This is a genomic window from Clostridium sp. DFI.1.208, from assembly GCF_024463855.1.
Lineage (GTDB): Bacteria > Bacillota_I > Bacilli_A > Erysipelotrichales > Erysipelotrichaceae > Clostridium_AQ.
Genome location: NZ_JANGCA010000023.1, coordinates 1 through 56,344 on the forward strand (window position 1 = coordinate 1; position 56,344 = coordinate 56,344).

Sequence of the window (56,344 nt, forward strand, 5' to 3'; positions counted from 1 at the left end):
CTTTTCTCGGCATATAAAAACAGATGACTCTAAGGATTTCTAGTCCCTTTATCATCTGTTTTCTTTTTTACCCACTCATTAGTTTAAAGCGCTATTTTACAAAACCACTCTCTAGTTTACATTACCCTTATTCATATACGTAATCAGAAAGCTTTTTTGCTTTGGCACTAGCATTCATAATAATACCAAACGCAATCAGATATGATAACAGTGATGAACCACCATACGATATCATAGGAAGCGTGATTCCTGTAATCGGCAGTAAGCCGATAATCATACCGATATTTTGTATCTGTTGGTACAGCAGCATACCCAGAATACCAAGAATGAAATACTTTTCAAACATATTCTTTGACATACTGGCAATACGGCATAAATGGATATCAAGACCAAGACATAATACAACGATAAATAAGGTTCCAATCAGACCCCAGCTTTGCCCGATAACAGCAAAGATAAAGTCAGTCTGTGCTTCCGGTATGGATACCAGCTCAATTCCCATACCATGACCTGTAAGGCCGGCCGAGCCAAGAGCAAGCAAGGCCATATACAGCTGATGCCCCTCCCCATTGATATCCGTTTCCGGATTCAGCCATGCGGTAATACGCTTTAAACGATAGCCGTTTTCACCACCGATCAGCTCATTCAGAACATTGAAATGGTAGTAGTACATATAGAAGAACAATACAAGGACAATGACAATCAAGATTCCGATGATGACAAACCACTGTTTCTTAATACCGGAACAAACAATCATCGCTATCAGAGAAATAGCGATAATCAATACCACACCGGTATCAGGCTGTGCCAGAATCAGGATGATGGGTGGAAATGCCCATTTTGCGACATTTAGAAACAAAGAGAAATCCATTTCATAGGACTCTGTGATTTTGTTATTGTTATGCTCGTCAATCACTCCGGCAGTAATCAGAATTAAAACGATTTTCATAAACTCACTGGGCTGGAAGGAACCAAACGGTCCCATCTTAAACCAGGATGTCGCACCATTTGTTGTGATAATCATCCCCAGCAGACTGCCACCTGTCAACATATGGTATACCTTGCCAATTAGCAGTACAACCAGACATACCATAAGAAACCAGTATCCTATTTTCGCAAACTGCAGCATAGAATCATTACCGAGATACATAATCACTCCAATTGCAATCGATCCGATGATAAACCACATTGCCTGCTTCATCATATAGTCAATACCGGCAGTCTGACCGATAATACCAAAAGCAGAATAGATGGACAGAAGGCTCATACCAATCATTAAAATCAAATATGTAACTAAAACAAAATCGAACTTATCCGGACTCTTTGCCCTGGATAATCCTACTTTCATTTGCATCACTCCAGACAAAAACCTTTTTGAAGCAAGGTTGTACTTATTATAACACGGTTTATATTTCTTATGTTGCAGCACGGTCAATTATTTTCTGAATTTCTATTAAGAATTGAGAAAATTCATACACGGAATGCTGTGATGATGGAATGAAAAAACAAAAGCATATAGGATTATACCCGATGGTCATGTTATAATAATAAGCAGTGAGTGGAGTTGATAAGATGACAAAAAAAGCTACCTATACACCGATGATGAAGCATTATCTCGAATTGAAGAAGCAGCATGAGGATGCTATCATATTTTATCGTCTTGGTGATTTTTATGAAATGTTTTTTGAAGATGCAAGAACTGCATCCAGTGAGCTTGATCTGGTACTGACAGGAAGGAATGCGGGTGTTGAGGAACGGGTACCGATGTGTGGAATCCCACATCATGCCGCAAAGGGATATATACAGCGTTTGATTCAAAAGGGATATAAAGTCGCAATCGTTGAACAGCTGGAGGATCCTGCACTGGCAAAGGGACTGGTGAAACGAGATGTCATTAAAATCGTTACACCGGGAACCATCATGGATGAGGTAAGTGATGAAAAGACAACCGTTTATATTGCTTCTCTGCATGACTTTCAATTCGGTCTTGCCGTCATACTTTGTGAAATGACAACCGGAGAGCTGCGTGCCCAGCTGATCGATAAGCATGTTATGGCGATACAAAAGGTCTTGTTGGGAAATAATGTCCGTGAAATTGTAATACAGGAGAAGTTTGATAAGAAAATTGTGAAGATGATAGAAGAACTGCAGACGATCACCGTTTCCTATCATAATGACAATGCATTAAAAGAGGAATATCGGCATTTGCTGAATGGGATTGAAGATGATCGTGTGGAAACAGCCTTCGGTGTTCTTACCAATTACCTGGATGAAACACAGAAGCGTAATATGGCGCATTTAAATGCTGTTGAAATGGTATACGAACATGATTTTCTTCAGATGGATTTTTCAACGAAACAGAATCTGGAGCTGACTTCCAGTCTGCGCAGCAATTCACGTTCACAGACATTGTGGAGCTTTCTTGATAAATGCCGAAGCTCTATGGGCTCTCGTTTATTGAAAAAATGGATTGAGTATCCACTGGTTGATACCGCTATGATCAACCGACGTCTGGATGCGATTGAATATTTGAATGATAACTTCATTACAAAGGATGAGCTGCGCGAGCATCTTGGCTTTGTTTATGATTTGGAGCGATTGAGTGCCAGAGTAGCTTATGGCTCCGCAAATCCGCGGGATATTCTGCGACTTGTTAAAACACTGGAGCATACACCGCAGATTTTTGAATTGTTTCATAACTGCAGCGCCTATGAGGAATTTCAAACGATTGATCCATGCCGTGAGCTGTATGATATGATTGAAGGTGCTATTATCGATAATCCGCCACTAACACTTAAGGATGGCGGTGTGTTCGTGGAGGGCTATAATGAAGAGCTTGATCAGGTGCGCGAAATCGGTAAAAACGGGAAGAACTGGATTCTTGAGCTTGAAAATAAGGAGCGGGAAAGAACCGGTGTGAAGTCCCTGAAAATTGGATACAACCGTGTATTCGGATACTATATTGAGGTTACAAAAACAAATCTGACTTCCATAAAGGATGAATTTGGTTATGTCAGAAAGCAGACACTGACAAACGCAGAACGCTTTGTAACGCAGGAGCTGAAGGAAAAAGAGGATGCCATTGTACATGCGCAGGAGAGAAGTATCCGTTTGGAAGCAGAGCTATTCAATCATCTTCTGAATCAGATTAAGGTATATCTTCCAAAGCTGCATGACCTTTCCAATGCATTGTCCACGATTGATGCATTATATGCACTTGCAGAGATTTCCAGTGAAAACGGATATACACGGCCACAGTTTCATACCGGTCATTCTATTCACATGAAGGAAGCCAGACATCCGATTCTGGATCGAATGATGAAAACAACACGATATGTTTCCAATGATCTGGATATGGCGGAAGGCAATGACATTCTGATGATCACCGGACCAAACATGGGTGGTAAATCCACGTATATGCGGCAGACAGTTCTTCTTGTCATCATGGCACAGATTGGCTGCTTTGTTCCTGCAAAGAAAGCGGAAATGCCGATTTTTGATCAGATATTCACACGCATTGGTGCAAGTGATGATATTATGTCCGGGCAGTCAACCTTTATGGTTGAAATGATCGAGGCGAATAATGCACTGCAAAATGCCACGGCAAATTCGCTTATACTGTTTGACGAGATTGGTCGCGGCACCTCTACGTATGACGGCATGGCACTGGCACAGGCAATGATTGAGTATATCATGCGAAATATCAAAGCGAAAACTTTATTCTCTACCCATTACCATGAGCTGACGGAAATGGCAGAAAAAAATGCAAGCATTCGCAACGTGCATGTGGATGTACATGAAGAGGATGACAAGGTAACGTTTTTATACCGCGTGCTGGATGGCAAGGCAGATAAATCCTACGGAATCAATGTCGCCCGTTTGGCGCATCTGCCTACCTCCGTGCTTGACCGTGCGAAGCAGATTCTGGACAATCTGGAGCTGCAGCCCAATATGGTAAAAGAGGTACAGGCACCACTCGTTATAGAAAAAGAAAATCCACAGCATGTACAGATAATCGATCAGGTCAAGCAGGTAGATGTGAATAAAATGACACCGATGGAAGCCATGCAGTTTCTGTATGAGCTAAAGGAAAAACTGTCATAAAAGATAACTCTGTAATCCCGGATTACAGGTTTTCTGTTTTATAAGAAAGAAGGTGTATTTATGGGTAAAATCAATCGACTGGACGAACATCTAAGCAATATGATTGCGGCTGGAGAGGTCGTGGAGCGTCCGCAGGGGATTGTAAAGGAATTAATTGAAAACTGTATCGATGCGCATGCATCAAACATAGAAATACAGATATCACAGGGAGGAATCGCAACCATCACGATTATAGATGATGGTGTCGGTATGGATCCTGAGGATGCCACACTGGCTTTTGAGCGGCACGCCACAAGTAAGCTGAAAGAGGTAAATGATCTCTGGAATATACATACCATGGGATTTCGTGGGGAGGCACTGCCTTCCATCGCATCTGTTTCTCATGTACTGCTGCGAACAAACGACGGCACAAGCTCTACCGAGGTGGAAATCAGCTATGGTAAGCTCATCAGTGCCAGACCATGCGGGACACCAAAGGGTACCATGATTGAAATTCAGAATCTGTTCCAAAAAACACCGGCACGCTTCAAGCATTTGAAAAGTCCGCAGTATGAATTCTCTCTTATCTCGGATGTTGTTCAGAAGTTTGCTCTTTCCCATCCGGAAATCGGATTCTGTTTATCTCATGATGGAAGAACCGTATTCAAAACAAAGGGAAGCGGTAATCTTTTGGAAGTGCTCATGCAGATTTATGGAAGAGATAGTGCGAAGAGTGCGATTTCTCTGGATGGAAGTGATCAGGATTATAAGATAAAAGGCTATATCATGCAGCCGCAGTTCAATCGTGCGACGAAATATTATATGCTGCTGTACATCAACGGACGTATGATTCGCAATTACCATTTGCAGAAGGCAATTCTGGATGCCTATTCACCCTATATGCCGAAGGACAGATATCCAATCGTTGTTATCGACTTACAAATGGACGCACAGCTGGTGGATGTCAATGTACATCCATCCAAATGGGAAATCCGTCTGTCTAAGGAAAAACAGCTGGAAAAGCTTCTTTATGAGACAATTCGTAAGGCACTGCAGGAGCAACTTGAGGTTCCTAGTGTTCATGTAAAAAAGGAAACGGTAAAAGAGAAGGTCGAAGAACAGGAGCTGCAGTTTACCTATGAGCGTGAGGATACCATTAAGAAGCTGCATGAGGAGGTAAACAACAGCTTTACGCATCCGGAAAAAATTGAAAAGCCATCTCTGGATATGGAGGAGCTGCGTAGAAAAATTGAAGCAGATAAAAATCAGAGAAAGGAAACAGCTGTTCCGATACAGCCCCTGACAAAGGAAATCATCCCTGAAGCTTGTGAAGAAGCAGCTCCCTACAAGCCGGAGGATACAAAACCGGTAGAGCTTGTGACAGAGGAAGCAGCTGCTGAGGTTCAGCAGGAAGACACTGCCACAGCAGAAGTGCTGAGCGCTGCTGATACAGAAGCTATTCCGCATACAGAAGCAATGCATGCGGATAGTCCTTTGGATGCAGCTGTTGCATTTAAGGAAATCAATCAGACAGAGGAGCTTGTTTATGAGAAAAAAGCAGAGGTGGAACAGCCACTGCCATTAAATCCAAGTCTTCCACAGCTGCGTGTGATTGGTCAGTTTCATAACTGCTATATATTGGCAGAAGGGGAAAAAGGCTTGTACATTATTGACCAGCATGCAGCACAGGAACGCTACCATTATGAAATTATCAGAAAGCAGATTTTAGCCGGTAATAACGACACACAGCCGCTGTTGCTGCCGATAACAATAGAATCTACGATTTCTGCTGTTTCTCAGGCAGAGGATCTGAATGCAGTGCTGGAACAGCTCGGTATCCATCTTGAGGTTTTTGGTGATCATACCTTCGTATGTCGTCAGCTGCCATTATGGATGAAGGATGTTGAGGAAGAGGCTTTTCTCTGTGATATGATTGATCTGTGGGAAAAGGATAAGGAAATCAGCTTAGATAAGCTGCGTAAGCATGCAATCGCAACCATGGCCTGTCACAGCTCCATACGCTTTAACCGCAGCTTGACACTGGATGAAATGAAACGCGTCATTGCGGATTTGGCACATTGTGAACAGCCGTTTCATTGTCCACATGGAAGACCGACGATGATTTGTATGGAGGATAAGGCATTATTTCATGAATTTGAGCGTGGATAGGAAGTAGGCCGGAAAAAGCCTGAAATCATAAGCATTTAGTAGCCTGCAGGTCATCTTTGCTTTATTGTAAGGAACGATAGACCTTGTGCACTTAGTATTATATGAGAGAACGGAGTTAATTATGGAAAAGGTATTGGTGATTGTCGGACCCACAGGCGTAGGAAAAACAAGCCTTAGTGTGGAGCTGGCAAAAGCCTGTCATGGAGAAATCATCAGCGGTGATTCCATGCAGGTTTATAAAGAAATGAGTATCGGAACAGCAAAAATTACAGAGGAAGAAATGCAGCGCGTTCCTCATTATCTGGTTGATTACTGTTCCTTTACAGAGGAATACAATGTTAAGCTTTTTCAGGAGAAGGCCAGAGAATACATAGCGGAGATTACATCTCATGGGCATCTTCCGATTATATGCGGAGGAACAGGATTGTATATAAAGTCCTGTCTGTATGATTATCAGTTTACCGATCAGCCGCAGGATACGGAATTTATGAAATTTCTGGCAGAGCGCAGTACGGATGAATTATGGGGGATGTTATCTGTCATTGATCCAAAAGCCTGCGGAAATCTGCATCCGCATAACCGACAGAGAATCATTCGTGCGCTTGCTATGGCGCATACAGGAGAGAAAAAAAGTGAAATCGTTGAAGCGCAGGAACACCGCCCTGTTTATGATGCCTTTATCATAGGGCTTACGATGGATCGTCAGCGCTTGTATGAGAGAATCAATGCAAGAGTCGATACCATGATGGAACAGGGGCTTTTACAGGAAATAGAACAGCTGCACACCATGCAGGAGGATGTCTGGAGCCTGCAGAGCTTTCAGGGAATCGGTTATAAGGAATGGAAAGCCTATATAGAGGATAAGGAGTCTGTTACATCCTGCGTAGAAAGTATTAAGAAAAATTCACGCAATTTTGCGAAGCGTCAGTATACCTGGTTTCGGAACCAGATGCCGGTACACTGGTATGATGTCGAAGAGGAAAATTATCGCAATCAGATTTTAGAAGCTGTCAAAGCATGGATGGAGAGCTGATATGGAAACATCTTTACAGAGAATGGAGCTTCTGATTGGAGAAGATAATCTAAATATTCTAAAGCATGCCACCGTCATGATTGTGGGAATCGGAGGTGTTGGCTCCTATGCCGCGGAAGCACTGGCAAGAAGTGGTGTCGGAACCCTGATTCTCGTTGACGGTGATACGGTTGCACCAAGCAATCTGAATCGTCAGATACATGCTGTTTATGCTACCATCGGTCGCTCGAAGACAGAGGTAATGAAGGAGCGAATCGAAGGCTATCGCAGGGACTGTACGATTATCTGCAAGGATATGTTTTATAAGGAAGAGGAAAATGCAGCCCTCTTTGATACACCGGTTGATTTTGTTATCGACGCGATTGATACAATGAGCAGTAAGCTTTCTTTAATCACGTACTGTCTGCAAAACAAGATTCCTTTTATCAGTAGTATGGGGATGGCAAACCGCCTTGATCCGACAAAGGTTGCGTGCTGTGAGCTTATGAAAACAAGCTATGATCCGGTTGCGAAAATAATGCGCAATCTGATCCGAAAGCATCGTGTGAAAGGAAAGATTCCGGTTGTGTTTTCCAGTGAACAGCCCAGTGTACAAGCGAAGATTGTAAATGAAAACGGCATTACCAGAAAGCAGAAAATGCCGCCGGCCAGCTCACCGTTTGTTCCGAGTGCAGCCGGACTTGCGGCTGCATCCTATGCAATGCGCAAACTGCTTGAGAAAGGAGAACAGCATGGATAATGAAACCCTGCAGGTTATTCGTAACCGTACATCCCTGCGTACGTATGATGCAGCACCACTGCGTGAGGAGGAAGAAAACGCTATTATCGAGAGTGCTCTTCTCGCCCCTACTGCAGGAAACCAGATGCTGTATTCCATGATCATCATACGTGATCAGGAAAAGAAAAAGAAACTAAGTAAGCTTTGTGATTATCAGATGTTTATACAAGCAGCACCGCTTGTGATTGTGTTTGTCGCAGACCATCATCGCTGGTTCGATTACTATCGCATGAACGGTGTAAAGAAGTATGCGGAAAAGCACGGATTAACGTTTACACCACCTGCGGAGGGGGATTTAATGCTTGCGGTGGAGGATGCTATGGCTGCTGCACAAAACAGTGTCATTGCTGCGGAATCTATGGGAATCGGTTCGTGTTATATCGGGGACATACTGGAAAATTATGAAACGGTAAAGGAGCTGCTTCAGCTTCCCGATGAAACCTTTCCGATTGCAATGCTTTGCTACGGACGTTATAAAAGTGAGCACAAAAAGGTGTTCAGAAAACGCTTTGATAGAAGGTTTGTGGTGTTTGAGGATTCCTACCGGCAGCTGCAGAAGGAAGAGTATGAGCAGATGTTTGCAGAGCGCGCAGAACGGGAGTTTCTGACCCAGAATAAGTATGCAGCAAAAAATTATGCACAGCAGTTCTATGCAAGAAAAACAGGTGCCTCATTCAGTAAGGAAATGACAAGAAGTGTAAAAGAAGCCTTAAAGGCTTGGACAGGGGAGTAGCTTTTTTGCGAATAAGCTTTCATTAGCTGAAATGAGGAGAGATTATGAAGATAATAGATGTTGTTTACTCACCGGTTTGCGAAGCTACGGGTGCGATGATTGAAAAGTTGAAATCCTGGCTCGAAGGGACGGACGTACAAATCAATATACTGCCATATCATCACCTTACATCGGATAAAAAAAGTCAGAAAAGATGCGAAAACTGCTTTATTGACGTATACTACTGTAATAGAAAAATAGATACGGTACCCTTACACAAGGAGCAACTGTATGCAGCCCTGCAAATCGAAAGAAATGCCGAAGAGGATGCGCCGGTATTCTCAAAATGGAATGGGCTGACAGCTGAGGAGTTCAAAAATCTCTTAAATAAGGAGAAGATTTCCTTCATACCCATTACAAAAAATAATTATCTCAAAGAAATGTCGATGTGCCTTACCAATTATCCCTTTGGAAATCCTCCTGAACAATATCATGAAGGCTGTACTTCGTTAAAAGCTCAGGTATTTTCCGAGGTGTGGAAAAAGGAGGATATAGCAGGTGTCTTTGCAGTATTGGATGATAGGGTGATTGGCTTATTAGAGGTAATGCCAAGAGAAATTTTACATAAATATGGATATATGACAGGATCAACCGGTGAAGAAAGCAGCACCCTAACGATTGGCTGCTATGAGGTTGGATATGGTATTCCACGAGTGGAAATGCTGGATACATTGATGGAACATCTGGAAAAGGTATATTCGTTATTTCATCGTTCTTATATAGAGGGGATTGGTATTTATGGATGGAGAGATGGATTCAATCCTTATTGGGTATATGAGAAATACGGATACAGCAGAACGGAGAAATTATCTGAAAATACCATAGTGATGGCAAAGCGGCTTCGCTAAGGACTGTATCCATGACAGATACTATATGATAACACAGCGTTTTACTAGATGTGCAATAGGTTGTGATAGAAAAACAGATAAAGGAATCAATGTCATCAAATACATGACTTGATTCTTTTTTATGTTAAGGCTTTTTTCGCTTTGATGGAAGTCTTTTCCTCAGCAATTCACAATTCATGGCAACAACCCTTTATATGACCCTATGATAATTTAGAGACGTTACTTATTCCTATGATTATTTAGATATTCAAATACCATTACATCCATATTTACAGCATCGTCATTTTTAATTGACATTTATATAGTGGTGCGATATAGTATATATAGAGATTCGATATATCGGGATACAATATAAGAGAGGAAAGACTTATGGATGAAAAAATAAGACGTGTTTATGTTCCGATGACAGAAACTGGATTTTATATACTATTTTCTTTGCAGGAGGAACGTCATGGCTATCACGTGATTCAACATGTGAAAAAGCTTACGGAAAACGAAATCGTGATCAGTGCAGGGACCTTGTATGGAAGTCTTTCAAAAATGGAAAAGGATCAACTGATCAGGTTCACAAGAGAAGAGGAAAAAAGAAAATATTACAAAATCACAGACCTTGGCAGGGAGGTGCTGCGACTGGAGCTGGCTCGCATCAACCGCTTATATATCAACAGCAAAGGAGAATGCTATCATGGAAACAAAGAGAATATTTAGATTCTTCTCGCTTGCGGAATACGGAGAAGAACAGAAGTTTTTGGAGGAGCTGCATGAAAAGGGCTGGAGGCTGAAAAGCTATACGGTATTTAAGGGGTATATTTTTGAGCGATGCATACCGGAAAAATGGATTTATCAGCTGGATTACCGTGATGAAGTTGAGGATTTGAATGCCTATATACAGCTGTTTGAGGATTGCGGCTGGGAGTATGTGATGATGTTTAATTCTTTTTACTATTTCCGCAGGAAAGAAAATAAAGAAGAGGAAACTAATTCAGAGATTTTCAGTGATCGTGAAACACGGCTGGAGTATTGTGCGTCAATTTATAAGAGAAGCATTTACCTTACTGTGTTTTGCACAATTATATTTTCTATAATCATTGTTCCAAACCTGTGGAAGGCTGTCAATATGCTTGACAGAGAGCCTTGGTTTCTAGTTGTATTCTCTTTACTTTCTTGTATGATGCTGTTTGAGCTTCTGTTTTTGATTCGATGTACAATGAAATTATATGCAGCAAAGAAGAAACAGGAAAGCGCATAGAGCAGTGAAGGCGTTTATCCTCATCTCCTTTATGTATAGGGAAAAAAGCCAGAGCTTATTCATTATGAATTTTCTCTGGCTTTATGTTGAGCTGTATTTCTTGTATATTGCAGCTCTTATTTTTCTATTGTTGCTTTGCATGAATAAAGCATTTTCTACAACTGGCTTTATGAAGGTATTTTATACATTATAATTGCGCTTACCGAAAATTACAGTACCCAGACGGATCATATTGGAACCATGCTTCAAAGCAATCGGATAATCATCACTCATTCCCATCGACAGATAGCGAATCTGTTCACTGCCATATTCACTCTGCAGTCTGTGAAAGAGGATATTCATGCGTTCAAAGCAATCCTCAATGCGATCGTTATCAGCATCGAGCGGTCCTACACACATCAGGCCCTGTACATCCAGATGCTTATACTGCATGCATTGCTTTACAAAGGCTGGGCATTCTTCCATATATACTCCTGTTTTGTTTGCTTCTCTGGAGATATTTACTTCAATCAGAACCGGCATGATTTTATCAATCTTCGCACACTGCTTTTCAATTTCCTCTGCCAGACGCAAGCTATCAAGACTTTGAATCATATCAGCTAGTGGTACAACATCCTTTACTTTATTGCGCTGTAAATGACCAATCATATGCCACTGATAACGTTCATCATATTTTTCTTTTAATTCCTGTACCTTGTTTTCACCGAACACCTGGCAACCACAGGTATAGGCTTCGTCCACTTCCTCCTTGGTATGTGTTTTACTGACCGCAATCAGCGTAACATGATCCGGAAGCTGTTTCTGTATTTCCTGAAGTTTCTTTTTATCCATTTTGCATCACCTGTATCATATTATAGCACTATTTTGTATAGATACGTAAAGAATCTATAGCATATGATGGAAATTAAAATTTCAATTTATGAAAGCAGTTATTTTATATGGTATACTGCATTTCCTTATAAAAGTGACATGCTTTCCGTATAATACGGTTATTTCATATTTTATGCTAGCGAAATCAAAAACTGTTTTATGAGCGTGCAGACAAAAATAAGCGCTGAACAGCAGAAAACAGAAAAGACAGAATCCATTGACTCTGTCCATCTGGCAGGTATGCTGCCTGTATGTTGAAGGGAATGAATGAAGTTCCCTATCACTATCTTATGCAGAGATTGGTGGTTTATACGAAAATTCTGTTCAATTAAAAAAAATGAGATAGCAGATGTGCATCGGATACTATATTATTTTTATATGCGCACTCTGGTCTGTTTCCATGATTAGCCGCTGAAAAAAGTCTGTACATAGATATCTGTACAGATGGCAAAGATATACAACAGCAGAAACGATCGACTTATAGTAATCATATAAAGACTTGTCAATCAGGAAAATCGAAATATAAGTAAATCTGAAGGCTTATGGCTCTGTATGAATTCATAAATCGGTCTGAGTGGATATTTTTGTAGTGAAATACATACACAATACAGTAAATAGCTTGTGAAATCTCTTTGTAGTGCAATAGCTGATTATGCTATAATGATAGGGTCTAGTTAAAGGAGTGTCAGGCTATGAACAAGGGATTGTTTATTACATTTGAAGGAAATGACGGGAGCGGTAAAACCACCATCAGCATGCTTGCATATGAAAAGCTGAAAGCGATGGGGTATCCTGTACTATATACAAGAGAACCGGGAGGAATTGATATCGCGGAACAAATCCGCAGTGTCATACTGGAACCGGCCAATACGGCAATGGATGCGCGCTGCGAGGCATTGCTGTATGCCGCAAGCCGCCGTCAGCATCTTATAGAAAAGGTACTGCCTGCGCTGAAGGAAGGAAAGATTGTTCTCTGCGACCGTTTCGTGGACAGCTCTTTGGTGTATCAGGGAATTGCCAGAGGAATTGGTATTGAGGAGGTCTTTGCTATCAATCAGTTTGCAATCGAAGGGCATATGCCGGATGCCACGGTATTTCTTTCTGTTGATTTTGAAACAGGACTGTTCCGTGTCACAAGCCGCGGCAATAAAGATCGACTGGACAATGAAAGTATGGAGTTCCATAAGCTGGTTGCTCAGGGCTATGAGCTGATTAAAGAAAAATTTAAAGAGCGTATGCATATTGTGGATGCCAATCCGGATGTGGACACCGTTTTGAATAATACAGTAGCCTGTCTTATGGAGATTATAGAAAACCATGTTTAAAGATATTCTAAGAGAACAGCAGCCGGTGGTATATCACACCTTACGAAATGCGCTGGAGCATAACCGTCTTGCACATGCCTATATGTTCAGCGGTCCCAGCGGTACACCCAAAAAAGAAACAGCTTACCTGCTGGCCCAGAGTCTGGTATGCAAGGAATCAGGGTTTGCCTGCGAGGTATGTGATACCTGCGAGCGTGTTGCACACAACGAATATGCCGATATGATATATCTGGATGGAACAAGTGTTTCCATTAAGAAGGATGATATCCTGAAGCTGCAGCATGCATTCGCAAAAACCGGTCTTGAGAAAACCGGAAAGAAAATATATGTACTGGATCATGCGGAAAATGCGACACCGGATGCATTGAATTCTCTGTTGAAGTTTCTGGAGGAACCAGGCAGTGATATGATTGCGATTTTGATAGTGGAGCAGCTGGACAGAGTCCTTCCAACCATTATATCCCGCTGTCAGAATATCCCCTTTACGCCATTGCGCGCATCACAGTGCTATGCGGCTGTACAGGAGGAGCTGGAGGTGCTGGATGCCTATCTGCTAAGCAGCATGATCCGGCAGAAGTCAGAAATTCTGGAAGCAGCGGAAAGTGAAGATTATCAGCATGCCCGCTTTCTGATGAAGGGAATGCTGGAGCGTTATCTTTCCTCCCCCTACGATGCTTTGCTGTTTCTGCAGGTGGAAGGCTTTCCCGCAAAGCAGAAAAAGTATGGAAAGCAGGCGATGGTGTATCTGCTTGATATGCTTTCTATATTTTTCCGTGACTGTCTGCGCGGCAGCAGCCGGCAATCGGATACCTGGTATCAGAATATGTTGAAGGAATATCAGAAAAAGAATATGGATATGGTAGCAATTCTGCAAATTCTCATGCAGACCAAAGATACATTATTGCGTTCGGTCAACCTGCAGCTGCTCGTTGATCAGATGCTGTACAGAATGAAAGAGGTGACAACATGAATCAAGCGGAAGAAAAAAACGGGATTTCAAAAGGAAATCCGAATCAGAAGCAGGATAAAAGAAAGCATCACGACAGAGGCTTTGATCAGAAACGGGATATGAAGCATCATTCAAAGCACGATGGGAAACCCAATATGAAGCCGGAAGCAAAAGATACGCGACAGGAAGTAAAGAAGGAATTGAAGCAGGAACAAAGGCCTGTACAAAAGCCTGAGCATAAAAAGCCAAATCACAATGAACGCAAGCCGGAGGGCAGAGTTTATAAATACATCGCATTTGTATCCTTCAAGGATTCCAAAAAAATCTATACCTTTGGTACGGATGTGGATGAGTATCGGGTTGGCGATGATGTGGTTGTCGAAACGATTCGTGGTCTGGAGCTAGGAAAAATTGTTAAGGAAACAGAAACCTTTTTATCCAACGGTATGGAAATTAAGCCAATTACCCGCAAAGCAACGGAGCGGGATTTAAAGCAGGCACAGGAGAATGTAGAAAAAGCCGCTAAGGCTATGGAAATCTGTGCAGAATGTATCCGTAAGCTCGGATTGGATATGAATCTGATTGAGGCGGAATATACGCTGGATTGCAGTAAAATCATCTTTGTTTATGTTGCAGATGAGCGTGTGGATTTCCGTGAGCTTCTCAAGGAGCTGGCAAGTATTTTTAAATGCCGCATTGAGCTTCGTCAAATCGGTCCCCGTAATAAATCAAAAATCATTGGCGGTCTGGGTACCTGCGGAATGGAAACGTGCTGTTCCAGATTTATGAATGACTTTGATGTTGTATCCATCAATATGGCAAAGAATCAGCTGCTGGCATTGAATATTCAAAAGCTGAGCGGACAGTGTGGTAAGCTGATGTGCTGTCTGAAATTTGAAGACAGTCAGTATAAGCGACTGCGTGAGGGTCTGCCGAAAATGAATTCCCAGATTGAATACAAGGGCAGCCGGTACCGCATTACCAGTATGAATGTACTGCTTCAGCAGGTGAAGATTGAAAATAAAGAGGATGTACAGTTTTTATCCTTTAAGGAATTGTGGCCGGATATAGATTTCTCTGATCGGTAGGTGAATAAAATGAATCGACAAAAGAGCTTTGAAAACGATAAAGCAACTCTGTATGTAGTAGCGACGCCAATCGGAAATCTGCAGGAAATGACGCCAAGAGCATTGACAATACTGGAGTCTGTCGATGTAATTGCAGCGGAGGATACCAGAAATACACTGAAGCTGCTGACTCATTTCGGTATTCATACCAGACTGATTTCCCATCATCAGCATAATGAGGCTCAAAGTGCAAACGGTCTTTTGGAGCTGCTGCGGCAGGGACAGGACATCGCTCTTGTGAGTGATGCCGGCTATCCTTTGATCAGTGATCCGGGCTGTGTTGTAACACAGAAGGTGATTGAGGAAGGCTTTAATGTCGTGCCGATATCCGGAAGCAATGCGATGCTGAATGCTCTGGTATCCAGCGGTATGGACACCCGACATTTTCTATTCTACGGCTTTTTGAAGTCCGGTGAAAAGGAACGGATTCGCGAATTGTACGAATTGAAATATTATCCGTTTACCATGGTCTTTTATGAAGCACCGCATCGTGTGAAAAAGATGCTTGCTTCCTGTCTTGAGGTGCTGGGCAACCGCAATATCTGTCTGGCACGTGAGCTTACGAAAAAGCATGAGGAATTTTTAAGAGGCACCATCGAGGAAATTATGGAGATTACAGATGAGCTCAAGGGTGAAATGGTGATCGTTATGGAGGGTTCCAGAGAAGCCAGAGATCCGGGAGAAGTTTCTGCTATGCCGCTTGTTCATGAACAGATTAATTCCTATATCGAAGAAGGTCTGACGACCAATGAGGCTATTAAGCGTGTCGCAAGAGAGCGCGGACTTAGCAAGAATGAAATTTATAAGCAATACCACGGTTTATGTTGAAAAGAGTCTGAGCACGACTCTTTTTTTAAAAGGAGATGTCATAATGAAGCTTACACAGAAGCCTTGCCTGTATGCAGACATGCTGCAATGTAGAAATGCAGGTGGTAAGGTATTATATGAAACAGAAACTGCACTGCTTCTACAGGGAAGAATTTCAAAGATTCTATATAGCGCCGCAGCAGATGAGCAGGCAGGTAAAGAAATCGTAGAGCATCTACCAAAGCAGTTTCCTATATTGGTTGCTCATGATACCTATACGGACCCATGGCTGAAATCAATGCGAAGACTGCACTGCGAGCTGGAGTGTGTTCATTGTGTTTATGTAAAGGCTGAGCCCCCTGCTGTAGCTCTGCCGGAAGGCTTCGCGATAAAGCGACTGGATGCATCGCATACACAGAATATTATTGCATTGTATCGGCATTCTATGGAATCTCTGGCAAATGAACAGTATATCGGAGAATGTCTAAAGGATGGAATGTATGGGGCTTTTTATGGGAATGAGCTGTGCGGATGTATCGGTGTTCATGAGCAGGAGAGTATAGGTATTCTGGAGGTTCACCCCAAATGGCGAAGAAAAGGGCTTGCTGTGGCTCTGGAGCAGGTGATGATCGGTAAACAGCTGGAGCGTGGCAGATTGCCCTATGGAGAAATTGTAAAGGATAATATTGCCAGTATCCAGCTTCAGAAAAAAGCAGGAATGATTACCGACGAAAGGATTACCTACTGGTATTTTCCCTGAATATTCATAAAATCATCACATAAGGGTATGTGTTTCAAGTTATAATACAGGTAGAGGTGATAACATGAGCAGGCTGTTGGTTGTAGACGATGAGGAACGAATCAGAAGCATGATTCGTAAGTACGGTGAATTCGAGGGACATGAAATCGAAGAAGCAGTGGATGGCATGGACGCTATTGAAAAATGTAAGCGGGCGGATTATGATTTGATCATAATGGATATCATGATGCCGAATCTGGATGGTTTTTCTGCTGTAAAGGAAATCCGTAAGGAGGTACAGACCCCTGTTATAATGCTTTCCGCAAGAGGAGAGGAGTATGACAGAATTCATGGCTTTGAAATCGGTATCGATGACTATGTTGTGAAGCCGTTTTCTCCAAAGGAGCTGATGATGCGCGTCAGTGCCATTTTAAAACGGTATCATGGAGATGTAAATGCGAAGAAAAAGGATATCTATACCTATGAGGGTCTGAAAATAGATTTTACAGCGCGCAAGGTCTTCATTGATGATAAAGAGCAGGAGATGTCACCGAAGGAATACGTTCTATTATTTTATCTGGTACGCAATGAGGGAATCGCATTGACAAGAGAGCAGCTGATTCATGATGTATGGGGGTATGACTTCTATGGGGATGACAGGACGCTGGATACGCATATTAAGCTGCTGAGAAAAAGTCTGCAGGACTACAGCCGTTTGATTATTACGCTGCGCGGAGTAGGCTATCGCTTTGAAACAGAAAAATAAGCAAATGGCAGGCGTTCACCATAAAGAGCGTAAACCAATCAGCGTCAAGTGGAAGATTTTTGTAACACTGGTGTTCTTTATTGTCATTATCATTGCGGTACTCTGGTTTTTTCAGGTATTTTTTCTGGAAAATTTCTATATGTTTATCAAATCCAATTCCGTGAAAAGGGCTGCCAACGAAGTAAATGAAGTCATTACGCAGAAGTTGGACGGCTCGCTGGATACGGATACCTATAAAACGAAAATTTCAAACATTTCCCGCAACGGGGACTTCTGTGTCATTGTCTATGATGAGGATACAAGCAAGGATCCCATCATGGGAAATGAAAGCGACGGCAAATGTATGCTCAGCAAGTCTACCAGCTATGCAGCTCATGCAGATGTAATCGATGAACTGAAGAGGGAAGCTCTGTCGAAGAAGGATGGAATTGCTTCCAGATTGATCGAGGATACTGCCAAGGTGGAGGTACCCTTTGAATCCTTCCGTTTTTCTTTGACAAAGGAAGGACTCATGATACCGCGTCCGGAGGCATTTCCTTCCCGGCTTTCATCGGATATCAAAGATGGCGGCAGGAATAAACAGAATATGAAAATTTCCAAGGGTGTGCAGAATATGACCTACATCAGTGTGGTTACGGGAAGTAATTCACATATGAAAATCAGTGTGATCAATGCACAGCTGACACCGGTATATGCAACGATTGAAACGATCAAAACACAGTTTATCATCATTGCGGCAATATTGACTGTCGTTGCACTCCTGCTTGCCTTTTATCTTTCAAGAAAGATAGCACGCCCGATCATATCCATAAACAATGGAGCGAAAACACTTGCGACAGGACAGTATGATGTTGCCTTCAGCGGGAAGGGGTATCTGGAAATCGAGGAACTGAGCAATACGCTGAATTATGCTTCCAGAGAGCTTAGCAAGGTGGAGAATCTGCGACGCGAGCTGATTGCGAATATGAGTCATGACCTGCGAACACCGCTGACGATGATTAGCGGATACGGCGAGGTTATGCGGGATATTCCCGGCGAAAATACACCGGAGAATGTACAAATCATCATCGATGAAACAAAACGTCTGACCAATCTGGTAAACGATATGCTGGATCTTTCCAAGCTGCAGGCAGGTGTACAGGAGCTGCATGCAGTTTCTATGAATCTGACGGAGGAGATACGCAGCATCATCCAACGCTATGAAACTCTTCTAAAGCAGGATGAGTATGATATTCGCTTTGAGTATCAGGAAGATGTCATGGTTCAGGGAGACGTAATCAAACTTGATCAGGTTATTTATAATCTGATCAACAATGCCATCAATTACAGCGGAGAGGATCATCAGGTTATCGTACGGCAGCTGCTCGAGCAGGGAAGGGTACGCATAGAAATCATTGATCACGGTCCGGGTATCGAACAGGATAAGCTTCCGTATATCTGGGAACGCTATTACAAGGTGGATAAGACACATGTACGCTCCCGCGTTGGCAGCGGTCTGGGATTGAGCATTGTCAAGGCTGTTCTGGAGCTTCATAAGGCTGAATACGGCGTGCAAAGTGAAGAAGGAACAGGAAGTACCTTCTGGTTCTCACTGCCTTACAGCAAAAGCGAAACGACGGATTGAATGCTATTATGTGTATAACATTTCTAAGGAAGGGCTGCTATTCTACCTGCTTCAACATCATGCCGCATACAAAAGCACATAGGACATACGCGAATACAGCAGGTATGGAAGTACAAGGCTGGAATACATGTTACATAATAATCACAAGCAGTTTTCATATAATATAAAAATATCTGTTGATTCGCATATCACAGATATTTTTATTTAACTTCACGTAAATGGACGAAAGACAGCAAGAAAAATGCTTTCACTTTTTCATGTAAATAAAAAAAAGCATTTACAGTCCCACAAACACTGAAATTGAGGTATAATAAATGACAGAGCAAATAGAGATGAAGGTTCATCTACAACATAAACAATCTGAATACACGTAAATGCCGCGTGTATTTTCTATTGTCGTTGTTCTAGGTTAAGGAGGATTCTATGATCACTAGCATTAAGAAAAGGGACGGACGTGAAATACATTTCTCTCCGGAAAAAATCACAAGAGCTATTTTCCTTGCGGCAAGCAGAGTAGCACAGGAGGAAGGCAGCAAAGCAGATTATGAAACAGCGGAAATACTGACGGAGAAAGTCGTAAATCTTCTGAATAATACATACCAGGGTACAACACCAACCGTGGAAAATGTGCAGGATGCAGTTATCAAGGTATTGATTGAAACCGGTCATGCCAGAACCAGTGAAGCATATATTCTGTATCGTGCAGAGCGTACAAGAATCCGCAGCATGAAAACAAGACTGATGAAATCCATTGAGGAAATCACATTTGCGGATAGCAATGATGCGGATATCAAACGTGAAAACGCCAATATCGACGGAAATACGGCAATGGGTACCATGCTGCAGTATGGTAGTGCTGTATCTAAGGAATTCTGTATGAGTCAGCTGATGAATCCACAGCACGCAGCTCTTCATGAAAACGGAGATATTCATATTCATGATATGGATTTCATGAATATGGGAACGCTGACCTGCTGTCAGATTGATTTGGAGAAGTTGTTTGACGGTGGTTTTTCAACCGGTCACGGACATTTGCGTGAACCGCAGGATATCACCAGCTATGCAGCACTTGCAGCAATCGCAATTCAAAGTAACCAGAATGATCAGCATGGCGGACAAAGTATCCCTGCCTTTGATTTCTATCTGGCAAAGGGTGTTGCAAAGACCTTCCGCAAGGAATACATCAGCAATCTGAACAAAGCGCTTGAGCTGTTTATCAATCTGGATGCCGATGTGAGGGATGCTTTCAAGGCAGTTGAAAAGGAATCAGGAAAAACTGCTGCTATGATCATGGATGATAACTTCCTGAACAGTCTGAATATCATGCTGAAGGAAACCTTCGGACTCGGTGATGAACAGATCGAGCTGATCAATAAATTCGCTTATAAAGAGGCAAACGTTGCCACAAGAAGAAAAACCTATCAGGCGATGGAAGCCTTTGTACATAATCTGAATACGATGCATTCACGTGCCGGTGCACAGGTGCCATTTTCCAGTATCAACTTCGGAACGGATATGACCCCGGAGGGAAGACTGATCAGTGAAAACTTAATGCTGGCACAGGAAGCAGGTTTGGGAAATGGAGAAACACCGATATTCCCGATTCTGATTTTCAAGGTTAAGGAAGGCATCAATTATAATCCGCAGGACCCTAACTACGATTTGTTTAAGCTGGCGATGCGTGTGTCTGCGAAACGTCTGTTTCCAAATTTCAGCTTCATGGATGCACCATTCAACAAGCAGTATTACAAGGAAGGACATCCGGAAACAGAAACAACCTATATGGGATGCCGTACGCGCGTTATGGGAAATATCAACGGTCCGGAAATCGCGACAGGAAGAGGAAACAACTCCTTTACCTCTATCAACCTGCCACGTCTCGGTATCAAGCACGGTGTTGCTGTAAACGGTGATTTCAATGAGGCTGCTTTCTTCAATGAGCTGGATGAGAAAATGGAAATCGTTATCCAGCAGCTGCTGGAGCGTCTGGAAATCCAGGGTAGAAAGAAAGTGAAAAACTTTCCGTTCCTGATGGGACAGGGTGTCTGGATCGGCAGTGAGAATCTGAGCTGGGAGGACACGCTGGAGGAAATCATCAAGCAGGGAACACTGACCATTGGATTCATCGGTCTGGCAGAATGCTTAAAGGCTCTGATCGGAGAACATCACGGGGAAAGTGAAGAAGCTCAGAAGCTCGGTCTGAAAATCGTTGGACATATGCGTGAAATCTGTGATGAAGCTACGGAAAAATACGGTCTGAACTTCTCTCTGATTGCAACGCCTGCAGAAGGTCTGTCCGGAAGATTTACACGAATTGATAAGAAAATCTATGGTATTATTCCGGGGGTTACAGATCGTGATTATTATACAAACTCCTTTCATGTACCGGTATATTATCACATAACTGCATTTAAGAAGATTCAAAAAGAAGCTCCTTATCATGAATTCACAAACGGAGGACACATTTCCTATGTGGAAGTAGATGGTGATCCGACAAACAATCTGGAAGCCTTTGAATCCATCGTTCGCTGTATGAAGGATGCGGGAATCGGTTACGGAAGCATCAACCATCCGGTAGACCGTGATCCATGCTGTGGCTACAGCGGTGTAATTGAAGGACATGTTTGTCCAAAATGCGGCAGAGATGAACGCGAGGAAGAATATAAATTTGAAAAAATACGTCGTATTACCGGATATCTGGTAGGTACGGTGGACCGTTTCAATGATGCAAAGGCATCAGAAGAACGGGATCGTGTAAAGCATGGATAAGAAAACCATCCGACTGGCTTCTCCTATGCAGGAGGACAGCTTTGTAGATGGTCCCGGTGTTCGTATGGTCATCTGGACGCAGGGGTGCAGACATCATTGTTTCAACTGTCACAATCCGCAGACCTGGGATACGGAAGGCGGTACGCTGTTTCCTGTGGATCAGCTGCAGCAGCAGATTCGTGACGCACAGCTGCAAAGCGGCTTGACACTTTCAGGAGGAGAACCGTTTCTGCAGGTGGAGCCGTTGCTGGATATTGTAAAAACAGCAAAGGAAAAACAGCTGAATATCTGGGCATACAGTGGCTTCACCTATGAGGAGCTTCTTGCAGATGAAGATAAGAAAAGACTGCTTGTAGAGCTTGATGTGCTGGTTGACGGTAAGTTTTTGAATGATTTAAAGGATTATCGTCTTGTCTTTAAGGGAAGCCGAAATCAGAGAATCATCGATGTACAAAAATCACTGCAAAGCGGCAGTGTCATCCTGTCAGAAAAGGATGAACAGAATCAGAAGCTGAAGGAAGAGGATATGGTCAATGCGTAACCGTATCCTTTTTTATTCCTCTATACTATAGTAAAAATGAACAGCTAAATTTGATAGCTCCTTTCTACTACAACTATCAGTATGGAAACAGGAAAGCTATTAGAAGAGTTGTATCTTGATTATAAGTACAGGAGGGTATCACGTAAATTGGATGTATTCTATAGTAATTAAACTATAGATTTTTCTTATCATAAGCTATCATTTACATGAGCAGATTGCAAAACAAATCATGACGAAATAGTTTAAAAGGAAGGGTGTAAACAGATTTTTTGGGAATTCTACTACTGGTTGAGAATAATACAACGTTTGGTTGTGACATTCAACCAGCCCTATCTTCCTTTAGGGAGTGTTAATTTCTATAATAAGAGTGTAAAGAAAGGCGGAACGCTATATGAAAACATTAGGTACAAAAATAAGTGAATTGAGGAAAACGAGAGGTATGACACAGGATGAGCTTGCGGAAAAAATGGGAGTATCACCTCAGGCTGTATCAAAATGGGAGAATGATCTTTCCATGCCGGATCTTCCAATCTTGATAGAGCTATCAGATTTCTTCCACATTTCACTGGATGATCTTCTAAAGGAGAAGGAGCCGACAGTCGAGCTGATTCCGAAAGAAAAACGCAAGGATATCGAACAGATGTTTCTGAGAATATATGTGGATTCAGAAAACGGAGACAGAGTACGTGTCAACCTGCCGCTGGCTCTGGTAAAAATGGCAAGAGATATGGGGCTGGACATCCCGCAGATGACAGACAATCCAATGATGCAGAAAATTGATCTGGGGATGATTATGCAGCTGATAGAGAGTGGTGTAATCGGAAAGCTTGTAGAAGTCGATTCTGCGAATGGGGATCATGTCGAAGTGATTGTTGAATAACATGAAAATCAGAATACGTGCAGACTCCTGCCGCTTACATTTGCGTATCCCTGATACACTGCTTTACAATACACTCACCTGTACAGTTATTGAGAAGACGATGCAGGAGAATACAGACATAGCATGGTCTATGGATAAAGAAACCGCCAAGGAGGTTATGAGACTTCTAAAGCATTTCAGTAAGGAATACAAGGGATTGACCATTGTTGATGTAGAAACGGCAGACGGGCAAGTTGTACAGATAACATTGTGAACTACCGCCAGCTATAGAGCAAGGGGTTTCTAATGAATGCCTACTTTTTAAATAAAGGAATCGTTACGATTGACGATCCCTTTTATTTTCTTTTGTTTATGCGTTTTTTATATAAAAGGAACCATCCAACGAGAAAAAGGAACAGGTATCTGCATCCTGTTCCTGATATTTACAAAGCTTTATGTTTCTTTTAAGGGAAATGTTGAAAGTACCCTACCTTCAGCCGATACTGCATTCCTTTAGCAGATTTAGACAGCAGCTTTGATTGACTGCCTGTAGAAGCTCATTTGTAAATCCCGTATTCATCAGCTTCCTTGCCAGATTAGAAAGAATTCTAAGATGCTCATTCCCACTGTTTTCCTTGCGTACAGCTATCCCGAATACCATCTGAACCTGATCATCATCCCATTGAACCGGATTTTGAAGACGAAGAAAGACCAGAGACGTATGTTTAACGCCCAGTGACAATGCATGCGGTATAGCAATGCTGGAGCCCATAGCTGTAGATATTTCATCCTCTCGTGTATAAACATCACGAATGTATTGCTGCTTATCACACAGCCGCTGATTATTCTCCAGTGTATCCGCAATGCAGGATATAATATCATCCTTAGACTGCAGATTCATATCAAGGAGAATCAGATTCTCATTGATCAACTCCATGTCTTACTCCTGATCCGGTTCATTTCTGATGAAGAGATAAATCATACAGACTGCGACAGCTGTTCCTGCCGCAAAGGATAACAGATACAACGGGATATTGCTGACAAGAAGCAATGTTTCCAGACCACCAATTGGTGCAGAAAGTGTAATTCCAAACATGGCTACCAGAGCTCCCGTTACTGCTGCACCAACACATAAGGAAGGAAGAATTTTCTTAGGCCGGTCTGCTACAAAGGGAATGGCTCCTTCTACAAAGAAACTGAGTCCCATGATATATGCGGCGATTTTTGCCCCTCGCAAATTTTCACTGAACTTTTTAGGAAACAGGGTGCAGGCGACAGCACAGCTTGTCGCAATGACCATTGCACTGCAGCCACAGGAAGCCATGACAACCGATGGAACTGTTCCTCCATCTGCTGCTGTCAGTGTTGCAACAGAGAATAAATATGCAGTTTTGTTGATGGGACCGCCCAGATCAAGTGCCAGCATAGCACCGATTACTGCCCCGAGCAGTGCAGCATTCGTACCACTGAGACTGGAAAGGAAATCTGTCAGTGCATTACTGACTGGGGCAACGACGGAATTGATTGCCAGCATGGCAAGACTTGTTAATGCAAGACCCAGTATTGGGAATATCAGCAGTGTTTTTATTCCTTCCAGAGATCGGGGAATCCCGGCAGTCATTTTTTTCAAACCGAGAATAATATAACCGGCTGCGAAGCCACCGATGACTGCGCCAAGAAAACTGGAGCCTCCGTTTGCTGCCAATGCACCGGCAACCATACCGGTCAGAAGCCCCGGACGGTCAGCTATGGAATAAGCAATATAAGCTCCCATAATTGGAAACATATATCCCATTGCCAATCCGCCAATCTGATTTAGCCAGGAAACGAAAACATTGGATGATCCGAAGGTTGCCGTGTTGGCATTCTGAAAATCAAACAGATATGCACATGCCAGCATAATTCCACCACCTACAACAAATGGCAGGAAGTAAGAAACACCGGACATCAGATGATTATAGCTTTTTTTCCAATTCATAATTTTCTCCTCTTTCTCATTTAATATTCTTTTAATGAATCATTCAGTTTTTCATATACACTTTCTACTTTTCTTACGGCATCTGTCACAGAAACCTCCAGGAGCTTTTTCCCTCTGAATCGCTCCATTTCCACACGGGTATCTGCCGCAATGATCACATAGTCTGCTTCCTTGATATCTTCCTCACTCAATCGGTTCTCTACCCCTCCGGAACCATTTGTTTCAATTTTTACCTGAAAGCCCAGCTTTTTTCCCTGCCGTTCCAGATTCTCGGCGGCCATATACGTGTGGGCAATTCCTGCCGGGCAGGCACATACTCCAATAATGCGTTTCATAAACAAATCCTCCTTTATTTTCTTTCTATCTGTATCATTCTGAGCTCTCCCTTACGCAGAGGTTCCAGCTCATTGGATAGTGGTTTGTGTATTGCATGATCCAGTGTAGTCTGTGTGAATACAAGTGGTTCATCACTATGTATTATACCGCAGGATACCGGCTCTATTTCATTGTTATACAGGCGAAGAAGCCAGTGATCTTTTTCCTTGACCAGGGAACCGAAGCAGCCCTGAAGCTCATCCATATTCAGAAAGCTCCAGGAATCCGGAAGCCTATGCTCTAGTGGATTGGTAGGAAAATAGGATATTGGATGTACTGATTTATCAAAATGCTGTCCTTCAAAACAGATTTGCGGGCAGGCATAGTGAATGTAATCCTGGCATATACGATTACCGTCATAGCTTTCATACCACGTCAAAGCCAGATCAAAACTGTTTTCCTTCAGCATCTGACATTTCGGTGTTTGAAAGATCATGTAGTCCAAACCGCTGGGTCTACCCGGACGACGATGCAGATCCGGATATCCCATAGCACCGTATGACCGGAATAATACGACTGCGATGTCCTTTTTTCCTTCGTCTATCAATTCATATTCCTTACTGCTTTTCGTCATAACACTCATGACTTCATCATCTTCTACAGATACATGATTTAATAAGGGCCATGTCGGACTAGGCTCTTCAAACCAGCCATCCGCTTTCCAGGTATGTAAAGCTGCCGGGGCGCTTTCGCGTTTTATGTAGCTGTATTGTGTTCCTGCAAGTGAGTAAGAGTGCGGTGCTTTTCCGGTGAAAACCAGCCGTACACGATGATCTACTGCGGAATTATCTATGGTTCCTGAAACACGGATAGTAGCCGTATCGATCAGCTCAAGCTTGATTTTATAATGCATACCGGAAGTTAGGATTCTATCTTTTCTATTTTTTAGATTTTGGGGTATCTCCATAGTACCTGTCAAGGTCATGCAGCTGTAGGTCATGTTTTGTACGCAGGAAACTTCTGCATATTCAAACGCATCCGTAAGAATCCAGTCATATTCTGGAGGAGAATAATCAAAGCTGTCTCCTTCATCACCCGACTCCTCCAGATAGATAGCTCTACGATGTTCCTTATTACTCCAATAATCAAAGACATGTACACCCTCTGCATCCTTATGGATACGGAATCGGGTATTTTCAATAAATGGAACCTGCGCCAGTTCATAACAGGCAGATGGCTGATCAATATCCTGAACATATAGTGTTTGATAGGAAAACCCCTTCATATCATCAATCTGCAATATAATTTCAGTTTCATAATAATAGCCCTTAGGATCCATATTTCGGATATCCTTTCGTAAAACACCACAATTCTTTTTTACTGTCGCTATATGTGTATACGGCAGTTCTTTTCCATCCTGTAGAATTCGGAAGTCAGGCTTACCTGTCTGTACGGTTGTATGTACGGTCTGTGTTCTTGTATAGGGGAGTGTGTTGCATACAAGCAGTGGATAGCCCTCCTCTGTCCTTTGTAGGGACAGGGATAATAGCTTCATTAGATATATCGTATTGGAAGTGATCAAATTGTAGGCATTCTGTGTTTCCTGCTGAATATAATCATTCGTTTCATCCGTCAGTGTCGCAGAGGAATGTGTCTGACAGCGCAACAGTCGATTCCATATCTCATCAATGAGACCATGGTCATACGGTATCCCCTGTGCATCAAGCATTGCCATCAGCGGCTGAAGACCATAAGTGATTTTCCGCTCACAGGCATCCTGCAATGCTTTGATATCGGAGCGCGCTGAAAAAATGGAGCGATGCACACGATGATACTGCGTTGAAAATAATTCATGCTCATGGCATTTTAAATTCTGACCATGCTCTCTTACATGATTACAAAACTCCTGCCAAGTTGTTGATACAAATTCAATATCTGTTTGCTGTGCGTTATAGTCCGCAATCCGTTTGGGTATATCCAACATCGCCGGATTTTGATCAAAGCCCAGCGGAAATACAAATTCCTGATCAAGAGTAGAGTAGGATAAGAGCCGCTCAATCAAATGCTGTACACTGATTTTGTTGTAATCAAGAGCAGACTCATCGAATAATGTGCCGTTGCGGAATGCGTAGCAGCCATATCCGTAGCCTGCAATCATCGTGCATACCAGCAGCTCACTGCCATCATTTGATTTCATATAAAATTCACTGCCAAGGTTGTAATCATCTCCTACACCGCGCGTTATAACAAAATCCTCTATTCCAAACTGATGAAATATCTTGGGAAAATCCCAGGAATGACCAAAGGAATCTGGCAGATAGGCTACTCTGGAGATATGACCGAGATCTTTTGCCGACTGAATGCCAAGTCGCAGATTATTGATTACTGATTCACCATTGCAGATAAAGCAGTCAAGCTGTGAGTGAAAAGGGCCAATCATCAGCTTTTTTTCCTTAACCAGAGATCGTATGTATGCCTCGTCCTCCGGGTGAAGCTTTCTGTATTCATCAATCGGGGCACTTTGTCCGTCAAAGAAGAAATCCGTTATTCTTCCGCTACGAAAGCCTTCCAGCATCTCCTTGATATTATAGCACAGCTGAACGGTTGCATCCTGTGCTGTGAAATACCAGATCAGATCCCAATGTGTATGATGAATACAATGTGCTGTTTTCTTCATTGCTGTTCCTCCTTGCATCTCTACTATATCAACTGGTATCTTCAACATTCAACAGAGAAAGTCATTACCTTTTTTCAACATTCGCAGGAATTCCTGCAATTTTTTCCAGACAGCTATATTTGGAAACTATGATATAATTTCTATGGAAGAAAGCTAAAACCAGGTGCTGTTATTTACTGACTGACAGCACTCACCTCCGTATGTGCTCCTTGCAGGGATTGCAGGATATTTGAAATATACAAAGCCTGTATCATTATTACAAGGATTACAAATAACCTGCGTGCTGCCGGCTCCTGGCGTATTATCAATGGGTGATAACATATAGAGAAAGACAGTGAACTGGAGGCTTATCATGAAAAAAACACAAAGGTGGATGGAACTTTTGAGTATCCTATTAGAAGAACAGAAATTTCTAACTGTAGCAGAGCTTGCCAAACAGGTTTCGGTATCTCCGCGCACGATACACAGTGACCTTCAGGACATGAATTTTCTGCCGCTTCTTCATGGAGCCTCGCTGATAAAAAAACCGAATATCGGCATATGTCTTCACTGCACACAAAAACAGAGAGAGGCGATTTATCGACAGCTGCAATTAAATCGCTTTGAAGCCTCTGCACCATTGGAAAAGGGAAGTGATTTACATACTGTTTTGCATATGCTTTTAACTTATAGAAATGCAATTCGTATGGAGGAAATTGCGGATGCGATATATCGTTCAAAATCATCACTCATGCCTGTTTTAGAAGAAGTAGAACAGATTGCAGAGAAATATGATTGTAAGCTTCAAAAGCGAGCAAGCTTTGGATTATCACTGGAGGGACCGGAGGAGCAAATCCGAAATCTTTTTTATCGTTATGTGGAAACCCTGCCGATTCAGGAATATCAGCACAATGATCTGGATGTTCGACTTCCGGATGAAGTATATCAGAAAATGAAAGCTATATTTGATGCACAGATGATTCGTATGATAATTCCGATTGTCAAATCATCGGAAATCAATCTAAATACCCATTACTGTGATTATGATTTCGGTATGCTTATTCTCAAATGCTGTATATTGCTGACACGCTGTCGCATTGATAGGTCTGTACAAAAACAGACAACCATCAGCACGGATCTACAGGAATACTATGTAGCAACGATCATGAAACTGAAATTGGAGCAGGCCTTTCATGTATCTCTTCCCGAGGAGGAAATATATTATCTGGAACGAGTGATACTTTCAACCCGTAAGCAGCAAAATCAGGAACAGTTTCAGGATTTGGATAATGTCATGCTGGAAAAATTTATATATTTGGTCTCAGAACGTCTGAATGTCGACCTGTCGGAGGATAAACAGCTCAAACAAAATCTTTGCAACCATATGAAGCCAGCTATACGGAGAATGAAGTATGGTATTTCTAGTGAGAATCCTCTGCTGGAAGCAATCAAAACGAAGTATACAGAGGTCTATGTAGCGATTATGACAACGATTGACAAAATTGAAGAGAAGGAGCACATTTATTTCGATGCCAATGAGCTTGGATTTATCTGTCTTCATATTGTCGGAGCCTTGAATCGCTCCAAAAATATCCGTTCCATACGCTGCTTATTGATTTGTGATGCCGGTATTACATTTGAATCCTATATAAAAAGTATGGTGGAATCATCATTTGGTGAAATAGAAATCGTAAAAATCATACGTAGTGATGAAATATCAAAAGAGCTGGAGAATCAACATGATCTCATACTGAATGCTACCACCCATCGGCTGCATGCATCCAATATCATAAATATCGATCACCTGTTTACAGAAACATCAAGCGCCCAAATTCGGCACTGGATTTTTGCCAGAGAAATCAAGCATACCCTGGAGCTGCGTACCATGTTTGACAGCTATCTCTGTTATTTTCAGGACAGCTGTGAAAATCGCAAATCTCTCATCCATAAATATTGTACCTATTTGTTGAATAACGGATATGTTACAGCATCATTTGAAGAGTCCGTCTATGATAGAATACAGTATTCATCAACTGCAATCGGACGTGGTGTTGCCGTACCGCATGGTACAAAAAAAGCAGTAAAGAATTCCGTGATACTGATTATTAAGCTCGACCATACAATAGCATGGGATGATCAGCTTGTTGACCTTGTATTCTTTGCTGCGATTGGTGAGGATATCAGTACGGAATACAGTAAAATATTTCGTCGCATTGTTCGGATTGTTTCTGATGATGAACAGACGCATATGTTGAAAAGCTGCAACAGTCTTGAGGAAATCAGAAAATATCTGTTCGATACCGAACAAAAAGCATAAGCTTTTTAAATTTGTTCTTGCAATCCTTCCAGCTGTGCGTACGATTATATTGAGGTGGTAACGTATGAAAGAACTGGAAAACTATATACAGTCAGTGAATACCTGTAGCGATTCGCTCATTCGTGAGGTATGGAGTGATCAGGATGAGTGCTCCATGATTTTCCCCAAGGGTGAAGTGGAAGGACTCGAGGCTATTCTCACATCCTTCTATCACGGAGCGATGGCACAGTATGAAACGCGTGATCTGCGACAGGATGATGTCAAAATTCAGGAGTTCTGTGATATCACGATTGTACGCTTTTATTGGACGCTGCATGCGACGATGAAGGAAAGTGGGGAATGCATTGTGAATAAGGGCAGAGAAACACAAATTTATCGCAGCTATCCGCAAGGTAAGAAGCTGGTGCATGTGCATTATTCAAGACTGCCGTAACACAGATCGTGTTTATAGCCTGCTGAGCATCAGAAGGAAGGATATCGTCATTACAGGAAGTGTAACAAAAAAGCACGGTGCATAACCGTGCTTTTAGTCTATTGTCTGGAATGAAGGGTCTCACGTGTCTGTTCATCAAAATCAAGACCTTCAAACTGCATATGACAATATTTGGCATAGGTGCCGCCCTTCGCAAGCAGCTCATTGTGTGTTCCTCTTTCCTCCATACCATTTTCAGAGATAACAATAATTTCATCTGCATTGCGTATGGTGGAAAGACGATGTGCAATCGTAATACAGGTTCTGTTCTTTGCCAGCTCTTCCAGACTTTTCTGAATATGCCGTTCACTTTCATTATCCAGTGCACTTGTGGCCTCATCCAGAATCAATATTTTCGGATCCTTCAGGAAGACGCGGGCAATACTGATACGCTGCTTCTGACCTCCGGAAAGTCGTGTACCTCGCTCACCGACATAGGTATCATAGGCATCCGGCAGTCCCATGATGAAATCATGAATATTTGCTTTTTTTGCGGCCTCAATAATTTCCTCATCTGTACATCCCGGTTTTCCATATGCAATATTCTCTTTTACGCTTCCGGTAAACAGATAAACATCCTGCTGAACGATACCGATTGCCTTACGAAGACTTTCCAGTGTCAGCGATCGAATATCCTGTCCATCCACACGCACAGCTCCGTTTTTTACATCATAAAACCTTGGAAGCAGGGAACAGATTGTCGTTTTTCCTCCGCCACTTGGTCCAACCAGAGCAATGGAACGGCCTGCTTCGATATGTATAGAAACATCATCCAAAACATGCTCTTCATCATTATAGGAGAAAGTCACATGATCATAATCGATGACACCCTGAACATCCTTCAGCTCCTGCGCATCCGGTGCATCCTGAATATCCGGTTCTGTTTCAATGACTTCCAGAAATCGCTTGAAGCCGGAATAGCCCTTTTGAAACATCTCTGTAAATTCAACCAGAACCTCAATTGGTGCCACAAAGATGTTGATATACAGTGCATAGGTCGCAAGAGAAATTGGATCGAGTGTTCCATTGGCGATAAAATAACCGCCGGCAACTAGAATTGTCAGATACAGCATTCCCTGAAAGAAATTATTCCCGGCATGGAACAGTCCCATACGGTAATAGTTATTCGTCTTGGACTGTAGAAACAGCTGATTGCTGTGAGAAAATTTATCACGCTCAATATCTTCATTGGCGAAGGATTTCACAACACGGATACCGGCAAGAGAATCCTGCAGGCTTGCATTGACACCGGCAATCTTACGGCGGTTATCCATAAAGGTTGCCTGCATTTTCTTATTTTGCAGCATACTGAATATCAGCATAACTAGCGTTACTGCAATCAGAATCAGGGTCAGCGGTACATGGATGTACAGCAGTAATAGAAAGGAACCGATAATTTTCAATAGCGAGATAAATACATTTTCCGGTCCGTGATGCGCAAACTCTGAAATATCAAACAAATCAGAAACCAGCTTGCTCATCATTTCACCGGTATTGTTCCGGTCATAGTAGGAGAAGGACAGCCGCTCAAACTGATCAAACAGATCCTGACGCATATCGCTCTCCATACGTGCTCCCATAATATGTCCCTGTGCTGTTACATAATACCGGCAGATTGCACGAACGATATACATTACAAGCAGTCCTGCACCAAGCAGAAGCAGACTGTCCATAATCATATCCTTCGGTTGAATATAAAATGTAGTATTCAGATAGCTCAGAATCTGTGGAAATGCAAGATCCACTGCACTGATCACAAGTGCACAGAACATATCAAGAAAGAATACAGTCTTATATGGCTTATAGTAGCTTATAAATTTCTTCATAACTTCCACTCAAAAATCCCTCCATTTCGCATACTGCATTATTATACACGATTTGAAAGTTGCTTACAAATCATATCCACTCATTACAAAATAAGACGTTTATTTTTATTCATTTACATAGTTTACGTTAATTTCATATGTTTTGTATATGTTAGTTTAACAATAGTCTAACAAATATTTATCTTGTTAATCTCTGTTAAAAGAAATTCTAATGGCTCATGTGTGTAATTTTTATCTGTGGTTCCTTGTCGTACGTGCCCCATTATAAGCTGCCTTGCACCTTCTTCCACATGTGCAGTTTTTGCTATAGTAGCGAATGTGTGCCTGGTATCATATGGTTCACTATGGTTAAGGCCTAATTCTTCCATTTTATCGTGGAAAATTTTCATATATTTTTTATAAGTATACCTAGCTCCTTTATCGAAACATAGATATTCATATTTATAGGTTTCCATAAAATACTTAACGATAAAAACGGCATCCCTATGTAATGGTATGATTCTGTTTTTGCCTGCGTCTGTCTTAATACCTCCTATAAGGTAATGCTCGTCCAGATATATTTTTGATCTTGGGAGGTCAAGCAATTCTGCCGGTCTCATACCTGTCAGAATAAATAACAAAATCAATTTACTTTTATCCGTATTATCGCAAATCAATTTGTACATTTCATCTATGGTGAATACTCTTCTGACAGCACGTTTTTCAGCTGTTGCTTTATATTCAATATATTCCGTTGGATCATCGTCTCTTGAAATCAATTTCTTTTTCCTTGCATAATTATAAACAATATTGCAAACGTTTCTCATGTGGGTTAGTTTAGATATTCCACTACCATTTTGCATCTGTATATCGAAGCAATGCTGTAATTTGTCTACACTTATGGTGTTTATTTTTATATCATGTACAGGCTGTAAATGTTTAAATGCTGTTTTAACTGAACTGTCCCAGCTTTTTGATTTTCCTTGTCCGAGTCTTTCAAATTCTTTATTCCATATCTCTTCAAATGTAGGTATATCATCAGAAATCATCACTCGATCTTTCTGTAATATCAATTTTCCTTCTGTCAAAAGTTTAGATTTGAATAAATCGTTGTATATAGTCATGTCTGGAAAATCTTCGACGCAATCAGGTAATGCTTTGGAGGACTGCATATCGTAAATAAAATGTATATATTCTTTTTGCATGGATGCGTGATTCAGCGTATAGTCAGGATATAAAGCGTATTGATTCAATACAACCCCTAGCAAAGCCTTCTGAGCATCAGCTTCACTTTTGAATGTTCCAATACACTTTTTCTTTAAAGTAGCCACATACGGCTTCCTGCGACCGGTTCCGAGGAATGCAACACACCCCATACCTTTTGGACGTCTTTTCATTTTCATACCCTCTTTCTTTCATAATGAATATATGGTAAAATTGGGTATAGAAAAACCATTATGTCTTGTGAGGACTTTTTGTTTTTCTATACAGCGGTATTCCAGTACCGCTATTCACTCCGCGTTCCAGCGCGGGGTGTTTTTATTTATTATTAACAATCGTTTTTAATACTTTCTTAATATTTTCACTGTCTTCTAATAATTTTTTACTTTCTTCCTTTATTTTTTTGATTTCATTATTTATAGCTAAATATTCCGATTTGTTTACAGGAATCATATCTTCATCTTTGTAAATAATATATTGAAAGAAAACAGAATTTTTATCCAAGTTCTCTGGTTCAATGCTTTTATTTACTACATAATTATATATATCTTTCATGCAATCGATATTAAGAACACCAATATGTCTCATTATTTGATAGATTGCACTTTTTTTTGCTTCGATTATTCCTTCATCCTCTAAGGCAAAATCTATATCCATCAAATCCCATGATTTTAAGTCTTCTAGCCATTTATCTAAAAGAGGTTTCCCCTCAGCAGATGTAAGATCCGTAGCTAATAGAATTTCTTCATCAATGTTAAATGCTTTTGCCAAAGATTTGATTTCTTCGACAGTTGGTTCAACTTTTCCTAATTGCAATTGATTTAATCTTTCTTTATCAATGTGTAAGCTATCATATTTATACTCGCCTAGATGTTCCATCTGAATTATCATCATTAAATTAAGATTAGATATGAATATATTTTTATTAAGTTCTTTAACTGGTTTACTAGGAACATCATATCCCATCAACCAAGCCTCGCTTACATTTAAAGCTTTGCTTAAAACAAATAGTTTCTCCTGATTTGGCTCATTTTTCCCTGATACATATTGACTTATATCTGATTTATTCATTTTGACAGAATATTCATTACAGAAAGGTTTTGTCAAATTCAAAATATCAATTTGTCTGAGTTTTCTATCTTCCATAATTTTTTTTAACCTAACGGATGTCGTTTCTTTTTTCACGTTATCACCTCCTTGTACTATGAATATAACACATATTATACGAAAGTTCAATAATCAAAACGTTTTAAGTTCAAAATATTGAATTTGTGGTTGACTTATCTTATTTATTGTTATATTATGTAATCGGTTCAAATGATTGAACTTGAAAGGAGGATGTAAATGACCCGTTTCGATTACAGCAAATTGAGAGGAAAAATAATAGAGAAATACGGAAATCAATATTCTTTTGCAAAAGCAATGAATTGGTCTGAAAGAACACTGTCTCTAAAATTAAAAGGAGAGAGAATCTGGACGCAGAAAGACATTTGCAAGGCCATTGATTTGCTTGAAATCCCTAATAAAAAGATTGCAGAATATTTTTTTATGAATGAAGTTCAAAACTTTTAACAAATGGAGGGCTATATGCAGGAACTAATCAAGTTACAATATGACAACGACCGTATAACGGTACTGGCAAGAGATTTACATGGATTCTTGGAAATTGAAAGTAATTTCACAACATGGTTCAGACGTATGTGCGAATATGGATTTGAGGAAGCAAAAGACTTTGTTCCATTTCTGGAAGAAAGTACAGGAGGTCGACCGGCTACTGATTATCAGATTACTATCGAAATGGCGAAAGAAATCGCTATGATTCAGCGTAACGAAAAAGGTAAGCTGGCAAGACAGTATTTCATCCAAATTGAAGACGATTGGAACAGTCCACAGAAAGTTATGGCAAGAGCTCTGCAAATGTCACAAAGAGAACTACAGACATTGAGAACAGAAAACAAAGAAATGAAACCTCTGGCATTGTTCGCAAGTGCTGTTAAAACAAGTGACGATAGTATTTTGATTGGACAATTAGCTAAGCTCATAAAGCAGAATGGTCGTGACATGGGACAGAATAGATTATTCGCTTGGATGAGAGAGGAAGGATATCTTTGCTCAAAAGGTGAGAATTACAACATGCCAACACAGAAGTCTATGGATTTAGGTCTCATGGAAATTAAAGAGCGGACAGTCAACAATCCGGATGGCAGTGTGAGAATCACGAAAACACCAAAGATTACCGGAAAAGGACAGATTTACTTTGTCAATAAATTATGCAGTGGATTTAATACATAGAAAGGAGGTCTATAAATGGCAGAACAAAGTATTTTAACATTCGACGGTGTTCACTGCTATCTTAAAGCAGATGGAACAGCATATTTGAAATTAGAGGACGTAGCGAGGGGGCTCGGATTTACTACCGTAGCCACAAGTGGCAACGAAGTTATCAGATGGTCAAGAGTAAGAAAATATTTGCAGGAATTAAATGCACCTGCATGTGGGGACACTGACTACATTCCAGAACAGGTGTTTTATATGCTTGCTATGAAGGCAAACAATGAAGCTGCAAAGGAATTTCAAAGAAAGATAGCTTATGAAATTATTCCGGAGATCAGAAAAACAGGTCATTATTCAAATAAAGAAAACGGCATCATTCCTATGGAGAATTTGTCTATTGAAATGCAAGCACTTCTAATGCATGATAAGAAACTCGTTGAGCAGGATAAGCGAATTGCTGTACTGGAGGATACGACTAAAATTAACACTAGCCAGCGCCGCAAAATCAGAGGTGCAATCCACAGTGCCGTTGCTTCTGCATGTGGTGGGATAAAGACCATCGCTTATAAAGAAAACAGCAAAAGAGTATATAAAGCCGTATACAACTTCTTATACGAACATTATGACATTTCAGAATATGCTGATATCCCCAAGGTCAAATATAATGAAGCTTTATCGCTGATTGAAAATTGGTATCCAAGCTACGACCTGCAGTTAAGCATTGATTTATCCAATAACTGCAAACAGCAGGAAATGGATCTGGATTCTAATAATTAAAATGTCCTCACAAGACAAGAAGAAAAGGAGGTAAGCATGGCGAAGCAGTATCTAAATGCTGACGACATTCAGGAAATAATGGGAATCAAACAAACTAAGGCCTATGATGTCATAAGACAATTAAATAAAGAACTTAGAGAAAAAGGATTCTTTACTATTGAAGGAAAAGTCTCTAGGCGCTATTTTAACGAACGTCTCTACAATGACGAAACAACAATAAAAGATAATGAATCACAAAAAAAGGATGCTTAATGTCTCGACCTCATTAAACATCCGAAGGAGAAATCTCCTGTACTATAAACACATCTATAGTATAGCAAGATTTCTCCTGATTATTCAAGGAGGAAATGAAAAATGAATATAAATATGCGTATTTTGGCCGATATCATATGCATTTCAGCATGTGTATACTGTATCGCCTATTATACAAAATGTCTGATTAGACATGAGAATCCACTTTTCGAGGAGGTGGACGAATGAGCAATTTTAATAGAGGGATGCCTGGCCAACAGCCATGCGTTCACATTGATATGGCTGTATTAGGATCAATGCTTTATGAAATATGGGATTACGCAAAAGCAGGCTACGAAGCTGCTAAAGCATTTATGAAATCGGATTTACGTATTGAGTATGTAAACATGGAGCTTTCCTATAATGACGGCAAGGCGATAGCATATGAGAGATACAATGAAATCAAATCTGTAATGCAGAATGTTATAAGACGATGCATACATGAGAAATCATTGCATCAGGAGGTACTACATGACTAGAAATGAGGTGCTTGATAAGCTGCTTTCCAAGTACGGTAAGTATGGCTATACTCGTTTGAAGATTGGTCGGTTTATCAAAGATGGCGAGAAACACGGATTCTTTTACACAATGATTTACAACGGATTAAGAATGGCGTTATCCAATGCAACTGGTGAGCATGAATATTTCAGCCTGCAGGACATGATGGAAATCACCGGGGAAACACAGGGTGAACTAATCGCCAGAATTGAGGAATCAAGAGAAGAATTACAAAAGAATGGAGAAGACCCGGATGATTTTTTTGTTCAGGTGACTCCTAAGGAGTTGCGATCATGAAGAAAATTGAAATACGTGATTTAGAGGATGAAATCGCTACTTTGGAAATGTCCATATCGCTTTTAATGGTAGTGAAGGATGGTATCAAAGGCTATTTATACAACAATGAGGAAACTATTGACGCAGCCCTCTATTCAGTTTTGAATATCCAGCGTGATGCGCTGGATCGTCTAAGAAGCAAATACCAAGAGTTGATTATGGAGGTGTCCAATGCAAAATATTGATGATGTCGTTATTGAATTACCAGAATACAATGAGAAAATCAAGCAGCAGTTCAAAGCAACGAGTGAATTTATTAGAAATCTACCTTTAACACGAGAGCAGAATGATGAGCTTGTATATCGCCTTGTTGACGATGTTAGAGCAGCAAGACAAGATGGATTTGCTTGCGCTATCTGTAAACTGATTGAAAAAGAAGCATCTACGGACGAACCCGACGACACTAAGAAAGAGCACCTCAACAATGGTTTACGCAAATATGCAGATAAAGTAAAGGCTCATGTCTTACCCGAAAATGATTGCACGCTGGATGAAGCACTAGAGATTTTAGATGGTGCAATGGATCCGATGGATATATTCGACCTTGCCTTTTACTTGGGTTATGGAAAAGCTATGAGGATTCCGGAAGCAGAAGGGAGTTATCAGGCATGACGAATGAACAGATAAACGCATTGAATGAAAAGTATCGTAAGAGCAAGGACTACAAGCCTGTCACAAGAGAACAGCGTATCAAGTGGATCAACAGAACGATGCTTGAATTATCCGACAGCGATTTAAAAAAATTGTATGACATATCATTACAGATGTGGAAGAAAGGATGGAAGGTATGAAAATCAAGCAGAGAAGAAAAGAGTTCGGTATCTCTAGAAAATCAATGGCTAAATTATTGGGTATCACTAGGAAGCAGTATAAAGCGCTGGAAGATAATACTGGTGAATTTGCAATCGGTGTCATCACACAAATCTGTCTGATATTTAATATTGAAAATGTTTCAGATGTTGAGCGAAAGAACACATATCCGTTTTTGAAAAGAAAACGACTCATTCAGGGGCTTTCCCTGCGCGATACAGCGCATAAAGTGGGAGTGAATGTATTTACCTATTGGATGGTAGAACGTTATTGTAGAAGGCTGGATGATGCAACACTAGAAAGAATTGCAGAATTGTTAACACCGGAAGTAGAGTTTTCAGCGTTTAGGGAGGCATTCTTATGTATAGAGTAAGTGAAAGCATTGCTAAAGTCGGTTCAGAGTTCCTACTGGATATCATGAGCTGCGAAACACCAATCTATTTTCTGTATTATAACGGGAGCATGTGGCTTCCTTTGGAATGTGTCGTATTGGCAATTACTAACGAACAAATGATGGTACGGTATGAAACACGTCCAGGATGGCCTGAAACAGACTCACAGCAAGGCGTTAAGATGCACTGGATAGAAATATCCGACCATAATGTAAACTGGTTCACAGACGGAGCGGAAGCGGAATTTGAATCAGATGAGAGAAACGATATTATCAGGGAGGGTAAGATAAATGAAGCTTAACTTAGACTACAACAATAACGCTGTGCGTATCGGTGTGGAGTTATTTGACGATGGTACAAAATACGAACAGGAATACAACATTAAAGCAGACAAGGATATTCATATCGACTTTGCTACAGACTTCATGGCTGACTTATACGGCCGTGAGGATATGTATGCGAAAACGGTAAAGATAGCTACGAAGATGGAAGAAAACATAAACACTCTGGTTCACCATCTGGTAGAAATGCAAGCAGAAGAAAAGCATATCGAATGCGCGCTTTCACAGGAGTAATAGATGGCAGAAGCAAAACGATACTACTGGATAAAATTAAAGGAAGACTTCTTTCAGGATGATGCTATTTCATGGATTGAAGAGCAAAAAGATGGAAAAGAATGCTGCCTGTTTTATCTCAAATTATGTCTAAAATCATTACGAAATCAAGGTGTGCTCGTCCGTTATATTGGTGACTCACTGATACCTTATGATGAGAAGAAATTAGCAGAAATTACGAGCACTCGATTGCAAATTGTAAAAAAATCTATCAAATTGTTGTCAGAAGCTGGTCTAATCACTGTCATGGACACAGGAGAAATTCAAATAGAAAGATTTGAAGAAATGGCAGGGAATGAAACAGCAAAAGCCGAATATATGAGGCGAAAACGCATGTTAGATAGGAACAATGACAGTAACGACAAAGGAACAATGTTACCAGAGTGTTCTACAGAAGTTCTAAAATCGTTACACAGAGATAGAGATAGAGAAAGAGTTATAGATAAAGAGTTAAAGAATAGTGCTCAGAGCACCTCCAAAAATAGTGCTGCTGAGCCTGTCGCTATCACGCTGACACTTAACGATAAAAGTGAGTATGAAGTGACAGAGAATCTTGTGGAGGAATTGAGTGAATTATATCCTGCAGTTGATATCTTACAGGAGTTGAAAAAAATGAAAGGATGGATAATGTCCAATCCTAGAAAAAGAAAAACTCGTAGCGGTATTTTAAAATTTATAAACAGCTGGTTGTCTAAAGAACAGGATAAAGGATACTCGAACAAAGGACATTCAGATAAAGGCAGTTTTACTGGATTAGGAGGTTAAAAAGTGACAAACAAAGAAACGGAACAGGTATTGAATAAAATTATTGGTGTGTATTCTAATTTTCTCATGGGTAGGAATATTAGAACAGTTTTTGATGCATGGAATGAAACTATGAAGGAACAGGACTACAACAAAGTCACGAAGAAATTAAATGCATGGATAGCGGAGAATGAAAAACCTCCGCTTCCATGTAATCTGATAACGGTAGATTGGAGGAAATGTTATGAACACCAGTTCAATGATTGAAGCACAAGCAGCTGCTATCGGTATGCTCTCCGTTTACAATGAATTATTTGCAGTTTCTATTTTAGAACCGGAACATTTCGTAGGACCATATCAAAACATTTTCAAGGCTATGCTCGATTACTACAAGAGAAATGGATTCATAACGGTAGAAGCATTGCTGGACTATCCAGGATTTGATATAGACCTTTACGCAAAGTGCTCGGACATCACTTACTCAGGAGATATAAAAAATTTCAAGCGTATACAGTGTGTTGTGATTGATAAATTCAAGGAGCGTAAAATAGTTGAGATAACAGATAAACTGAAAGAACACAGTATCAGCTTGGACGAATACAACACAGTCTATCAGAAAGTATGCACATTAGATACTGCAGAGTCTTACAAACTGGATTTAGAGAAGCTTTTAGAATCATGCAGAGACGATAAGAAAAGCATCTATTTCAAGAAATATCAGCAGTTGGGTTCATTGTTGAGGTTAAAAGAAAATGATTTCATGGTAATAGCCGGTGCAACTGGTTCAGGTAAATCTGGATTCGCATTGAACCTGTTGAATGATCTGTCATGGAGATATGATTGCCTGTATTTCAATCTGGAAATGGTCCCGCAAGAGCTTCATCAGAGGCTGATATCCATTAACTGCGGGCTTGACCAAAACTACATAGCATCATACGAAAGAATGTCAGAGACAGAAGTTAATGATGTGAATAGAGCTGTCAATTCAATAGCGCAGCGATCTATTGAGGTTGTAGACAAGAGCCAGTCTATAGATTCTATCCGGTCGATGGTCGCCAGTCATGATGGGAAAAGGCATATCATCGTACTCATTGACCATATTGGGCTTATTGGCTCACGAGCAAGGAACTCATATGAACGTATGACAGAAATTGCAAAGGAGCTGCGTAAGATCAGCTTAGATTATAACTGCACGATTATAGGATTATGTCAGCTGAACCGTGATGCCACTAAAACATCAGGAAAACCAAAACTGTCAATGCTGCGGGATAGTGGAGAAATCGAACAGAGCGCGAGCAAAATTCTGTTCGTATGGCAGGATGATGATGGTTATTCTCTAGTGTTGGAAAAGAATCGAAGTGGGCCAACAGGCTATGTCCCTATCACCTACAACAAGAAGAACCAGGTCATTAGTGAGGCAAGGCCATGAATCAATGGGAAGTGTATGAGGCATTAAAGAAGCCCTCTACAGCTGAAATTAAAAAGCTAGAAGAAACACCTCCGGAAGTAGTAAAAGAAGCTCTTATAGAATTTCTAGTTGTTTCACAACGAGGGAATCTGAATGAAGAAGTGTGTAAATTGTAAATACTTCGGTACTCACGGTGAGCATCAAGGCCGCATGATGTATTATTGCGACCATATGAATGCGCGCAAATATACAGAAAATGATTTTGTATGTTACGGGCATCCGGATAAACCAATCATTACACAGGCACCACACTGGTGTCCGTTGAATCGAAAGAAGGCGAAGAATGAAAAAGAAAATGAGCGAGCAGGAGCGTAAAGCTCTACAAGTGAAGTTAAGAGATTTAGAAGAATTATACGCCGCCGGCTACCGCTTTGTTGCAAGAAATCAGAGCGGTGAACTGAGAGCGTACAAAAGGAAACCTTACAAGGAAATCAATTTCTGGTTCAGCAATGGTTATGGTCAAGGGTATGCAATCACTATTCGGCATGACATGTTTGATATGCTGAATTGGAATGATCAGGAACCAGCACACATCAAGAAAGCGATAGAATCCATCAGGATGCAGCTGGAGGGAAATGAATGAGATATACAACATTAGCCCAAAAATATAAAGTGGAAATCGATAAAGTAAGGGTGAATGGTTATGATGCTTATGTTCTGCATGAAGCCAATCTCCTATTGTTATTCTACACAGCAGAGGAACTGCAGCAGTATCTGGAAGAGGTGTATTGATGAAATCGAAGAAAGAGAAGCGAAAAGATAAAGAAATTTGCAAGGACTTTTATAACAAATGCCGGAACTATCATAGAAACTTGTCTAAGATAGAAGTGAACCGGTTGAAGTATGATGAGATAATGAATGACATGTATGGAGTAAGCTCAGTCGTGATGAAGGATGTCATCATGGAGAATGCTGGTGACCCAAGTCATGTATGGGATCACTATCTGGTCGAAAAGAAGGACGAGCTTTTATTGGAGAGAGCTGCATTGCTGTACGACACAGTGATCGTGAACAAGGTACTGAATAATATTGCTGATGGTGAAGTGGTTGATATGATAACTGAATGCTATATTGATAGAAACAAAAAACATGATGATATAGCGTATAATCATAATCGAAGCAAAGGCAAGATGTACCGTGATATGAATGAAGAAATTCTGAAAATTTTAAAATAATGGAACTCAGTTCTACGTTTTCCGTGGTATTATGATAGCATGGATTGAGCAGGGAGATACACCTTGTTCAAAACAATGGCCTGCAATGCAAATGTACGCAGTGTATTGCTAAACAACCTTTCCTAAAGGTGCTTGTTCGTACAAATCAATCACCAGTGACATATGCGTGGGTAGGTACGGCTTAACGGCGATATGTCACAATAAAATTAATATCAAAGCAGGAATGAACCTCATATTGTTGAGAACGCCTGTTAGATATATTGGTTGCCCTGGTGGCGGAATAACCAAAAGAAAAAGCGGTAAGGAATCCTAAGCGGACTTACCAGCGTAAAGCGTCTGAAAAGGGCGCTTTTAATTTACCTTTCTTTGTAGTATGATATACATAATAAAAAAAGAGGGGGGGATTATATGACTGTGGATGAAATCATACAATATGTTGTTGTCGTATTTTTTAGTTCAGGCTTAATCTCAACAGTGATAGGTTTGATTTTCAATAAAGCAATAGGAAAAAATATTGAAAAATACAAATATGAGTTAGATAAAAAAGCGACAGATTATAGTTTTCATCAATCACAAAAAATGAAATGGAATGATGAAAATAAACATAAAACATTAGAGAAAATGCAAAATGTGTATGAATTAGCAATTGATTTGGCTTTTGCATATGATGATATATTTCCATCAAATACATATAAAAGAGATATGATAACATATTTAGATAAAAATGGTAAAAAAGATCTTTTAGATAAATATTTGAAAGCTAGGCAGGATTATGAGAAAATTGTTAACAAGGTCTATATAGTTGTAGATGATGATTTTTTTAGAATTTCAAACAAGATATTGAAAAATGTCAATAAGGAAGAAGAAATGTTTACTAACTATGTTATTAAAGATGAGTATGAAATGAGTATTTATGAGGAAAATACTTATTATGTAAATAAGAATGGTAGAAATACAATGTATATAAACGAAATGGCTAACTATATCAAAGAAAAAATGCGTAAATGATGCTATATATCAAGAAAAGTAGAAGCTACATATGAATGGTCTATAAGCGTTATCACCTTGCATATAAAGCAAGCCATAAGAGAACACAAAGCAAAGACATTAGATAGGTGTCTTTTTTTACTTTTTATCATATTGTGACATAAAAAGTGTAACAATTCACGATATAATTCCATTATGAAAGGTTGTGTGATAAAATGCTATTAAAGAATAGAAAAAAAGAGGGGTTTATCATGCAAAAAGAGGAACTTGTATTGCGGTTTGAGGGTGAAAATGATATTGATTTAGAGACGTTAGCAAAATCGTTAAATTCTACATCAATAATTGCTAAAGAATTGGCTTCTGAATTGGTTGGAGAAAATGAATACTGTAAAATCATTGTCAAAAACATTCAACCTGGAAGTTTTAAAATGGTAATTCAAACTATTGTAGAAAATGTAGCAGCTGTTATGCCTTTGCTAGAACCATTACCGTCGATTATTAAAGGGGCGAAAGAAATTTTTGACCTAAAAAAGAATTTAAAAGACGAAAATCCTAAAAGTATAACAGTGAATGGTGATTATGTTAATGTTGAGAGTAATAACGGGACCATAAACGTTATAAATAGAGTTGTTTTTGATGCTTATACATCAACTGATAAAATAGAAAAAGCAATTTCTTCTTTGAGTACGGCTGTTTTTAATGATAGAACCAGAAGCGGATTGGAAATTTCATTTAACGAAAAGGATGGATCAAAGAGCAGTATCCAAATGAATAAAAACGATTTATGTAAAATGTCCCATGAATTGGATGTGACGTCATTCTCACAAGATATGGAAGAAAGAGAGTCGGTTGTTTTTATAAAAGTAGTAAAGCCAGATCTCGTCGGAAAAACAAAGTGGACAGTATATAGAGATACACAAAAAATAACATGTGATATACTGGACGAAGGTTTTCTGAAAAAAGTCAGAAACGGGGATATTCTGTTTAAAGGTATGATGCTGATGAAAGTAAAACTGCTGTCTAGGTATAAAATTTTGGACAATGGATTGCCCGATAACACTGTTAAAGCAATATACAAAATATCAGAAGTGTTGGAAATTGAAATTGACAACAAAATGGTAAATGTAGCAGAAAAATAATGGAAGAAAAAAGTGCACCCATGTGGTGCTTTTATTTTACCCAGAAAGGAATGATATACATGAAAGTAAGAAAGAGGCCGGTTGTAGTGGAAGCAATACAGTGGACAGGTAAAAATCACAGAGAAATGTTTGATTTCTTGACAGGTTATCAAAAACAAAATGAATTCATGACCGCTTACGGAGATACATTTTATATTGACCATTCACAGGTAGAAGGCGGTTTGATCATCAGGACGTTGGAAGGCGATCACATTGCTCGAATTGGCGACTACATCATTAAAGGCGTACACGGCGAGTTCTACCCATGCAATCCGGATATCTTCAAAAAAACATACGAGGTGTTATAAATGATTTTTCGTAAACGTAAAAAACATACATATAGAATCATAATGGATTGTGACACTGCAGAAAACATCGAAGCAGAAACAAAAGAAATTACAATTAACAATTTGAATAAGATACTGTGTGACATGATAAATCAATCCCTAGAAGAGATAGGTGTCATAAATCTTAGAGTAGAGGTACTAGAGGATGATCACAGTATGTAAAGACTGCCCTAAACGCCATCCAGGATGCCACGGAGACTGTGAGTGGTATAAGGCAGAGCGTAAGGCGTTGGACAAGGAAAACGCACGCAGGCGCAACGAGAGTGCTGCTAAATATGCAGCAGCAAGCAATTGGTGCTATGACAGGAGAGGTGTGAGGAAATGAAGAAAACAATATATATAGCAGGAGAATGTAAGTTAATAATGAATTTAGATAAGCGTGGCGTGTGGTTCTGCGTACAAACCCCTAATATGAGTAGCGGTATTTATCCAAGAAGGCCAATAAAACTTTTACTAGAAGCATTGAATCGCAAAAGTAAAAAATTGATAGAAGCTGAAAATGAATTAGAAAATCATTTAATTCACGATACCCCTAATGGCTATCGGAAAATAGAGGGCTGAGAAAATGAAGGTAAATGTGTTAGGCACAGTGTATAGAATCAAATATGTTCCTTCCCTTGATAGTAGAGGAGGAGAAACGGATTTCTATACTAAAATAATTAGCATCAGCGAACAAGAAGACGTTCCGGCGGAATTTAAAACAGACAATCTAAAAGAAATGCAGAGGCATGTATTAAGACACGAGCTGATACACGCCTTTTTGTTTGAGTCTGGCATGGACCAGAGCAGCGCTGCACACGGAGCATGGGCCGTTAATGAAGAAATGATAGACTGGATGGCAATACAGATGCCAAAGATAATGGCAGCTTATGATAGCATCGTAAAACAGAGATTAAAGTATGCAGATGCTGATACAATGGCACCTGCAGCATGATTTACAAAACGACAATAGGAGGTGGTGATATGACGTGAAAGAGAATTGGGAGCTTGCATACGAAGATAGATGCAAAGGAATGAAAATAAAGGATATAGCAAGTAAATATGGCGTTACAGAGAATACTGTAAAGTCATGGAAGAAGCGTCATTGGAATTCTATTGAGGGTGCACCCCCAAAAAAGAAAGCAGGTGCACCCCTAAATAATAAAAACGCAACAGGTCCACCAAAGAATCAAAATGCACGTAAACATGGTTTGTTTGCTAAGTGGCTTCCTGATGAAGTACAGGAGATTGTAGGAGAGCTTAAGTCGATAGACCCCATCGATATACTGTGGGATAATATACAACTACAATATGCAGCCATATTACGATCGCAAAAGATTATGTGGGTTACAGACCATGACGATATGACAAAGGAGCTAAAAAAAGAAAAGCGCCATATTAAAACTAGACAAACCGAAAAAGCTGATACAAAAGATGAAACTGTTGAGCTTGAGTATGAATTACAGTTTGCGTGGGATAAGCAAGAGACCTACATAAAAGCGCAGACACGTGCAATGGGCGAATTAAGGTCAATGATTAAGCAGTATGATGAGCTGCTGCATAAGAACTGGGGCACTGCCAGTGAGATTCAGAAAGCACAGCTTGCACAGATACAGGCACAGACAGATAAGCTTACCATATTAAAAGGCGATGATGAACAGCTTTCAAAAGTAGATAAGATTCTGAAGGAGATGCAACGAGATGCTGAGCGAAAAGCAGGCTGAATTCATTCGTGAAGGGAACCATCGCTGGAACTTCAAGATAGGGGCCACCGGCACCGGCAAGACATACCTTGACTTTACCTATCTGATACCACAAAGGCTGCGGGAACGCCACGGAAAAGAAGGATTGAATGCTCTGATAGGCGTTACACAGCAGACAGTCGAGCGTAACGTGCTGGAACCAATGCGTGAATACTGGGGACCTGACTTAGTAGGGGATATCCGGAAGGGAACCAATAAGGTCCATCTGTTCGGGGAGGATGCTTACGTATTGGGCGCTGAGAAGATAAGCTCTGTCGCAAGGCTGCGTGGATCCACATTGAAATATTGCTACGGTGATGAAACAGTAGACTGGAACAAAGAAGTCTTTCAGCTGCTGAAATCACGATTGAGGACAGGATATAGCCTGTTTGATGGCACTGGAAACCCACAGCATCCAAAGCACTGGCTGAAACTATTCATCGACAGTGATGCTGATGTGTACTGTCAGCAGTATAAGCTGGATGATAACCCATTCCTACCTGATGAAGTGAGAGAAGAACTGAAAAAGGAATACTTCGGTACCGTAGAATATAACCGGTATATCCTTGGAGAGTGGTGCAATGCTGAAGGACTGATATTCAAACCATATGCGGATAATCCAAAACTCTGGGAAGTAGAGATACTTCCTTTTTTTCAGATGGTCAATATCGGACTGGATATCGGAGGTACGAAATCTCATTCCACGCTCGCAGCTACAGGGATAGCACCGGCTTACAGTTCGATCTGTACGTTTCTGGAAAAGAAAATCGTTCATGCAAAAGGTACGATCGATACGGTAAGTATCTGCCGTGCATGTGTGGAAATGATACAGCTTTGCATCCTGGAGGGGTATTATCCAGCTTATATATTCGTTGATAATGCGGAACAGGTCATCCTGAACAGTATCCGGGGATATGTACAGCGAGCCGGTTATACGACGGTCGTATGGGATTGCAAAAAGGTAGAAGGAAAAGACAGGATACTTGTCTATAATCTGCTACTTGGTCAGAAGCGTATGCTGTTCCGGAATGTACCGACAGTCTCCGAAGCGCTGGCTACGGTCCTTTACGATGAGAAAAAGGATGAGGATGCTATCTTGGATGATTTTACGACTGATGTCGATAGCTTCGATGCACATTTCTACAGCTGGAGCTTTTTCATGGATTACATTACCGCATTCAGATAGGAGGGATGCTATGAAGAACGTTTATGAGGTTCTGAAGGACCTCGGGCATGAGATACCGGAAGAATTACAGCAATATTACGGTAACATCGAATACTGGAAACAGTGGTGGCAGGGATATGTGCCAAAATTCCACCAGTATAAAGTAACAAACATTGAAAAAGAATTGATGACGATGAAACGAAAATCACTGAAGATGGCTAAAAAAGTATGCGAGGACTGGGCCAATCTCCTTCTGAATGATAAGACTACGGTGATCATCGATGAGACGATGGATGTCGGCACGGATGGGAAAGATGACAGCAAAGATAATAAAATAAATGAATCTCAGAAATTCGTCACCGGCGATGAAAACGAACAGGCAGGTGGCGTTTTTGGATTGTCTAAATTCTGGAAGAATGGTAATAAGACTGTAGAAAAAGAGTACGCTCTGGGAACAGCTGCATTCATCCTTGTGCCTCACAAAGCAAAAGTGCGGAAAGGGAAGCTGACAGCAGAAAGTGTAAAAATCAACTGCATCAAGGAAGCCTGTTGTATCATTCCATTATCGTGGGATGGTGACGATATTACAGAATGCGCATTCGCCAGCAGCAAGCAGATATCAGGGAAGTCTTATATGTACCTGCAGGTCATGCTGCAGTTGGATGATGGCCGTTACAGGGTGGAAAATCATTACTATCTGAAAAGCGGCGATTCATATGAACCGGTCAGCTCCAATCCAAAAGGTGAAGCACTGTGGTATATCCTTCCTGCGAAGCCTTTCTTCATATTGACGCCAAACATCGAAAATAATATCCTGGAAACGACACCGATGGGGATATCCGTATTTGCAAATGCGACAGATCAGCTTCAGGCATGTGATATTGCCTATGATAACATGTATACAGATTTCATTTTAGGACGCAAGAAGGTGTTCATGAGTCAGGATGTCATCAGTACAGAGGACGTGCCGGTGATGGGGGATGATGGTAAGCCGAAGCTGGATAGTGATGGAAAGCCTATTATCAACAAGAAACCGATGGCCGGAGAAGCAATCGAACAGAGCATGTTCGTGAATGTTGGACAGCAGATGCCAACGGCAGATAGATTCTTCCAGGAATACAATCCATCCCTACGTGTGGAAGAAAATAAGAACGGTATCCAGTTTGCATTGAACCTGCTATCTTCAAAGGTAGGGTTTGGTCAGAATAAGTATCAATTCAGTATACAAACGATGGCAACGGCTACCGAGGTCAAGGCAAGCAGCAAGGATCTGACAGAAAGTGTATGGAAGCAACGTGTGGTGATACAGGATGTCTTGACTGAAATGACACGTTCGATTCTCACTATTGGAAGGGAATTGTGTGGCAAGTCTGTAAACCCTGATGCTAAGATCACTGTGAAATTCGACAATACGATGTTCAATGATGAAGAGGCAGAAAAACTCATGGACATGCAGCTGGTGAGCGCAGGTATCATGCTGGAATGGGAATGGCGTGTAAAATGGCTTGGTGAAACAGAGAGTCAGGCAAAGGAGATACTGAAATCAGCGAATAAAGAAAAGGGCATTACCTATGAGGACGACTGATGCTGGATCCATATTATCTTGCACATTGTTCTGATGAGATTGAAGTCTTATTCGCTGATCTGGAAACGAGTATACTGGAAGACATCGCCAGACGGATACACGAAAATAAGTATGAAACGACGAGCACTGCACAGTATCAGTTGAATCGTGCGAAGGCACTGGGATTGCATGATTCTGAAATCAAGAAGCAGATTGCTGATATACTGAAAATCAGTGAACAGCGTGTTTCAGAAATCATATCCAGTGCAGCATATGAGGCGGTTGAGTCGGATAACCTGATATTCAAAGAGGCATATGAGAGAAAGCTTATCAATACATTCAGATATGATAAAGCCAATCTCAGCAAGCTCATTCTGAAAGGCATCGATGCTACGAATGGAGAGATCCGTAATATCTGTAAGACCACAGCAAAGACAGCGAGGAAGCTGCTCATATCTTCGCTCGATCAGACATATCTTGGGATACAGAGTGGCGCTTTCAGCCAGCAGGAAGCTGTAGGCTTTGCTGTTGATAAAGTAGCCAAAACTGGATTGCAGTGGATCGATTATCAAAGTGGTACACACAGACGGCCGGACAGCGTGATACGCAATGCAATACGTTCCGGTGTCAATCAGACCGCTTGTAAGTGTCAGGAAAAGAACTTCGACGATCTGGGAGGGAATCTGGTTGCTACGACATCACATGTAGGAGCACGTCCAGAGCACGCAGCATGGCAAGGGAAAGTGTTCTGGTGGAAAAAGAAATACAAGAACTATCAGAATTTTGAACAAGCCACCGGGTATGGTACCGGAGCAGGGCTTGGAGGATGGAATTGCAGACATAGCTTCTTTCCATACTTTGAAGGATTATCTAATATGCCATTTGAGCATTACAGCAGTGCTGAAAACGATGCCAGATATGAACTTGACCAGGAACAGCGTTACAACGAACGAAAGATCCGTGAATGGAAGCGCAGGCAGGCCGTGAACAAGGCTGGAGGTGTAGACAACACCAGAGAAGCAAGGAAAGTCAGGGAATGGCAGAAACGCCAAGCAGACTTCCTAAAAGCACATCCGGACATGAAACGTAATTACGCTAGAGAGATGATCGAGGATGTAAGATCGCAGCGGAGAACGAAGCTAAAAGAATTTTATGCAACTGATGATAAAAGTGTTAAAATGAAGATAAGGGAAGCCGAATCAGCAATATCTAAAAATCAATTTGAATCAGCGATAGCATACGATCAAAAGGGAAATGTCATCTTCAAAAAAGATGGAGAAAAACACGAAGTTGAATTCACTATAGAGGAATTGAATAAAATGAAAGGGGCGATAGTAACACATAATCATCCTCAAAACACGACATTCTCTCCACATGACATCTATATGTTGAAGGATTGGAAACTACAAGAATTGCGTGCAGCTATCAATAAAGGTTCTTATGTTCTTCGTAATAATGATAAAATCACTCAGCTTCCTGATTTCACGGTGTTTCAGAAGGAGCATGAGCAGCTCTATTTGAAATATCTTAAGGTATATAAAAATAAATATCCAGACTGGAAAGACGATAAAAATAGAATGGATAGAGTTGTACAAAATAATGTTATGAACCGTCTTGCAAAGAAATACGGATTGCTTTATTCGTTTGAGGAGGATGCGGAATGATCTGGACAGATAAAAAAGGTGTAAGGCATAGCGATTATCATGTCTCTTGTGTAACATGTGCAATTTGCATGGATTGTAAACATTTCAAAGAAATGGGAAATATGAAGCCTATTTGTTCTGCCTTCCCGCAAGGTATTCCGGAAGCTGTATGGACCGGGACTTTACTACACACTATACCGGTAAAGGGTGATCATGGATTTCAATATGAGAAAGCAGAAATAGAGGACACAGATTTACCGGAATTATTATACGATGAAGATTAGCACTCATAGCGGGTGCTTTTTTAATACCTGGAAGAGGGTGAGAAAATGTGTAAACATGCATATATCACGAAGCAGCGAATCTATTATGATAAAGGATGCAGGGTCATACGTGAATATGATACCTGCATTTTTTGTGGCCGCAAGACGAAGCTGCCCTATTTCGGACCACATTTACAATGACCTGAGCATGTCATATAAACTGCATCATCACTCAATGGCAAGAGAGATAAAACTGCCAGCCTATTCCCGGAGAGAACCGGATATAAAAAACACAGGAGGAAACAATGGAATTTTTAAAAGAATTTTTAGGTGATGATCTGTATACTCAAGTTGAAGCAAAGCTAAAAGGCAATGACAAAGTAAAACTTGCAAATCTAGCTAGTGGAGAATACGTATCAAAATCTAAATACGACGATGAAATTAAAGTCAAAGACACAAAGATCACAGAGCTATCCGACACTGTCAAAAAATTCGATGGTGTGGATGTAGCGAAGCTGCAGCAGGATGTAAAGAACTGGGAAAAGAAGTACCAGGATGACCTTACATCCGCTAAGAAAGAAGCTGCTATCAAGCTGGCGATTGCGGATGCGAAGCCAAAGAGTGAAAAAGCACTGATGGCTTTTCTGGATACTGACATCGTCAAACTGAATGAGGATGGCACAGTTACTGGGTTGAAAGAGCAGCTGGAAAACATCAAAAAAGACAACGGTTTTCTCTTTGAAGATGATGGTCCGCAGAACGTGAATCTCGGAGGAGATCATGAAAATAAACCAGAAACAAAAGAATCGACTTGGGAATCTGCCCTTGACGATCACTATGGCAAAGAATAGGAGTGATGAATAGATGCCATTAACATTAGCGCAGGCAAAGGTCGGTATGGCCGACAAAGTAGACCAGATGGTCGTAGACGAGTTCCGCCGGGACTCTTTTCTTTTAGACAAATTGATTTTTGATAACGCAGTATCACCGGGTACCGGTGGCAGTACGATGACATACGGGTACATGCAGCTGCTTACTCCATCCACGGCAGAAGGACGTAAATTAAACGAAGAGTATAAGCCGGGTGAGGCCCTGAAAACTAAGAAGAATGCTGATATCAAGATCTTCGGTGGTAGCTTCCAGGTAGACCGTGTACTTGAGGATACGGCTGCAAAATCTGAAATCGCATTTCAGTTACAGCAGAAGACGAAAGCAGCTTCAAACAAGTTTCATTACGATTTCATCAATGCTGATTCTACAAACGAGGAAACTGATTTTGACGGATTGGAAAAATTGGTGAAGGGAACGAGTACAGAATACATCCCTACAGCAGCTATCGACCTATCAGACGAAACGAAGATTGCAGCAAACAGCAAAAAATTCGTGTTTGAGCTTGACCAGTGGCTGGGGACATTGGATGGACGTCCAGACATGTTGCTCATGAACCGCCGTATGAAAACGATCATGAGCGCAGTCGCTCGTGAACTGAAATATTTTACGCAGACAGAAGACGCTTTCGGCCGCAAGGTTAACAACTATGACGGCATCCCTATGGTAGATATGGGTGAGTATTATGACGGTTTGACCACTGTTCCGTGCGTAGCTACAGACACATCCGGAGAAACCTCTATCTATGCTGTCAAGATCGGTCTGGACGCCTGCCACGGCATTAGTCCGAAGGGAGAAAAGCTCATCAAAACCTATCTTCCGGATATGAAGGCACCGGGAGCTGTAAAGACTGGTGAAGTCGAAATGTTGGCAGGTATCGTGCTGAAGAACAGTAAGAAAGCTGGCGTCTTCCGCAAGGTGAAGGTCTCTGCTCCAGTAAGTGTAGTGAAATTAGCAAAGGGCAGCCTTGGTACTGCAGGAGATAAAACGATCACAGGATTAGAGGCAGGGAAGACATACCGTGTCCAGAATGCATCTACTGTGAAGTATACTGCTGCAGATGGAACACTTACAGAGGAAGCGGAAAAGGCAGCTCTTGGCGAAGGTATTACAGCTATCAAGGGGTTGACGAATGGCCGCATCTATCTCGTAGAGGAAGTATAACAGGAGGTAACCATGATCACATATCCGCAGTATCGGAATTGCGGTGGTTCTCTTGATGAATATGAATTCGGTCAGCTGGAGCCTGGTGTATGCCGGCTGATCGATTCGTATATCAAGAACAACATTCCGTATTGGAAGGTCAGGAAGCTGTCAGAGTATGATATCGATTTCAGCGATATCATTACGATGCAGGTAGACTTCATCGCTGAGAACGGTGGAAAAGCCGCTTTGAATGGTAATTCCGATTTCAATATAGCAGCAGTAACGACGAAAGGATTCAACTATCAGATGAAAGGAAAACAAGTACCTATGTTCAATAATGTTCCGTTATCACCAATGATGGTCACAGAATTAAGGGATCAGCTGCGGCAGGCAGGCCTGTTGACGATGTGCTTATGATACATTCACCTAGATTTATCCGACCTCATAGGATACTCATCAGAAACAAGGTGGATGAGCTAGATGGCGAGGCAAAGTATCAGACCACGACGGTCAATCATGTGTGTGCAGACGCTGCATATGGAATGAAGCAATCGCTGAAAGGTATCCAGCCTACCGGTGATCTTTTGGTCGTTATAGACATGAATGATCTGGTAGCCTTTGAAGGAGCTAAGAAGCGCATATACAAGGAACCACTGGTGTTTGATTCAATGGAGGATACAGAAGCATACTTCACCTTTCGTCCGGATGTGGACCTTATCGTATATAAAGGTCATGAATATACCGTAAATAGCGTCGGCGAGGTCAATCCGGTAAGTGATGAGCCTGATTTTCTGGAGATCATCGCAAATGAGTAGATTTGAATTCAATGAGGCTAAAGTAAAAGCAAGACTGAACAGCCAGACAAAAAGAGCCAGGCGTCTCCTGAAAAGTGAGATCGTCAAGGATACAGAGAAATTCGTGCCGATGCAGAGCGGGTATCTGAAGAACTCCATCACGAACAGCATCCAGAACGATGATGACTTTATCATCTATAACACACCGTACTCCAGGTTTTTATACTATGGGTACGTGATGATCGGAAAGATAACACATCGTCCTTGGGCTAGGCGAGGAGAAACAAAGGTCAAGACTGACAAAAGATTGAATTTTGGAAAGGTTCATCCAATGGCCTGCTCCCACTGGTTTGAACGCTCAAAGGCTCTGTACAAAGATAACTGGTTGAAAATAGCAAAGAAGGTGTATAGAAATGGACGATAGAAATAGTGTGACACCACAGGAGAATACGCAGGTCATTGAAAGTCTGTATAAGTATCTACAATCATTGAATATCGGTGTACCGATATCGATCGAGTATCTGACAGGCAAAACTCCTGCAATGGCAGTGAAACAGGTATCCACTGCCTATAAAACAAAAGTCAATATCATAGGCGGCTATGATGCAGAGCTGCCATTCGCCATCTATCACAGAGCAAAGGTCAGTGACCCCAACAGCATATTGGCGATCACGAAGCCGTTGAACATCATGGCAGATATCTTCGATATGGAAACGGAGAATCATTTTCCGAACCTCAGCCTTCCAGATTATGTGCCTGTGAAGATAGAAATGATATCGACTCCTGCAGATGACACAGGGAAAGAAAATAACGTAGCCACCTTCATGGCTATGTACAAGCTGACATACAAGAAGAAATCAAAATACAGTTAGGAGGTATTATATGTCACAAACAACAGGAATCGCAACTCGCAATGAGCTGCTTTCATTCATGAATACCGGCACATCGGATGCGCCTAAATGGTGTCTGATCGGTGAAGGATTTAGCGAACTGACAGAGAATCTGAACGCTAAGACGAAGGATAGTCACTATATCCATCAGGTATCTGGAACCTCATCCGTCATCGGTTATGCGCCGACATTCGATTTTACTGCAGAGCTGGATAAGGCTGATGACGTTACTACGTATATCGCAGAGATCGGACGTAACAGAAAGGTCGGAGCAGATTGTGAAACAGATATCGTCAATGTCTATAAC

At 41.0% G+C, this 56,344-nt stretch carries 68 protein-coding genes (1 of these 68 cut by a window edge); 59 read left to right on the forward strand and 9 right to left on the reverse strand.

Going from position 1 to position 56,344, the window contains the following annotated elements:
- Positions 1-127: 127 nt before the first annotated feature.
- Positions 128-1,348, reverse strand: coding sequence for an FtsW/RodA/SpoVE family cell cycle protein (locus NE665_RS12710; RefSeq protein ID WP_117443817.1), 1,221 nt, complete (start codon positions 1,346-1,348; stop codon positions 128-130).
- Between the two features lie 224 nt (positions 1,349-1,572).
- On the opposite strand from NE665_RS12710, the gene mutS reads away from it, so the two are divergent.
- The 8 genes from mutS to NE665_RS12750 all read left to right on the forward strand — a co-directional run bounded on the left by mutS (position 1,573) and on the right by NE665_RS12750 (position 10,932).
- On the forward strand, positions 1,573-4,104 hold the full coding sequence (mutS, locus tag NE665_RS12715; protein ID WP_117443816.1) for a DNA mismatch repair protein MutS: 2,532 nt from the start codon (positions 1,573-1,575) through the stop codon (positions 4,102-4,104).
- A 60-nt stretch (positions 4,105-4,164) separates the two neighbouring features.
- Positions 4,165-6,252 (forward strand): DNA mismatch repair endonuclease MutL, encoded by a 2,088-nt coding sequence (gene mutL, locus NE665_RS12720; RefSeq protein WP_117443815.1) that lies wholly within the window; start codon positions 4,165-4,167, stop codon positions 6,250-6,252.
- 121 nt (positions 6,253-6,373) lie between these two features.
- Complete coding sequence (miaA, locus tag NE665_RS12725; protein WP_117443814.1) at positions 6,374-7,285, forward strand: tRNA (adenosine(37)-N6)-dimethylallyltransferase MiaA; 912 nt, start codon at positions 6,374-6,376, stop codon at positions 7,283-7,285.
- Between the two features lies 1 nt (position 7,286).
- Positions 7,287-8,024, forward strand: coding sequence for a tRNA threonylcarbamoyladenosine dehydratase (locus NE665_RS12730; protein ID WP_117443813.1), 738 nt, complete (start codon positions 7,287-7,289; stop codon positions 8,022-8,024).
- The gene (locus NE665_RS12735) at positions 8,017-8,796 is read left to right on the forward strand and encodes a nitroreductase family protein (protein ID WP_117443812.1); all 780 of its coding nucleotides are present in this window, start codon (positions 8,017-8,019) and stop codon (positions 8,794-8,796) included. The genes NE665_RS12730 and NE665_RS12735 overlap by 8 nt, the downstream gene beginning before the upstream one ends.
- 44 nt (positions 8,797-8,840) lie before the next feature.
- A complete protein-coding gene (locus NE665_RS12740; protein ID WP_117443811.1) occupies positions 8,841-9,683 on the forward strand; it encodes a hypothetical protein in 843 nt (280 codons plus the stop codon).
- A 369-nt stretch (positions 9,684-10,052) separates the two neighbouring features.
- Positions 10,053-10,391: a PadR family transcriptional regulator gene (locus NE665_RS12745; protein WP_117443810.1), complete on the forward strand. Its 339-nt coding sequence runs from the start codon at positions 10,053-10,055 to the stop codon at positions 10,389-10,391.
- Positions 10,369-10,932, forward strand: a complete 564-nt coding sequence (locus NE665_RS12750; protein WP_117443809.1) for a DUF2812 domain-containing protein — start codon at positions 10,369-10,371, stop codon at positions 10,930-10,932. Before NE665_RS12745 ends, NE665_RS12750 begins: the two co-directional genes overlap by 23 nt.
- Before the next feature lie 180 nt (positions 10,933-11,112).
- On the opposite strand, the gene NE665_RS12755 is transcribed toward NE665_RS12750, so the two are convergent.
- Positions 11,113-11,763, reverse strand: coding sequence for a YggS family pyridoxal phosphate-dependent enzyme (locus tag NE665_RS12755; RefSeq protein WP_117443807.1), 651 nt, complete (start codon positions 11,761-11,763; stop codon positions 11,113-11,115).
- Between the two features lie 731 nt (positions 11,764-12,494).
- Between NE665_RS12755 and tmk the strand changes: the two genes are divergently transcribed.
- The 11 genes from tmk (at position 12,495) to NE665_RS12810 (ending at position 23,582) form a co-directional block, all read left to right on the forward strand.
- Positions 12,495-13,127, forward strand: coding sequence for a dTMP kinase (tmk, locus tag NE665_RS12760; protein ID WP_117443806.1), 633 nt, complete (start codon positions 12,495-12,497; stop codon positions 13,125-13,127).
- A complete protein-coding gene (locus NE665_RS12765; protein ID WP_117443805.1) occupies positions 13,120-14,097 on the forward strand; it encodes a DNA polymerase III subunit delta in 978 nt (325 codons plus the stop codon). The genes tmk and NE665_RS12765 overlap by 8 nt, the downstream gene beginning before the upstream one ends.
- Positions 14,094-15,164: a regulatory iron-sulfur-containing complex subunit RicT gene (ricT, locus tag NE665_RS12770; protein ID WP_117443804.1), complete on the forward strand. Its 1,071-nt coding sequence runs from the start codon at positions 14,094-14,096 to the stop codon at positions 15,162-15,164. Before NE665_RS12765 ends, ricT begins: the two co-directional genes overlap by 4 nt.
- A gap of 9 nt (positions 15,165-15,173) precedes the next feature.
- Positions 15,174-16,031, forward strand: a complete 858-nt coding sequence (gene rsmI, locus NE665_RS12775) for a 16S rRNA (cytidine(1402)-2'-O)-methyltransferase (protein WP_117443803.1) — start codon at positions 15,174-15,176, stop codon at positions 16,029-16,031.
- Positions 16,032-16,074: 43 nt separating this feature from the next.
- Entirely contained in the window at positions 16,075-16,770 is a 696-nt protein-coding gene (locus tag NE665_RS12780) for a GNAT family N-acetyltransferase (RefSeq protein WP_117443802.1), read from the forward strand.
- A gap of 64 nt (positions 16,771-16,834) precedes the next feature.
- Positions 16,835-17,515: a response regulator transcription factor gene (locus NE665_RS12785; RefSeq protein ID WP_117443801.1), complete on the forward strand. Its 681-nt coding sequence runs from the start codon at positions 16,835-16,837 to the stop codon at positions 17,513-17,515.
- Entirely contained in the window at positions 17,499-19,139 is a 1,641-nt protein-coding gene (locus tag NE665_RS12790; RefSeq protein WP_117443800.1) for a HAMP domain-containing sensor histidine kinase, read from the forward strand. Before NE665_RS12785 ends, NE665_RS12790 begins: the two co-directional genes overlap by 17 nt.
- 423 nt (positions 19,140-19,562) lie before the next feature.
- Positions 19,563-21,908 carry an anaerobic ribonucleoside triphosphate reductase gene (locus NE665_RS12795; protein ID WP_117443799.1) on the forward strand — a complete coding sequence of 782 codons (2,346 nt, stop codon included), beginning with the start codon at positions 19,563-19,565 and terminating at the stop codon, positions 21,906-21,908.
- Entirely contained in the window at positions 21,901-22,449 is a 549-nt protein-coding gene (gene nrdG, locus NE665_RS12800; RefSeq protein WP_117443798.1) for an anaerobic ribonucleoside-triphosphate reductase activating protein, read from the forward strand. Before NE665_RS12795 ends, nrdG begins: the two co-directional genes overlap by 8 nt.
- A gap of 391 nt (positions 22,450-22,840) precedes the next feature.
- Complete coding sequence (locus tag NE665_RS12805; RefSeq protein WP_117443797.1) at positions 22,841-23,329, forward strand: helix-turn-helix transcriptional regulator; 489 nt, start codon at positions 22,841-22,843, stop codon at positions 23,327-23,329.
- Position 23,330: 1 nt separating this feature from the next.
- Complete coding sequence (locus NE665_RS12810; protein WP_117443796.1) at positions 23,331-23,582, forward strand: hypothetical protein; 252 nt, start codon at positions 23,331-23,333, stop codon at positions 23,580-23,582.
- Positions 23,583-23,801: 219 nt separating this feature from the next.
- Here the strand turns inward: NE665_RS12810 and NE665_RS12815 are convergent, their stop codons facing one another.
- From NE665_RS12815 to NE665_RS12830, 4 genes are read right to left on the reverse strand one after another with little or no spacing between them, the layout of a single operon-like run.
- Positions 23,802-24,245: a fructose PTS transporter subunit IIA gene (locus NE665_RS12815; protein ID WP_117443795.1), complete on the reverse strand. Its 444-nt coding sequence runs from the start codon at positions 24,243-24,245 to the stop codon at positions 23,802-23,804.
- A 3-nt stretch (positions 24,246-24,248) separates the two neighbouring features.
- Positions 24,249-25,286, reverse strand: a complete 1,038-nt coding sequence (locus NE665_RS12820; RefSeq protein ID WP_117443794.1) for a PTS fructose transporter subunit IIC — start codon at positions 25,284-25,286, stop codon at positions 24,249-24,251.
- Positions 25,287-25,306: 20 nt separating this feature from the next.
- Positions 25,307-25,621, reverse strand: a complete 315-nt coding sequence (locus NE665_RS12825) for a PTS fructose transporter subunit IIB (RefSeq protein ID WP_117443793.1) — start codon at positions 25,619-25,621, stop codon at positions 25,307-25,309.
- A gap of 14 nt (positions 25,622-25,635) precedes the next feature.
- Positions 25,636-28,278 (reverse strand): PTS fructose transporter subunit IIA, encoded by a 2,643-nt coding sequence (locus tag NE665_RS12830; RefSeq protein ID WP_117443792.1) that lies wholly within the window; start codon positions 28,276-28,278, stop codon positions 25,636-25,638.
- 352 nt (positions 28,279-28,630) lie between these two features.
- Between NE665_RS12830 and NE665_RS12835 the strand changes: the two genes are divergently transcribed.
- Positions 28,631-30,574 (forward strand): PRD domain-containing protein, encoded by a 1,944-nt coding sequence (locus tag NE665_RS12835; RefSeq protein ID WP_117443791.1) that lies wholly within the window; start codon positions 28,631-28,633, stop codon positions 30,572-30,574.
- A 64-nt stretch (positions 30,575-30,638) separates the two neighbouring features.
- Entirely contained in the window at positions 30,639-31,007 is a 369-nt protein-coding gene (locus NE665_RS12840; RefSeq protein WP_117443790.1) for a nuclear transport factor 2 family protein, read from the forward strand.
- A 98-nt stretch (positions 31,008-31,105) separates the two neighbouring features.
- Here NE665_RS12840 and NE665_RS12845 read toward each other — a convergent pair whose 3' ends face one another.
- From NE665_RS12845 to NE665_RS12855, 3 genes are all read right to left on the reverse strand, one after another.
- Positions 31,106-32,881, reverse strand: coding sequence for an ABC transporter ATP-binding protein (locus NE665_RS12845; RefSeq protein ID WP_178759963.1), 1,776 nt, complete (start codon positions 32,879-32,881; stop codon positions 31,106-31,108).
- Between the two features lie 158 nt (positions 32,882-33,039).
- Positions 33,040-34,248 (reverse strand): tyrosine-type recombinase/integrase, encoded by a 1,209-nt coding sequence (locus tag NE665_RS12850; protein WP_178759964.1) that lies wholly within the window; start codon positions 34,246-34,248, stop codon positions 33,040-33,042.
- A 142-nt stretch (positions 34,249-34,390) separates the two neighbouring features.
- Positions 34,391-35,257, reverse strand: coding sequence for a helix-turn-helix domain-containing protein (locus tag NE665_RS12855; protein WP_117443786.1), 867 nt, complete (start codon positions 35,255-35,257; stop codon positions 34,391-34,393).
- Between the two features lie 159 nt (positions 35,258-35,416).
- Here NE665_RS12855 and NE665_RS12860 point away from each other — a divergent pair, with 159 nt between their 5' ends.
- The 38 genes from NE665_RS12860 to NE665_RS13045 form a co-directional block, all read left to right on the forward strand.
- Complete coding sequence (locus NE665_RS12860) at positions 35,417-35,644, forward strand: DUF739 family protein (RefSeq protein ID WP_117443785.1); 228 nt, start codon at positions 35,417-35,419, stop codon at positions 35,642-35,644.
- 15 nt (positions 35,645-35,659) lie between these two features.
- Positions 35,660-36,364, forward strand: a complete 705-nt coding sequence (locus NE665_RS12865; RefSeq protein WP_117443784.1) for a phage antirepressor KilAC domain-containing protein — start codon at positions 35,660-35,662, stop codon at positions 36,362-36,364.
- Positions 36,365-36,379: 15 nt separating this feature from the next.
- A complete protein-coding gene (locus tag NE665_RS12870) occupies positions 36,380-37,123 on the forward strand; it encodes an ORF6C domain-containing protein (RefSeq protein WP_117443783.1) in 744 nt (247 codons plus the stop codon).
- Between the two features lie 36 nt (positions 37,124-37,159).
- On the forward strand, positions 37,160-37,375 hold the full coding sequence (locus NE665_RS12875; protein ID WP_117443782.1) for a hypothetical protein: 216 nt from the start codon (positions 37,160-37,162) through the stop codon (positions 37,373-37,375).
- Between the two features lie 224 nt (positions 37,376-37,599).
- Positions 37,600-37,893 (forward strand): hypothetical protein, encoded by a 294-nt coding sequence (locus NE665_RS12880; protein WP_117443781.1) that lies wholly within the window; start codon positions 37,600-37,602, stop codon positions 37,891-37,893.
- Positions 37,886-38,209: a hypothetical protein gene (locus NE665_RS12885; protein ID WP_117443780.1), complete on the forward strand. Its 324-nt coding sequence runs from the start codon at positions 37,886-37,888 to the stop codon at positions 38,207-38,209. Before NE665_RS12880 ends, NE665_RS12885 begins: the two co-directional genes overlap by 8 nt.
- Entirely contained in the window at positions 38,206-38,433 is a 228-nt protein-coding gene (locus tag NE665_RS12890; protein WP_117443779.1) for a hypothetical protein, read from the forward strand. The genes NE665_RS12885 and NE665_RS12890 overlap by 4 nt, the downstream gene beginning before the upstream one ends.
- Complete coding sequence (locus NE665_RS12895) at positions 38,420-38,860, forward strand: hypothetical protein (RefSeq protein WP_117443778.1); 441 nt, start codon at positions 38,420-38,422, stop codon at positions 38,858-38,860. The genes NE665_RS12890 and NE665_RS12895 overlap by 14 nt, the downstream gene beginning before the upstream one ends.
- A complete protein-coding gene (locus NE665_RS12900) occupies positions 38,857-39,039 on the forward strand; it encodes a hypothetical protein (protein ID WP_117443777.1) in 183 nt (60 codons plus the stop codon). Before NE665_RS12895 ends, NE665_RS12900 begins: the two co-directional genes overlap by 4 nt.
- Positions 39,036-39,431: a helix-turn-helix transcriptional regulator gene (locus NE665_RS12905; protein ID WP_117443776.1), complete on the forward strand. Its 396-nt coding sequence runs from the start codon at positions 39,036-39,038 to the stop codon at positions 39,429-39,431. Before NE665_RS12900 ends, NE665_RS12905 begins: the two co-directional genes overlap by 4 nt.
- Positions 39,419-39,751 carry a hypothetical protein gene (locus NE665_RS12910; protein WP_117443775.1) on the forward strand — a complete coding sequence of 111 codons (333 nt, stop codon included), beginning with the start codon at positions 39,419-39,421 and terminating at the stop codon, positions 39,749-39,751. Before NE665_RS12905 ends, NE665_RS12910 begins: the two co-directional genes overlap by 13 nt.
- Positions 39,741-40,025, forward strand: a complete 285-nt coding sequence (locus NE665_RS12915; protein WP_117443774.1) for a hypothetical protein — start codon at positions 39,741-39,743, stop codon at positions 40,023-40,025. The genes NE665_RS12910 and NE665_RS12915 overlap by 11 nt, the downstream gene beginning before the upstream one ends.
- A gap of 3 nt (positions 40,026-40,028) precedes the next feature.
- Complete coding sequence (locus NE665_RS12920; RefSeq protein WP_233104670.1) at positions 40,029-40,829, forward strand: phage replisome organizer N-terminal domain-containing protein; 801 nt, start codon at positions 40,029-40,031, stop codon at positions 40,827-40,829.
- A 3-nt stretch (positions 40,830-40,832) separates the two neighbouring features.
- Positions 40,833-41,075, forward strand: coding sequence for a hypothetical protein (locus NE665_RS12925; RefSeq protein WP_117443773.1), 243 nt, complete (start codon positions 40,833-40,835; stop codon positions 41,073-41,075).
- Entirely contained in the window at positions 41,053-42,237 is a 1,185-nt protein-coding gene (locus NE665_RS12930) for a DnaB-like helicase C-terminal domain-containing protein (RefSeq protein ID WP_117443772.1), read from the forward strand. The genes NE665_RS12925 and NE665_RS12930 overlap by 23 nt, the downstream gene beginning before the upstream one ends.
- Positions 42,234-42,392, forward strand: coding sequence for a hypothetical protein (locus tag NE665_RS12935; RefSeq protein WP_178759965.1), 159 nt, complete (start codon positions 42,234-42,236; stop codon positions 42,390-42,392). The genes NE665_RS12930 and NE665_RS12935 overlap by 4 nt, the downstream gene beginning before the upstream one ends.
- Positions 42,370-42,591 carry a hypothetical protein gene (locus NE665_RS12940; protein ID WP_117443771.1) on the forward strand — a complete coding sequence of 74 codons (222 nt, stop codon included), beginning with the start codon at positions 42,370-42,372 and terminating at the stop codon, positions 42,589-42,591. The genes NE665_RS12935 and NE665_RS12940 overlap by 23 nt, the downstream gene beginning before the upstream one ends.
- Positions 42,560-42,859 carry a hypothetical protein gene (locus tag NE665_RS12945; protein ID WP_117443770.1) on the forward strand — a complete coding sequence of 100 codons (300 nt, stop codon included), beginning with the start codon at positions 42,560-42,562 and terminating at the stop codon, positions 42,857-42,859. The genes NE665_RS12940 and NE665_RS12945 overlap by 32 nt, the downstream gene beginning before the upstream one ends.
- Positions 42,856-43,008 (forward strand): hypothetical protein, encoded by a 153-nt coding sequence (locus tag NE665_RS12950; protein ID WP_178759966.1) that lies wholly within the window; start codon positions 42,856-42,858, stop codon positions 43,006-43,008. Before NE665_RS12945 ends, NE665_RS12950 begins: the two co-directional genes overlap by 4 nt.
- Positions 43,008-43,451: a hypothetical protein gene (locus NE665_RS12955; protein ID WP_117443769.1), complete on the forward strand. Its 444-nt coding sequence runs from the start codon at positions 43,008-43,010 to the stop codon at positions 43,449-43,451. Before NE665_RS12950 ends, NE665_RS12955 begins: the two co-directional genes overlap by 1 nt.
- A gap of 408 nt (positions 43,452-43,859) precedes the next feature.
- Positions 43,860-44,459: a hypothetical protein gene (locus NE665_RS12960; protein ID WP_117443768.1), complete on the forward strand. Its 600-nt coding sequence runs from the start codon at positions 43,860-43,862 to the stop codon at positions 44,457-44,459.
- A gap of 230 nt (positions 44,460-44,689) precedes the next feature.
- Positions 44,690-45,577 (forward strand): hypothetical protein, encoded by an 888-nt coding sequence (locus NE665_RS12965; RefSeq protein ID WP_117443767.1) that lies wholly within the window; start codon positions 44,690-44,692, stop codon positions 45,575-45,577.
- Entirely contained in the window at positions 45,577-45,924 is a 348-nt protein-coding gene (locus tag NE665_RS12970; RefSeq protein WP_233104669.1) for a hypothetical protein, read from the forward strand. The genes NE665_RS12965 and NE665_RS12970 overlap by 1 nt, the downstream gene beginning before the upstream one ends.
- A gap of 360 nt (positions 45,925-46,284) precedes the next feature.
- Positions 46,285-46,524, forward strand: a complete 240-nt coding sequence (locus NE665_RS12975; protein ID WP_117443764.1) for a hypothetical protein — start codon at positions 46,285-46,287, stop codon at positions 46,522-46,524.
- 4 nt (positions 46,525-46,528) lie between these two features.
- Entirely contained in the window at positions 46,529-46,897 is a 369-nt protein-coding gene (locus NE665_RS12980) for a hypothetical protein (protein WP_117443763.1), read from the forward strand.
- A gap of 34 nt (positions 46,898-46,931) precedes the next feature.
- Positions 46,932-47,666, forward strand: a complete 735-nt coding sequence (gene terS, locus NE665_RS12985) for a phage terminase small subunit (protein ID WP_233104668.1) — start codon at positions 46,932-46,934, stop codon at positions 47,664-47,666.
- Positions 47,644-48,870 (forward strand): terminase family protein, encoded by a 1,227-nt coding sequence (locus NE665_RS12990; RefSeq protein ID WP_117443762.1) that lies wholly within the window; start codon positions 47,644-47,646, stop codon positions 48,868-48,870. The genes terS and NE665_RS12990 overlap by 23 nt, the downstream gene beginning before the upstream one ends.
- A gap of 10 nt (positions 48,871-48,880) precedes the next feature.
- The gene (locus NE665_RS12995; protein ID WP_117443761.1) at positions 48,881-50,434 is read left to right on the forward strand and encodes a hypothetical protein; all 1,554 of its coding nucleotides are present in this window, start codon (positions 48,881-48,883) and stop codon (positions 50,432-50,434) included.
- Entirely contained in the window at positions 50,434-52,077 is a 1,644-nt protein-coding gene (locus tag NE665_RS13000; protein WP_117443760.1) for a phage minor capsid protein, read from the forward strand. The genes NE665_RS12995 and NE665_RS13000 overlap by 1 nt, the downstream gene beginning before the upstream one ends.
- The gene (locus NE665_RS13005) at positions 52,074-52,340 is read left to right on the forward strand and encodes a hypothetical protein (RefSeq protein ID WP_044906420.1); all 267 of its coding nucleotides are present in this window, start codon (positions 52,074-52,076) and stop codon (positions 52,338-52,340) included. Before NE665_RS13000 ends, NE665_RS13005 begins: the two co-directional genes overlap by 4 nt.
- 45 nt (positions 52,341-52,385) lie before the next feature.
- Positions 52,386-52,520, forward strand: coding sequence for a hypothetical protein (locus tag NE665_RS13010; RefSeq protein WP_256302550.1), 135 nt, complete (start codon positions 52,386-52,388; stop codon positions 52,518-52,520).
- A 104-nt stretch (positions 52,521-52,624) separates the two neighbouring features.
- Entirely contained in the window at positions 52,625-53,170 is a 546-nt protein-coding gene (locus NE665_RS13015) for a phage scaffolding protein (RefSeq protein ID WP_117443759.1), read from the forward strand.
- Positions 53,171-53,183: 13 nt separating this feature from the next.
- Positions 53,184-54,371 (forward strand): major capsid protein, encoded by a 1,188-nt coding sequence (locus NE665_RS13020; RefSeq protein ID WP_117443758.1) that lies wholly within the window; start codon positions 53,184-53,186, stop codon positions 54,369-54,371.
- Between the two features lie 12 nt (positions 54,372-54,383).
- Positions 54,384-54,770, forward strand: coding sequence for a hypothetical protein (locus tag NE665_RS13025; protein ID WP_117443757.1), 387 nt, complete (start codon positions 54,384-54,386; stop codon positions 54,768-54,770).
- A 50-nt stretch (positions 54,771-54,820) separates the two neighbouring features.
- The gene (locus NE665_RS13030; protein ID WP_117443756.1) at positions 54,821-55,168 is read left to right on the forward strand and encodes a hypothetical protein; all 348 of its coding nucleotides are present in this window, start codon (positions 54,821-54,823) and stop codon (positions 55,166-55,168) included.
- On the forward strand, positions 55,161-55,571 hold the full coding sequence (locus tag NE665_RS13035) for a minor capsid protein (protein WP_178759839.1): 411 nt from the start codon (positions 55,161-55,163) through the stop codon (positions 55,569-55,571). The genes NE665_RS13030 and NE665_RS13035 overlap by 8 nt, the downstream gene beginning before the upstream one ends.
- Positions 55,561-56,019, forward strand: a complete 459-nt coding sequence (locus NE665_RS13040; RefSeq protein WP_117443754.1) for a hypothetical protein — start codon at positions 55,561-55,563, stop codon at positions 56,017-56,019. Before NE665_RS13035 ends, NE665_RS13040 begins: the two co-directional genes overlap by 11 nt.
- A gap of 10 nt (positions 56,020-56,029) precedes the next feature.
- Positions 56,030-56,344 carry the 5' portion of a hypothetical protein gene (locus tag NE665_RS13045; RefSeq protein WP_117443753.1) on the forward strand. It continues 204 nt past the right edge of the window, so 315 of the gene's 519 nt are visible here — the first part of the coding sequence; the start codon lies at positions 56,030-56,032; its stop codon lies off the right edge, out of view.

Excerpts from the sequence above, each read along its gene's own strand:
- NE665_RS13010 (WP_256302550.1), top strand. The coding sequence starts at position 52,386 with ATGTGTAAACATGCATATATCACGAAGCAGCGAATCTATTATGATAAA.
- NE665_RS13020 (WP_117443758.1), top strand. The coding sequence starts at position 53,184 with ATGCCATTAACATTAGCGCAGGCAAAGGTCGGTATGGCCGACAAAGTA.
- NE665_RS12830 (WP_117443792.1), bottom strand. The coding sequence starts at position 28,278 with ATGAAGAAAACAGCACATTGTATTCATCATACACATTGGGATCTGATC.
- tmk (WP_117443806.1), top strand. The coding sequence starts at position 12,495 with ATGAACAAGGGATTGTTTATTACATTTGAAGGAAATGACGGGAGCGGT.
- NE665_RS13035 (WP_178759839.1), top strand. The coding sequence starts at position 55,161 with ATGAGTAGATTTGAATTCAATGAGGCTAAAGTAAAAGCAAGACTGAAC.
- miaA (WP_117443814.1), top strand. The coding sequence starts at position 6,374 with ATGGAAAAGGTATTGGTGATTGTCGGACCCACAGGCGTAGGAAAAACA.
- nrdG (WP_117443798.1), top strand. The coding sequence starts at position 21,901 with ATGGATAAGAAAACCATCCGACTGGCTTCTCCTATGCAGGAGGACAGC.
- NE665_RS12970 (WP_233104669.1), top strand. The coding sequence starts at position 45,577 with ATGGAAGAAAAAAGTGCACCCATGTGGTGCTTTTATTTTACCCAGAAA.
- NE665_RS13000 (WP_117443760.1), top strand. The coding sequence starts at position 50,434 with ATGCTGGATCCATATTATCTTGCACATTGTTCTGATGAGATTGAAGTC.
- NE665_RS12780 (WP_117443802.1), top strand. The coding sequence starts at position 16,075 with ATGAAGCTTACACAGAAGCCTTGCCTGTATGCAGACATGCTGCAATGT.
- NE665_RS12865 (WP_117443784.1), top strand. The coding sequence starts at position 35,660 with ATGCAGGAACTAATCAAGTTACAATATGACAACGACCGTATAACGGTA.
- NE665_RS12910 (WP_117443775.1), top strand. The coding sequence starts at position 39,419 with ATGTATAGAGTAAGTGAAAGCATTGCTAAAGTCGGTTCAGAGTTCCTA.
- ricT (WP_117443804.1), top strand. The coding sequence starts at position 14,094 with ATGAATCAAGCGGAAGAAAAAAACGGGATTTCAAAAGGAAATCCGAAT.
- NE665_RS12850 (WP_178759964.1), bottom strand. The coding sequence starts at position 34,248 with ATGAAAAGACGTCCAAAAGGTATGGGGTGTGTTGCATTCCTCGGAACC.
- NE665_RS12980 (WP_117443763.1), top strand. The coding sequence starts at position 46,529 with ATGAAGGTAAATGTGTTAGGCACAGTGTATAGAATCAAATATGTTCCT.
- NE665_RS12755 (WP_117443807.1), bottom strand. The coding sequence starts at position 11,763 with ATGGATAAAAAGAAACTTCAGGAAATACAGAAACAGCTTCCGGATCAT.
- NE665_RS12765 (WP_117443805.1), top strand. The coding sequence starts at position 13,120 with ATGTTTAAAGATATTCTAAGAGAACAGCAGCCGGTGGTATATCACACC.
- NE665_RS12955 (WP_117443769.1), top strand. The coding sequence starts at position 43,008 with ATGAAATCGAAGAAAGAGAAGCGAAAAGATAAAGAAATTTGCAAGGAC.
- NE665_RS12930 (WP_117443772.1), top strand. The coding sequence starts at position 41,053 with ATGAACACCAGTTCAATGATTGAAGCACAAGCAGCTGCTATCGGTATG.
- NE665_RS12875 (WP_117443782.1), top strand. The coding sequence starts at position 37,160 with ATGGCGAAGCAGTATCTAAATGCTGACGACATTCAGGAAATAATGGGA.
- NE665_RS12835 (WP_117443791.1), top strand. The coding sequence starts at position 28,631 with ATGAAAAAAACACAAAGGTGGATGGAACTTTTGAGTATCCTATTAGAA.
- NE665_RS12735 (WP_117443812.1), top strand. The coding sequence starts at position 8,017 with ATGGATAATGAAACCCTGCAGGTTATTCGTAACCGTACATCCCTGCGT.
- NE665_RS12905 (WP_117443776.1), top strand. The coding sequence starts at position 39,036 with ATGAAAATCAAGCAGAGAAGAAAAGAGTTCGGTATCTCTAGAAAATCA.
- NE665_RS12820 (WP_117443794.1), bottom strand. The coding sequence starts at position 25,286 with ATGAATTGGAAAAAAAGCTATAATCATCTGATGTCCGGTGTTTCTTAC.
- NE665_RS12810 (WP_117443796.1), top strand. The coding sequence starts at position 23,331 with ATGAAAATCAGAATACGTGCAGACTCCTGCCGCTTACATTTGCGTATC.
- NE665_RS12730 (WP_117443813.1), top strand. The coding sequence starts at position 7,287 with ATGGAAACATCTTTACAGAGAATGGAGCTTCTGATTGGAGAAGATAAT.
- NE665_RS12990 (WP_117443762.1), top strand. The coding sequence starts at position 47,644 with ATGCTGAGCGAAAAGCAGGCTGAATTCATTCGTGAAGGGAACCATCGC.
- NE665_RS13015 (WP_117443759.1), top strand. The coding sequence starts at position 52,625 with ATGGAATTTTTAAAAGAATTTTTAGGTGATGATCTGTATACTCAAGTT.
- NE665_RS12825 (WP_117443793.1), bottom strand. The coding sequence starts at position 25,621 with ATGAAACGCATTATTGGAGTATGTGCCTGCCCGGCAGGAATTGCCCAC.
- NE665_RS12740 (WP_117443811.1), top strand. The coding sequence starts at position 8,841 with ATGAAGATAATAGATGTTGTTTACTCACCGGTTTGCGAAGCTACGGGT.
- NE665_RS12880 (WP_117443781.1), top strand. The coding sequence starts at position 37,600 with ATGAGCAATTTTAATAGAGGGATGCCTGGCCAACAGCCATGCGTTCAC.
- NE665_RS12915 (WP_117443774.1), top strand. The coding sequence starts at position 39,741 with ATGAAGCTTAACTTAGACTACAACAATAACGCTGTGCGTATCGGTGTG.
- NE665_RS12920 (WP_233104670.1), top strand. The coding sequence starts at position 40,029 with ATGGCAGAAGCAAAACGATACTACTGGATAAAATTAAAGGAAGACTTC.
- NE665_RS12975 (WP_117443764.1), top strand. The coding sequence starts at position 46,285 with ATGAAGAAAACAATATATATAGCAGGAGAATGTAAGTTAATAATGAAT.
- mutL (WP_117443815.1), top strand. The coding sequence starts at position 4,165 with ATGGGTAAAATCAATCGACTGGACGAACATCTAAGCAATATGATTGCG.
- NE665_RS12710 (WP_117443817.1), bottom strand. The coding sequence starts at position 1,348 with ATGAAAGTAGGATTATCCAGGGCAAAGAGTCCGGATAAGTTCGATTTT.
- NE665_RS12805 (WP_117443797.1), top strand. The coding sequence starts at position 22,841 with ATGAAAACATTAGGTACAAAAATAAGTGAATTGAGGAAAACGAGAGGT.
- NE665_RS13025 (WP_117443757.1), top strand. The coding sequence starts at position 54,384 with ATGATCACATATCCGCAGTATCGGAATTGCGGTGGTTCTCTTGATGAA.
- NE665_RS12815 (WP_117443795.1), bottom strand. The coding sequence starts at position 24,245 with ATGGAGTTGATCAATGAGAATCTGATTCTCCTTGATATGAATCTGCAG.
- NE665_RS12960 (WP_117443768.1), top strand. The coding sequence starts at position 43,860 with ATGACTGTGGATGAAATCATACAATATGTTGTTGTCGTATTTTTTAGT.
- NE665_RS12870 (WP_117443783.1), top strand. The coding sequence starts at position 36,380 with ATGGCAGAACAAAGTATTTTAACATTCGACGGTGTTCACTGCTATCTT.
- NE665_RS12785 (WP_117443801.1), top strand. The coding sequence starts at position 16,835 with ATGAGCAGGCTGTTGGTTGTAGACGATGAGGAACGAATCAGAAGCATG.
- NE665_RS12940 (WP_117443771.1), top strand. The coding sequence starts at position 42,370 with ATGAAGAAGTGTGTAAATTGTAAATACTTCGGTACTCACGGTGAGCAT.
- NE665_RS13040 (WP_117443754.1), top strand. The coding sequence starts at position 55,561 with ATGGACGATAGAAATAGTGTGACACCACAGGAGAATACGCAGGTCATT.
- NE665_RS12935 (WP_178759965.1), top strand. The coding sequence starts at position 42,234 with ATGAATCAATGGGAAGTGTATGAGGCATTAAAGAAGCCCTCTACAGCT.
- NE665_RS12900 (WP_117443777.1), top strand. The coding sequence starts at position 38,857 with ATGACGAATGAACAGATAAACGCATTGAATGAAAAGTATCGTAAGAGC.
- NE665_RS12950 (WP_178759966.1), top strand. The coding sequence starts at position 42,856 with ATGAGATATACAACATTAGCCCAAAAATATAAAGTGGAAATCGATAAA.
- rsmI (WP_117443803.1), top strand. The coding sequence starts at position 15,174 with ATGAATCGACAAAAGAGCTTTGAAAACGATAAAGCAACTCTGTATGTA.
- NE665_RS12860 (WP_117443785.1), top strand. The coding sequence starts at position 35,417 with ATGACCCGTTTCGATTACAGCAAATTGAGAGGAAAAATAATAGAGAAA.
- NE665_RS12795 (WP_117443799.1), top strand. The coding sequence starts at position 19,563 with ATGATCACTAGCATTAAGAAAAGGGACGGACGTGAAATACATTTCTCT.
- NE665_RS12995 (WP_117443761.1), top strand. The coding sequence starts at position 48,881 with ATGAAGAACGTTTATGAGGTTCTGAAGGACCTCGGGCATGAGATACCG.
- NE665_RS12965 (WP_117443767.1), top strand. The coding sequence starts at position 44,690 with ATGCAAAAAGAGGAACTTGTATTGCGGTTTGAGGGTGAAAATGATATT.
- NE665_RS12750 (WP_117443809.1), top strand. The coding sequence starts at position 10,369 with ATGGAAACAAAGAGAATATTTAGATTCTTCTCGCTTGCGGAATACGGA.
- NE665_RS12895 (WP_117443778.1), top strand. The coding sequence starts at position 38,420 with ATGCAAAATATTGATGATGTCGTTATTGAATTACCAGAATACAATGAG.
- NE665_RS13005 (WP_044906420.1), top strand. The coding sequence starts at position 52,074 with ATGATCTGGACAGATAAAAAAGGTGTAAGGCATAGCGATTATCATGTC.
- NE665_RS12890 (WP_117443779.1), top strand. The coding sequence starts at position 38,206 with ATGAAGAAAATTGAAATACGTGATTTAGAGGATGAAATCGCTACTTTG.
- NE665_RS12945 (WP_117443770.1), top strand. The coding sequence starts at position 42,560 with ATGAAAAAGAAAATGAGCGAGCAGGAGCGTAAAGCTCTACAAGTGAAG.
- NE665_RS12840 (WP_117443790.1), top strand. The coding sequence starts at position 30,639 with ATGAAAGAACTGGAAAACTATATACAGTCAGTGAATACCTGTAGCGAT.
- NE665_RS12885 (WP_117443780.1), top strand. The coding sequence starts at position 37,886 with ATGACTAGAAATGAGGTGCTTGATAAGCTGCTTTCCAAGTACGGTAAG.
- mutS (WP_117443816.1), top strand. The coding sequence starts at position 1,573 with ATGACAAAAAAAGCTACCTATACACCGATGATGAAGCATTATCTCGAA.
- NE665_RS12745 (WP_117443810.1), top strand. The coding sequence starts at position 10,053 with ATGGATGAAAAAATAAGACGTGTTTATGTTCCGATGACAGAAACTGGA.